The sequence below is a fragment of the Morganella morganii genome, from assembly GCF_041099235.1.
Taxonomy (GTDB): Bacteria; Pseudomonadota; Gammaproteobacteria; order Enterobacterales; family Enterobacteriaceae; genus Morganella; species Morganella morganii_E.
Genome location: NZ_JBFZSO010000011.1, coordinates 1 through 57671, shown reverse-complemented (window position 1 = coordinate 57671; position 57671 = coordinate 1). Strand labels below are relative to the sequence as shown.

General features: G+C 52.4%; 51 protein-coding genes and 1 pseudogene. 41 read left to right on the top strand and 11 right to left on the bottom strand.

The features are described from left to right. The first annotated feature begins 123 nt into the window (after positions 1 to 123). The 5 genes from miaB (at position 124) to lnt (ending at position 5669) form a co-directional block, all read left to right on the top strand. Positions 124 to 1563 (top strand): tRNA (N6-isopentenyl adenosine(37)-C2)-methylthiotransferase MiaB, encoded by a 1440-nt coding sequence (gene miaB / locus AB7038_RS15590; RefSeq protein ID WP_368888804.1) that lies wholly within the window; start codon positions 124 to 126, stop codon positions 1561 to 1563. A gap of 52 nt (positions 1564 to 1615) precedes the next feature. Next, a complete protein-coding gene (locus tag AB7038_RS15585) occupies positions 1616 to 2698 on the top strand; it encodes a PhoH family protein (protein ID WP_368888805.1) in 1083 nt (360 codons plus the stop codon). Continuing rightward, positions 2691 to 3158 carry an rRNA maturation RNase YbeY gene (gene ybeY, locus AB7038_RS15580; RefSeq protein WP_072871263.1) on the top strand — a complete coding sequence of 156 codons (468 nt, stop codon included), beginning with the start codon at positions 2691 to 2693 and terminating at the stop codon, positions 3156 to 3158. The genes AB7038_RS15585 and ybeY overlap by 8 nt, the downstream gene beginning before the upstream one ends. A gap of 70 nt (positions 3159 to 3228) precedes the next feature. Beyond that, positions 3229 to 4119, top strand: coding sequence for a CNNM family magnesium/cobalt transport protein CorC (corC, locus tag AB7038_RS15575; RefSeq protein WP_004235612.1), 891 nt, complete (start codon positions 3229 to 3231; stop codon positions 4117 to 4119). Next, positions 4116 to 5669: an apolipoprotein N-acyltransferase gene (gene lnt, locus AB7038_RS15570; RefSeq protein ID WP_369453620.1), complete on the top strand. Its 1554-nt coding sequence runs from the start codon at positions 4116 to 4118 to the stop codon at positions 5667 to 5669. The genes corC and lnt overlap by 4 nt, the downstream gene beginning before the upstream one ends. Before the next feature lie 71 nt (positions 5670 to 5740). Here lnt and AB7038_RS15565 read toward each other — a convergent pair whose 3' ends face one another. The 4 genes from AB7038_RS15565 to AB7038_RS15550 are packed head-to-tail and all read right to left on the bottom strand — an operon-like array spanning position 5741 to position 9424. Next, positions 5741 to 6238 carry a protein disulfide oxidoreductase gene (locus tag AB7038_RS15565; RefSeq protein WP_368888807.1) on the bottom strand — a complete coding sequence of 166 codons (498 nt, stop codon included), beginning with the start codon at positions 6236 to 6238 and terminating at the stop codon, positions 5741 to 5743. Next, on the bottom strand, positions 6238 to 6966 hold the full coding sequence (locus AB7038_RS15560; RefSeq protein ID WP_369453619.1) for a DsbA family protein: 729 nt from the start codon (positions 6964 to 6966) through the stop codon (positions 6238 to 6240). Before AB7038_RS15560 ends, AB7038_RS15565 begins: the two co-directional genes overlap by 1 nt. After that, positions 6963 to 8999 carry a protein-disulfide reductase DsbD family protein gene (locus tag AB7038_RS15555; RefSeq protein WP_369453618.1) on the bottom strand — a complete coding sequence of 679 codons (2037 nt, stop codon included), beginning with the start codon at positions 8997 to 8999 and terminating at the stop codon, positions 6963 to 6965. The genes AB7038_RS15560 and AB7038_RS15555 overlap by 4 nt, the downstream gene beginning before the upstream one ends. A 56-nt stretch (positions 9000 to 9055) precedes the next feature. Next, positions 9056 to 9424, bottom strand: a complete 369-nt coding sequence (locus AB7038_RS15550) for a copper-binding protein (protein WP_368888810.1) — start codon at positions 9422 to 9424, stop codon at positions 9056 to 9058. A 424-nt stretch (positions 9425 to 9848) separates the two neighbouring features. Here AB7038_RS15550 and AB7038_RS15545 point away from each other — a divergent pair, with 424 nt between their 5' ends. From AB7038_RS15545 to nadD, 8 genes are all read left to right on the top strand, one after another. Beyond that, positions 9849 to 10751, top strand: coding sequence for a glutamate/aspartate ABC transporter substrate-binding protein (locus tag AB7038_RS15545; protein WP_024474175.1), 903 nt, complete (start codon positions 9849 to 9851; stop codon positions 10749 to 10751). 198 nt (positions 10752 to 10949) lie between these two features. Then, positions 10950 to 11687, top strand: a complete 738-nt coding sequence (locus tag AB7038_RS15540; RefSeq protein WP_004235603.1) for an amino acid ABC transporter permease — start codon at positions 10950 to 10952, stop codon at positions 11685 to 11687. After that, the gene (gene gltK, locus AB7038_RS15535; protein WP_004235602.1) at positions 11687 to 12364 is read left to right on the top strand and encodes a glutamate/aspartate ABC transporter permease GltK; all 678 of its coding nucleotides are present in this window, start codon (positions 11687 to 11689) and stop codon (positions 12362 to 12364) included. The genes AB7038_RS15540 and gltK overlap by 1 nt, the downstream gene beginning before the upstream one ends. Further along, on the top strand, positions 12361 to 13086 hold the full coding sequence (locus AB7038_RS15530; protein ID WP_072871272.1) for an amino acid ABC transporter ATP-binding protein: 726 nt from the start codon (positions 12361 to 12363) through the stop codon (positions 13084 to 13086). Before gltK ends, AB7038_RS15530 begins: the two co-directional genes overlap by 4 nt. A gap of 216 nt (positions 13087 to 13302) precedes the next feature. Next, positions 13303 to 15885: a leucine--tRNA ligase gene (gene leuS, locus AB7038_RS15525; protein ID WP_119312955.1), complete on the top strand. Its 2583-nt coding sequence runs from the start codon at positions 13303 to 13305 to the stop codon at positions 15883 to 15885. A gap of 14 nt (positions 15886 to 15899) precedes the next feature. Next, positions 15900 to 16454, top strand: a complete 555-nt coding sequence (gene lptE, locus AB7038_RS15520; RefSeq protein ID WP_015422538.1) for an LPS assembly lipoprotein LptE — start codon at positions 15900 to 15902, stop codon at positions 16452 to 16454. Further along, a complete protein-coding gene (holA, locus tag AB7038_RS15515; protein ID WP_274370919.1) occupies positions 16451 to 17494 on the top strand; it encodes a DNA polymerase III subunit delta in 1044 nt (347 codons plus the stop codon). Before lptE ends, holA begins: the two co-directional genes overlap by 4 nt. Next, positions 17475 to 18131, top strand: coding sequence for a nicotinate-nucleotide adenylyltransferase (gene nadD, locus AB7038_RS15510; RefSeq protein ID WP_108655193.1), 657 nt, complete (start codon positions 17475 to 17477; stop codon positions 18129 to 18131). The genes holA and nadD overlap by 20 nt, the downstream gene beginning before the upstream one ends. A 1-nt stretch (position 18132) precedes the next feature. Here the strand turns inward: nadD and AB7038_RS15505 are convergent, their stop codons facing one another. Continuing rightward, positions 18133 to 18852, bottom strand: a complete 720-nt coding sequence (locus AB7038_RS15505; protein WP_062772233.1) for an SDR family oxidoreductase — start codon at positions 18850 to 18852, stop codon at positions 18133 to 18135. 103 nt (positions 18853 to 18955) lie between these two features. On the opposite strand from AB7038_RS15505, the gene AB7038_RS15500 reads away from it, so the two are divergent. After that, positions 18956 to 19315, top strand: a complete 360-nt coding sequence (locus tag AB7038_RS15500) for a winged helix-turn-helix transcriptional regulator (RefSeq protein WP_368890271.1) — start codon at positions 18956 to 18958, stop codon at positions 19313 to 19315. Here AB7038_RS15500 and AB7038_RS15495 read toward each other — a convergent pair. Beyond that, the gene (locus AB7038_RS15495; protein ID WP_369453617.1) at positions 19285 to 19812 is read right to left on the bottom strand and encodes a DUF1722 domain-containing protein; all 528 of its coding nucleotides are present in this window, start codon (positions 19810 to 19812) and stop codon (positions 19285 to 19287) included. The two genes, AB7038_RS15500 and AB7038_RS15495, sit on opposite strands and share 31 nt — an antisense overlap. A gap of 290 nt (positions 19813 to 20102) precedes the next feature. Between AB7038_RS15495 and rsfS the strand changes: the two genes are divergently transcribed. The 10 genes from rsfS to AB7038_RS15445 all read left to right on the top strand — a co-directional run bounded on the left by rsfS (position 20103) and on the right by AB7038_RS15445 (position 29614). After that, on the top strand, positions 20103 to 20429 hold the full coding sequence (gene rsfS / locus AB7038_RS15490) for a ribosome silencing factor (RefSeq protein WP_004240847.1): 327 nt from the start codon (positions 20103 to 20105) through the stop codon (positions 20427 to 20429). 3 nt (positions 20430 to 20432) lie between these two features. Next, positions 20433 to 20903, top strand: coding sequence for a 23S rRNA (pseudouridine(1915)-N(3))-methyltransferase RlmH (rlmH, locus tag AB7038_RS15485; RefSeq protein WP_004235593.1), 471 nt, complete (start codon positions 20433 to 20435; stop codon positions 20901 to 20903). A gap of 56 nt (positions 20904 to 20959) precedes the next feature. Further along, a complete protein-coding gene (gene mrdA / locus AB7038_RS15480; RefSeq protein WP_369453633.1) occupies positions 20960 to 22840 on the top strand; it encodes a peptidoglycan DD-transpeptidase MrdA in 1881 nt (626 codons plus the stop codon). A 5-nt stretch (positions 22841 to 22845) separates the two neighbouring features. Continuing rightward, complete coding sequence (gene mrdB / locus AB7038_RS15475; RefSeq protein ID WP_072871285.1) at positions 22846 to 23958, top strand: peptidoglycan glycosyltransferase MrdB; 1113 nt, start codon at positions 22846 to 22848, stop codon at positions 23956 to 23958. Positions 23959 to 23975: 17 nt separating this feature from the next. Further along, complete coding sequence (gene rlpA, locus AB7038_RS15470; RefSeq protein WP_369453616.1) at positions 23976 to 24965, top strand: endolytic peptidoglycan transglycosylase RlpA; 990 nt, start codon at positions 23976 to 23978, stop codon at positions 24963 to 24965. A 92-nt stretch (positions 24966 to 25057) separates the two neighbouring features. Further along, entirely contained in the window at positions 25058 to 26272 is a 1215-nt protein-coding gene (gene dacA / locus AB7038_RS15465; protein WP_368890274.1) for a D-alanyl-D-alanine carboxypeptidase DacA, read from the top strand. A gap of 68 nt (positions 26273 to 26340) precedes the next feature. Further along, positions 26341 to 26604, top strand: a complete 264-nt coding sequence (ybeD, locus tag AB7038_RS15460; RefSeq protein WP_004235588.1) for a DUF493 family protein YbeD — start codon at positions 26341 to 26343, stop codon at positions 26602 to 26604. Between the two features lie 142 nt (positions 26605 to 26746). Further along, positions 26747 to 27379 (top strand): lipoyl(octanoyl) transferase LipB, encoded by a 633-nt coding sequence (lipB, locus tag AB7038_RS15455; protein ID WP_368890275.1) that lies wholly within the window; start codon positions 26747 to 26749, stop codon positions 27377 to 27379. A gap of 131 nt (positions 27380 to 27510) precedes the next feature. Further along, the gene (gene lipA / locus AB7038_RS15450; RefSeq protein ID WP_004235585.1) at positions 27511 to 28476 is read left to right on the top strand and encodes a lipoyl synthase; all 966 of its coding nucleotides are present in this window, start codon (positions 27511 to 27513) and stop codon (positions 28474 to 28476) included. 289 nt (positions 28477 to 28765) lie between these two features. Continuing rightward, a complete protein-coding gene (locus AB7038_RS15445) occupies positions 28766 to 29614 on the top strand; it encodes an EamA family transporter (protein ID WP_046893665.1) in 849 nt (282 codons plus the stop codon). A gap of 90 nt (positions 29615 to 29704) precedes the next feature. On the opposite strand, the gene cspE is transcribed toward AB7038_RS15445, so the two are convergent. From cspE to mnmH, 3 genes are all read right to left on the bottom strand, one after another. After that, positions 29705 to 29914 (bottom strand): transcription antiterminator/RNA stability regulator CspE, encoded by a 210-nt coding sequence (cspE, locus tag AB7038_RS15440; RefSeq protein WP_004235583.1) that lies wholly within the window; start codon positions 29912 to 29914, stop codon positions 29705 to 29707. 199 nt (positions 29915 to 30113) lie between these two features. Then, positions 30114 to 30581 carry a methylated-DNA--[protein]-cysteine S-methyltransferase gene (locus AB7038_RS15435; protein WP_369453615.1) on the bottom strand — a complete coding sequence of 156 codons (468 nt, stop codon included), beginning with the start codon at positions 30579 to 30581 and terminating at the stop codon, positions 30114 to 30116. Positions 30582 to 30762: 181 nt separating this feature from the next. Next, entirely contained in the window at positions 30763 to 31845 is a 1083-nt protein-coding gene (mnmH, locus tag AB7038_RS15430) for a tRNA 2-selenouridine(34) synthase MnmH (protein ID WP_369453614.1), read from the bottom strand. Between the two features lie 308 nt (positions 31846 to 32153). On the opposite strand from mnmH, the gene nrdH reads away from it, so the two are divergent. From nrdH to AB7038_RS15370, 12 genes are all read left to right on the top strand, one after another. Further along, a complete protein-coding gene (gene nrdH / locus AB7038_RS15425) occupies positions 32154 to 32372 on the top strand; it encodes a glutaredoxin-like protein NrdH (protein ID WP_024474189.1) in 219 nt (72 codons plus the stop codon). Between the two features lie 21 nt (positions 32373 to 32393). Further along, a complete protein-coding gene (gene nrdI / locus AB7038_RS15420) occupies positions 32394 to 32810 on the top strand; it encodes a class Ib ribonucleoside-diphosphate reductase assembly flavoprotein NrdI (protein WP_072871296.1) in 417 nt (138 codons plus the stop codon). A 30-nt stretch (positions 32811 to 32840) separates the two neighbouring features. Beyond that, entirely contained in the window at positions 32841 to 34961 is a 2121-nt protein-coding gene (gene nrdE, locus AB7038_RS15415) for a class 1b ribonucleoside-diphosphate reductase subunit alpha (RefSeq protein ID WP_369453613.1), read from the top strand. Between the two features lie 23 nt (positions 34962 to 34984). Next, positions 34985 to 35947 carry a class 1b ribonucleoside-diphosphate reductase subunit beta gene (gene nrdF / locus AB7038_RS15410; protein WP_004235573.1) on the top strand — a complete coding sequence of 321 codons (963 nt, stop codon included), beginning with the start codon at positions 34985 to 34987 and terminating at the stop codon, positions 35945 to 35947. Between the two features lie 605 nt (positions 35948 to 36552). Then, the gene (gene proV / locus AB7038_RS15405) at positions 36553 to 37758 is read left to right on the top strand and encodes a glycine betaine/L-proline ABC transporter ATP-binding protein ProV (protein WP_024474192.1); all 1206 of its coding nucleotides are present in this window, start codon (positions 36553 to 36555) and stop codon (positions 37756 to 37758) included. After that, on the top strand, positions 37745 to 38884 hold the full coding sequence (gene proW / locus AB7038_RS15400) for a glycine betaine/L-proline ABC transporter permease ProW (protein ID WP_369453612.1): 1140 nt from the start codon (positions 37745 to 37747) through the stop codon (positions 38882 to 38884). Before proV ends, proW begins: the two co-directional genes overlap by 14 nt. Before the next feature lie 82 nt (positions 38885 to 38966). Then, complete coding sequence (gene proX, locus AB7038_RS15395) at positions 38967 to 39965, top strand: glycine betaine/L-proline ABC transporter substrate-binding protein ProX (RefSeq protein ID WP_368890281.1); 999 nt, start codon at positions 38967 to 38969, stop codon at positions 39963 to 39965. Between the two features lie 168 nt (positions 39966 to 40133). Beyond that, a complete protein-coding gene (locus AB7038_RS15390; RefSeq protein WP_368890282.1) occupies positions 40134 to 41360 on the top strand; it encodes an MFS transporter in 1227 nt (408 codons plus the stop codon). Between the two features lie 482 nt (positions 41361 to 41842). Further along, positions 41843 to 42358 carry a transcriptional repressor MprA gene (mprA, locus tag AB7038_RS15385; RefSeq protein ID WP_072871307.1) on the top strand — a complete coding sequence of 172 codons (516 nt, stop codon included), beginning with the start codon at positions 41843 to 41845 and terminating at the stop codon, positions 42356 to 42358. 243 nt (positions 42359 to 42601) lie between these two features. Beyond that, positions 42602 to 43780: a multidrug efflux MFS transporter periplasmic adaptor subunit EmrA gene (emrA, locus tag AB7038_RS15380; protein WP_368890283.1), complete on the top strand. Its 1179-nt coding sequence runs from the start codon at positions 42602 to 42604 to the stop codon at positions 43778 to 43780. Positions 43781 to 43792: 12 nt separating this feature from the next. Further along, positions 43793 to 45325: a multidrug efflux MFS transporter permease subunit EmrB gene (gene emrB, locus AB7038_RS15375; RefSeq protein ID WP_108655210.1), complete on the top strand. Its 1533-nt coding sequence runs from the start codon at positions 43793 to 43795 to the stop codon at positions 45323 to 45325. A gap of 712 nt (positions 45326 to 46037) precedes the next feature. Then, positions 46038 to 46214, top strand: coding sequence for a hypothetical protein (locus AB7038_RS15370; protein ID WP_175547163.1), 177 nt, complete (start codon positions 46038 to 46040; stop codon positions 46212 to 46214). Between the two features lie 207 nt (positions 46215 to 46421). Here AB7038_RS15370 and AB7038_RS15365 read toward each other — a convergent pair whose 3' ends face one another. Continuing rightward, on the bottom strand, positions 46422 to 47519 hold the full coding sequence (locus AB7038_RS15365; protein ID WP_368890284.1) for a tRNA/rRNA methyltransferase: 1098 nt from the start codon (positions 47517 to 47519) through the stop codon (positions 46422 to 46424). A 181-nt stretch (positions 47520 to 47700) separates the two neighbouring features. On the opposite strand from AB7038_RS15365, the gene AB7038_RS15360 reads away from it, so the two are divergent. From AB7038_RS15360 to AB7038_RS15340, 5 genes are all read left to right on the top strand, one after another. After that, positions 47701 to 48405 (top strand): tRNA-uridine aminocarboxypropyltransferase, encoded by a 705-nt coding sequence (locus AB7038_RS15360; protein WP_024474199.1) that lies wholly within the window; start codon positions 47701 to 47703, stop codon positions 48403 to 48405. 37 nt (positions 48406 to 48442) lie between these two features. Beyond that, positions 48443 to 51100 carry a bifunctional acetate--CoA ligase family protein/GNAT family N-acetyltransferase gene (locus AB7038_RS15355; protein WP_368890285.1) on the top strand — a complete coding sequence of 886 codons (2658 nt, stop codon included), beginning with the start codon at positions 48443 to 48445 and terminating at the stop codon, positions 51098 to 51100. Between the two features lie 184 nt (positions 51101 to 51284). Next, entirely contained in the window at positions 51285 to 52643 is a 1359-nt protein-coding gene (gene pssA / locus AB7038_RS15350; RefSeq protein WP_368890288.1) for a CDP-diacylglycerol--serine O-phosphatidyltransferase, read from the top strand. A gap of 56 nt (positions 52644 to 52699) precedes the next feature. After that, a complete protein-coding gene (locus AB7038_RS15345; protein ID WP_072871321.1) occupies positions 52700 to 53041 on the top strand; it encodes a YfiM family lipoprotein in 342 nt (113 codons plus the stop codon). 450 nt (positions 53042 to 53491) lie between these two features. Then, positions 53492 to 56896, top strand: a complete 3405-nt coding sequence (locus AB7038_RS15340; protein WP_369453611.1) for an autotransporter outer membrane beta-barrel domain-containing protein — start codon at positions 53492 to 53494, stop codon at positions 56894 to 56896. Between the two features lie 334 nt (positions 56897 to 57230). Here the strand turns inward: AB7038_RS15340 and AB7038_RS18185 are convergent. Next, positions 57231 to 57457, bottom strand: a pseudogene (locus AB7038_RS18185) (hypothetical protein); the annotation flags it as partial. Between the last annotated feature and the right edge of the window lie 214 nt (positions 57458 to 57671).

Below are 57671 nucleotides of genomic sequence, written 5' to 3'. Positions count from 1 at the left end.
CTGGTCACTGGTGAGTCAAATGACTACAATATCGACCATTGGTTACATCAAAACCTGATTGAATACACACAATGCTTTTCAGTGTTGCGGGTATTGTTTCACTGAAAACAGCGGATTGAGAAAATGTCGACGAGTAAAAAACTGTACATAAAAACCTGGGGCTGTCAGATGAATGAGTACGATTCATCCAAAATGGCTGACCTGCTGGAAAGCACCCACGGCTACACTTTAACAGACAATGCCGATGAAGCCGATATTCTCCTGCTTAATACCTGTTCTATCCGTGAAAAAGCGCAGGAAAAAGTGTTCCATCAGCTTGGCCGCTGGAAAAACCTCAAGGATGTGAATCCGGACATTATTATCGGTGTCGGGGGCTGTGTGGCCTCCCAGGAAGGGGATTTTATCCGCCGCCGCGCTCCGGCCGTGGATATTGTCTTCGGCCCGCAGACACTGCACCGCCTGCCGGAAATGATCAACAAACTCAGAGGCGACCGCAGCCCGATTGTTGACATCAGCTTCCCGGAAATCGAAAAATTTGACCGTCTGCCGGAACCGCGCGCCGAAGGCCCGTCCGCCTTTGTGTCTATCATGGAAGGCTGTAATAAATACTGCACCTTCTGCGTGGTGCCTTACACCCGTGGTGAGGAAGTCAGCCGTCCGTGTGATGATGTGCTGTTTGAAATCGCACAGTTAGCCGCACAGGGCGTGCGTGAAGTAAACCTGCTCGGTCAGAACGTGAATGCTTACCGCGGCCCGGCGTTTGACGGCAGCATCTGCAGTTTTGCCGAACTGATCCGTCTGGTGGCCGCCATTGACGGTATCGACCGCATCCGCTTCACCACCAGCCATCCGATTGAATTTACGGATGATATTGTCGCCGTGTATGAAGATACCCCGGAATTGGTCAGCTTCCTGCATCTGCCGGTACAGAGCGGCTCAGACCGTATTCTGACCCAGATGAAACGCGCCCATACCGCACTGGAATACAAATCCATCATCCGCAAACTGCGCAAAGCGCGTCCGGATATCCTGATTAGCTCTGACTTTATCGTCGGCTTCCCGGGAGAAACCAATGACGACTTCGAAAAAACCATGCAGCTGATTGCAGACGTGAATTTCGATATGAGCTTCAGTTTCATCTATTCTCCGCGTCCGGGTACCCCGGCGGCTGATTTGCCGGATGACGTGACCGAAGAAGAGAAAAAACAGCGTCTGTACCTGTTACAGCAGCGGATTAACCAGCAGGCGATGAGCTACAGCCGCCAGATGCTCGGCACCACACAGCGTATCCTGGTGGAAGGCCCGTCCCGTAAAGATGTTATGGAATTATCCGGACGCACCGAAAACAACCGCGTGGTGAACTTTGAAGGCACCCCGGACATGATCGGCAAATTTGTGGATGTCGAAATTACCGATGTCTATACCAACTCACTGCGCGGCCGCGTGATCCGGACAGAAGATCAAATGAATCTGCGTGTTAACGAAACTCCGGAATCCGTCATTGCCCGCACCCGTAAAGAAGACGAACTGGGTGTCGGCATCTATCAGCCATCCGTACACTAACTAACGATCACGCGCAGAATTACCTGCGCGTGAGAATACACAGAGAGATTCAGTGACAGAGACCTATACATCACCTTCACAGGTAGCAACACAGGAAATTTTCCTCGAACCCGCCGAGAATCAGCGTCTGCAAAGCCTCTGCGGTCCCTTCGATGATAACATCAAACTGCTTGAGCGCCGCCTCGGCACCGAAATCAGCCGCCGCGACAACCGCTTCCGGCTGACCGGTAAACCGCACTGCGTCAAAGCCGCTGCGGCTATCCTGCGCCAGCTCTATGTGGAAACCGCCCCGGTGCGCGGCGTTATCCGCGATATTGACCCCGAGCAGATTCACCTGGCGGTAGCCGAAAGCCGTGTACTGGAACAGAGTGACGAGCATGTGCCGGACTACGGCAAATCCGTCAATATCAAAACCAAACGCGGTGTGGTTAAACCACGTACGCCAAACCAGGCACAGTATATCGCCCATATTCTCGACCATGATATCACCTTCGGTATCGGCCCTGCCGGGACCGGGAAGACCTATCTGGCAGTCGCCGCAGCTGTGGATGCCCTGGAGCGTCAGGAAATCCGCCGCATTCTGCTGACCCGCCCTGCCGTTGAGGCCGGAGAGAAACTCGGGTTCCTGCCCGGCGATCTCAGCCAGAAAGTCGATCCGTATCTGCGCCCGCTGTACGACGCGCTGTTTGAAATGCTCGGCTTTGAGAAAGTAGAAAAGCTGATTGAGCGCAATGTAATTGAAGTCGCGCCGCTGGCCTATATGCGCGGCCGGACCCTGAACGATGCCTTTATTATTCTCGATGAGAGCCAGAACACCACCATCGAACAGATGAAAATGTTCCTGACCCGTATCGGCTTTAACTCCAAAGCAGTTATCACCGGGGATATCACCCAGATTGACCTGCCGAACGGCAATAAGTCCGGTCTGCGCCACGCCATTGAAGTGCTGGCGGATGTACCGGAACTGAGCTTTAACTTCTTCCATAGTGAAGACGTGGTGCGTCATCCTATCGTGGCAAAAGTGGTTATTGCCTATGAAGCGTGGGAAGCCGCAGAACAGAAACGCAAACAGATGCTGAAACAGCAGCGTGATGCCGAACGCGCGCAGGCACAGCAGGAACAACCTCATGAGTAATCCGGTTCTTGATTTACAAATCGCCTGTGAAAACACAGACAACCTGCCTTCTGAAGCGCAGTTTCAGCGCTGGATTGACGGCGTGCTGCCGATGTTTCAGGAAGAGAGTGAAGTCACTATCCGTCTGGTGGATGAAGCAGAAAGCCACGAGCTGAACCTGACTTACCGCGGCATGGATAAACCGACCAACGTGCTCTCCTTCCCGTTTGAAGTGCCGCCGGAAATTGAACTGCCGCTGCTGGGGGATTTGATTATCTGCCGTCAGGTGGTGGAGCGCGAAGCCGCCGAACAGGAAAAAACCGAAGAGGAGCACTGGGCGCATATGGTCGTTCACGGCTGCCTGCATCTGCTGGGTTATGACCACATCGAAGACGATGAAGCAGAGGAGATGGAAGGCCTGGAAACGGAAATCTTAAAAAAATTAGGCTATTCTGATCCGTATATCACAGAAAAAGCGTAGTCAGCGATGCCGTTTTTATGCTACATAATACGGCATCTTTCATTAAATCGGGGAATGTAAAAAAACCGCCATGAGCGACGACCATCCATCGGGTAGTGATACACCGAACCAGAAAAAGGGTTTCTTTTCTCTGCTGCGCCAGCAACTGTTCCACGGCGAGCCCAAAAGCCGTGAAGACCTCGTTGAGGTCATCCGTGATTCCGAACAAAACGCACTGATCGATCCTGACACCCGCGACATGCTCGAAGGGGTGATGGATATTTCTGATCAGCGTGTCCGCGATATCATGATCCCGCGTTCACAAATTGTGACTCTCAAGCGCAATCAGACACTCGACGAGTGCCTGGATGTCATTATTGATTCTGCCCACTCCCGCTTTCCGGTGATCAGTGAAGATAAAGATCACATTGAAGGCCTGCTGATGGCAAAAGATTTGCTGCCGTTTATGCGCAGTGATTCCGAAGAGTTCAGTATTGATAAAGTCCTGCGCCAGGCGGTTGTTGTGCCGGAAAGTAAGCGTGTTGACCGTCTGCTGAAAGAGTTCCGCTCCCAGCGCTATCATATGGCGATTGTGATCGATGAATTCGGCGGCGTATCCGGACTTGTCACTATCGAAGACATTCTGGAGTTAATTGTCGGCGAAATTGAGGATGAATACGATGATGAGGATGACGTGGATATCCGTCAGCTCAGTCTGCACTCCTATTCTGTCCGCGCCCTCACCCAGATAGAAGATTTTAACGACGCATTCGGCACCCGCTTCAGTGATGAAGAGGTCGATACCGTCGGCGGGCTGGTGATGCAGGCCTTCGGCCATCTGCCGACCCGGGGTGAAACCATTGAGATTGACAACTACCAGTTCAAAGTTGCGATGGCTGACAGTCGTAAAATTATCCAGTTACATGTTAAGATTCCGGACGATGCTCCAATCCCGTCTTTAGATGAAGATAATCTGACATGATAAAATCACCTCATGGTTTACGCCAGTGGCCGCGTCTGCTGCTGGCACTGATTTTCGGGGCCGGCGGAACGCTGGCCTTTTCGCCTTTTGATCTCTGGTATTTCTCGCTGCCGGCACTGACTGCCCTGCTGCTGCTGACCCTGAACCGGACAGGCAAACAGGCTTGTGCTATCGGTTTCGCCTGGGGGCTGGGCTTATTCGGCAGCGGCGTAAACTGGGTGTATGTCAGTATCGCAGATTTCGGTGGTATGCCGGAAATCGCCAACCTGTTCCTTGTTGTCCTGCTGGCTGCCTATCTGGCGCTTTACCCGATGCTGTTTGCCGGTCTGCTGGCCAAATGCTTCCCGCACGCCACTGTCTGGCGTCTGGTGATTGCCGCCCCGGCACTCTGGCAGCTCACTGAATTTTTACGCGGCTGGGTGCTGACCGGCTTCCCGTGGCTGGAATTCGGTTACACCCAGATTGACGGCCCGATGCGCGCACTGGCGCCAATCCTGGGCGTGAATGCTATCACCTTCCTGCTGATGGTGATAAGCGGACTGATCGCCCTTTCACTCTCGCAGCGCCGTATCCGCCCGCTGATCCCGGCACTGGTACTGCTGTTTGCGCCGTGGCTTGCCCGCAACTACCAGTGGTATCAGATGAATAACGACCCGACTCAGGTCGCACTGGTACAGGGAAATATCGCCCAGTCCCTGAAATGGGAACAGGGTATGCTGGATAAAACACTGGGCATCTACCTCAAAGAGAGCCGCCCGTACTTCCGGCCTGATACCCTGATTATCTGGCCGGAATCCGCTATTCCGGATTTTGCCGCCAGTCAGTCTGCGTTCCTGGATCAGCTCAACGGCCTGCTGACACTCAGCGGTGCACAGCTGATCACCGGTGTGGTGGATGCGGTCCCGAAAGCGGACGGTAAAGAGTACGATGTTTACAACACCCTGATTGTGCTGGGTAATAAAAGTGAATACGACAGCCGGGATACAAACCGCTATTACAAACATCACTTAGTGCCGTTCGGGGAGTTTGTGCCGCTGGAAGATTTACTGCGTCCGCTGGCACCGTTCTTTAATCTGCCGATGTCCGCTTTCAGCCGCGGGGGTTATATCCAGCCGCCGCTGACCGCCGGAAAAATGACACTGACCGCCGAGATTTGCTATGAAGTGATCCTCGGGGAGCAGGTGCGCCGCAATATGACCGATAAAACCGGTGTGCTGCTGACCGCCTCCAATGATGCCTGGTTCGGCCGCTCCATCGGCCCGTGGCAGCATTTCCAGATGGCACGGATGCGTGCGCTGGAGCTTGGACGCCCGCTGCTGCGCGCCACCAATAACGGTATTACCGCTGTTATTGCACCGGACGGCTCTGTCACCGCGCAGTTGCCGCAGTTCACACAGGCCACCCTGAGTGCTACTGTAACCTCAGCGTCCGGCTTCACGCCGTATTACCGTATGGGCACCTGGCCGGTCTGGGGCGCTACTGTTATCTTCCTCGGTCTGGCACTGATAAAACGCAGAAAGACCACTGAACGCGGTCTGCATTTTCGCTGATAAGAAAAAATTCTGCAGATAAAAAAATCCCGCCGTGATCACTCACGGCGGGATTTTTCATTTCAGACTGATTATTTCGCCAGCCACAACCGGGCCGTCATACCCAACTGGCTGGTCCAGCCGCTGGTATAACTGACTATCTCCCCTTTGTGATAAATCACAAAAGTCGGCGTGACATTCACGCCCCAGAGCTGAGAGATACGACCATCCGGATCATTAATCACCGGAAAATAGTAACCTTTCGCTGCCATCCCTTTCGCCAGCCGGTCATCATCACCGGAGCGGATAGCAACCGTCACCACATTGTAGCCAGACTCAGACAGTTCGCTGACTGACGGCGAGGTCAGTTTGCAGATCCCGCACCAGGATGCCCAGAAGTAGACCAGCAGCGGTTTTTCCGCACTCATCTGCGCAATGGACACCGGTGTGCCGTCTGTCAGTGTCAGTGAAGGCACCGTATTTAAATCCGGTGCCTGCGGTTTGCGCCAGTAGTCCATCGCCTGTGACGCAACAAATAAAATGACCAGCAGCAGGAGAAATTCCTTTCCCCATCTGCGCAGTAACCGCATTATTTAACCTTAGCCAGCTGTTCCTTAATGATAGCATCCAGCTGTGCTTCATCCACGGCACCCGGCAGCATCACATCACCGATCAGCGTTGCAGGCGTTCCCTGAACACCTAATTGTTCCGCCAGCATCATATTCATACGCATGGTATTCATGCTGTTATCCGTGACTTTCACATCACCCGCTTTCGCGGTTTTCAGTGCGCTGTTGATATCGTCCTGAGTCAGTGCGGTTTTCTTCTGCATCAGACGGCTGTGCAGCGATGCGAACGCCTCCGGCTTACTTTCCCAGACAGAAAGTGCAGCGCGGCTGGCATTCAGGGAACTTTCCCCTTTGAACGGCAGCAGTTTGAAGACTACCGCCACGTCAGGGTATTTTTTCACCATCGCTTCCAGCTGCGGATCAAAACGTTTGCAGTACGGGCAGTTGTAATCGGTGAAAGACACGATGGTCAGTTTCGGTGATTTTGAACCGATACGCGGCGTGTATTTATCATTAAACAGCACGTCAGCATTGGCTTTAACAGCATCTTTCATCTGTGCGCTCTGTTTTTCAGTCTGTTTCTGCTGAAGCGCCATAATCGCTTCTTCCAGAATTTCCGGGTTTTTGACCAGCGTGTCACGAACCAATTCACGCACCTGCGCTTCCTGGTCAGCGGTAAGAGCGGCCGCGTGAGCTGTGGCTGTAAAGATAAGCGGAGCAATCATTAAAGCCGCGAGTGTTTTTTTCATGGTTCAATTCCTTGTGACTGATTTAACAGATGTAAGAGTGTTTCTTTATCCAGCAATGGTGACAAGATTTCACCATCAGGTAAAGCGGGACCGTAAATCTGGTTAAACGGCACCGCCAGATGCCCGCGCTTTTGTAAAAAGGCAGTAATATCCGGTGACGGTTTTGTCCAGTCCCCGCGCAGTGCGACAACATCCGGTTTACGGAGTGCATCCTGAACATCATCGCGTAATAATACATTGTATTTGTTTGCTTTGCAGGTCACACACCATTCGGCGGTCACGTCCACAAAAACCCGTTTACCCTGAGAAAGCGCGGTGGTCACCGCCTCTTCCGTCAGCGGCTGCCAGTCCACCTGATCACGGACCAGGCTCTGCTGCCGGTTATCCGTCATATTGATACCGGCCCAGACACCTCCGGCCACCAGCAGTGCCACCAGCGCCGCAGATCCGCGCTTAATACCGGTACGGCGGAAAGCCAGCAGCGCAAGCACCAGCAGCACAACCCCCACCATCACCGCAGCGGTTTCCGGCCCTGTGTGCGGGATCAGCAGACTGATCAGCCACAGTGCTGTAATAAACATCATGGCACCCAGCACCAGACGCAGACCGTTCATCCAGCGGCCCGGTTTCGGCAGGGCTTTTGCGATCCCCGGAAACGCGGCGATCAGCAGCCACGGCAGACTCATTCCCAGCCCCAGTGCGGTAAAGATCATCCATAACTGAGAATACGGTGCCACCAGGGCAAAGGCGACGGCAGTACCGAGGAACGGCGCGGTACAGGGGGTCGCCAGCAGGGTGGCGAACATACCTTCCATAAAGTGGCCGCGCATCCCTGTGCCGCCCGCTGTCGCCAGTTTTGTGGTTGCATTACTGCTCAGGCGGATAGAAAAAACACCGAACAGATTAGCGCTGAACAGTAAGGTTACCACCACCATAAAGCCGAGGAACCACGGATTCTGGAACTGAATACCCCAGCCGACCGCACTTTGTGTCAGGCGCAATACCGACACCAGCGCCGCGAGGATCCAGAAGGAGACCATAATACCGGAGGAGGAGACCAGGAACTGGGTGCGGATCATCCGCCGTTCGCGGTTTTCCACATACAGCACAGCGCCGAGCTTCATCGCCAGCACCGGCAGAACACACGGCATAACGTTGAGGATCAGCCCGCCCAGCAATGCAAACAGTAACAGCATGATAAAGGAGGTATCACTGCCGGATGCAGCCGCAATATCCGGCCCGCTGCCGATCACCGTGGTGAGCGCCTGCGCTGCCGGGCCGTCTGTCACAACGACCGACAGCGGTTTTCCGTTCAGATCTGACGGCATTTCCCCCCAGTCATCCGTTACTTTAACGGTGGCAGTGAGATTATCCCCGGAAATCGTAAATGACGGTGCGGCAAAAATGGTTTCTTTATCCGCATTAAAAAATAGCTGCGGATCCTGCCAGCCACCCGGGCGGTGCAGTGCCATCGTCAGCGTCCCGCCGTTTACCCGGCTGCCGCCGATAGTGATATCACCACCGGTCTGCGGCACCTGCTGCATCGCCATCGCATACTGGCGGTCAAAATCGTCCGGCGCGGGTTCTGAGGTATCCAGTGAGACCGGATAATCGGTCAGGATACAGACATTACTGCATGTGGATAAGGTCAGTGTTCCGCTGAGCGCCGGCAGCGCCTGAGCCGCCGTGACTTCCAGCGGGAACACCACACTGCCGCCGTAGCCCTGAGTGGAGAGCCCTGCGACGTCAAAACGCTGAGGTGCGGGCCAGAACCACTGTGTGTCAGCGGAGGTCTCCTGCCATGTCAGTTCAGGGGCAACGCCCCCCTCTCCCGGTGACTGCCAGTAGGTTTTCCAGCCGGGTTGTAATTCAACGGCCAGCAGAAGACGCAGTTTTCCGTCTTTCCACTGATCTGATGTGACTCTGACACGGGCGTGATCATTGTGCGGCATTTCGGTCCAGCCGGTATCAGCCGCATGCACAGTGGTCAGCGTGAACAAAAACAGCACAAACGCTGTTAATACAGAACGCATAATTTTTTCATCTCCGAATTAAGCAAAAAACCTGACAATATAACGATTGCCGGTTGCTAATCCCTCATAACACAGAAATGGAGATGCCTGCGCAGCCGCATCGGCGGGATATGCTGACGCCACGAACGCGAACGGTAACGGACAGGAACAATCACCGCGGTCATGACGAAGAAAAGAAGGGCAAAAAAGAGAGGTTCTGCCGGGAACTGCGGCACGGTACTCAGCGACTTGGCGCTGATATCACAGGTACCACCGGGATTAACGCTGCCGGCTTCCGTATCACTCAGCAGTACCGGGGTGGTGAAATCCGCAGACGGGCTCAGACTGATGCGGGGCGCACCAGACGTCCGTTGTGTCAGACACAACAGGATAAAGAATAATGTGAAAAACAGCAGCAAATAACCCTGCCTGCGTTGCTTCAGCATAGCCCGCTCCCCGATAGTTACCGCCTATCTTACACAGCCTGCGATTTCAGACAACCGGATAACCATAACTTTACACATTTAACCGCAATGTGATGTTACCTCTGCACCGCAGAATTGTTACAACTGCGGATTATGACACAATAGCACTTCCCGGCCATAAAAGCATCGCCTGTGACAGCAAAAAGCACTATTAACAGGTTAACAAACACACCATAACCAGCATATAAAACCAAATCAATTCAAAATACCATAATTTAATGTGAACACGCGTTCCGGGTGTAACTTGCACATCTTTATCGGACAGAGTGAGAGGGATCTCCCGATTTAAAACAAATTAACTTCCATTAATTAACAATTATGTTCTATTTTTAACAATACAAACACAAGAGCAACACACGTCCTTATACCGTTTCCCGAAAAGGAGTTGTTTATGCGCAAGTTAGTTTTGTCTGTACTGGTCACCGGAGCTGCGCTTGCCAGTGCGGCGGTTTCTGCTGAAGAGCTGGCCGGTACACTGAAAAAAATCAATGACAGCGGCGTGATTGTTGTCGGTCACCGCGAATCCTCTGTTCCTTTCTCTTATTACGATAACCAGCAAAACGTGGTCGGATATTCCCAGGATTACTCCAACCATATTGTTGATGCAGTGAAAAAGACCCTGAATAAACCGGATTTACAGGTAAAACTGATCCCGGTGACCTCTCAGAACCGCATTCCGCTGTTACAGAACGGCACATTCGATTTTGAGTGCGGCTCCACCACCAACAACCTGGCCCGTCAGCAGCAGGCCGCCTTCTCCAACACCATTTTTGTGGTCGGTACCCGCCTGCTGACCGGTAAAGATTCCGGCATCAAAGACTTTGCCGATCTCGCCGGGAAAAACGTGGTGGTCACATCCGGTACCACGTCTGAAATGCTGCTCAACAAACTCAATGATGAGAAGCAGATGAAGATGCGCATTATCAGCGCCAAAGACCACGGGGATGCCTTCCGCACCCTGGAATCCGGTCGTGCGGTCGCCTTTATGATGGATGATGCCCTGCTGGCCGGTGAGCGCGCCAAAGCGAAAAAACCGGATAACTGGGTGATTGTCGGCACACCGCAGTCCGAAGAAGCCTACGGCTGTATGCTGCGCAAAGATGATCCGCAGTTCAAAGCGCTGATCGATAAAACCGTTTCTGATGCACAAACCTCCGGTGAGGCTGAAAAATCCTATACCCGCTGGTTCAAACAGCCGATTCCGCCTAAGAATCTCAACCTGAACTTTGAATTATCCGATGAAATGAAAGGGCTGTTCAAAGCGCCGAACGATAAAGCCTTTGAATAACTGCCACGGCGGCTGACAGCCTGACCGGCTGCACCGTCCGGACTGAGGATATAACTAAGACCGCCGCGCCCGCGTTCACAACTGACGCGGGCGCGGACGATAAACCACAGTCCGTTGCATGCAAACACACTGTCTGTCCGGTAACCACTGGTTATCCGTCTTATACAGGGAGTTCGTTCTTTTACCGGGAGCCGCGCTATGTCAGCTAACTGGGACTGGGGCATCTTTTTTCAGCCCGCCCCCTTCGGCAACACCACTTACCTCGGCTGGATCCTGTCCGGCCTGAAGGTCACCGTGCTGCTGTCAATCTGTGCCTGGATTATCGCCTTTCTGGTGGGATCCCTGTTCGGTATTCTCCGTACGGTGCCGAATAAGTTTCTCTCCTCGCTCGGTACCATTTATGTGGAAATTTTCCGTAATGTGCCGCTGATCGTCCAGTTCTTCACCTGGTATCTGGTGATCCCGGAGTTTCTGCCGTCGTCTCTGCGCGACTGGTTTAAAATGGATCTCGACCCGAATATCCAGTTCTTTATTTCCTCCACCCTCTGTCTGGGGCTGTTTACCGCCGCCCGTATGACCGAACAGGTACGTGCCGCCATTCAGTCACTGCCGCGCGGCCAGAAAGCCGCCGGACTGGCGATGGGGCTGACACTGCCGCAGACTTACCGTTATGTGCTGCTGCCGAATGCCTACCGCGTGATTATTCCGCCGATGACATCGGAAATGCTCAATCTGGTGAAAAACTCCGCCATCGCCTCCACTATCGGACTGGTCGATATGGCCGCACAGGCAGGGAAGTTACTGGATTACTCCGCAAGAGCCTATGAGTCCTTTACCGCAATCACCCTCGCCTACGTCGGCATCAACGTTATTATTATGCTGGCCATGCATTTACTGGAAAAACGGGTGCGTCTGCCCGGGACAGGAGGCCACTGATGTACGAATTTGACTGGAGTTCGGTGATGCCGGGCATGCCGTTCCTGTTACAGGGGCTGGTTATTACGGCGAAAATCACGGTTACCGCGATTGTTATCGGCATCCTGTGGGGCACGATACTGGCCATGATGCGCCTGTCATCCATAAAGATTGTGAGCTGGCTGGCTGCTCTCTATGTGAACGCCTTCCGCTCCGTTCCGCTGGTGATGGTGCTGTTATGGTTCTATCTGATTGTGCCTAACTTAGTCCAAAATGTTCTTGGCATATCACCAAAAACAGATATCCGTCTGATCTCAGCTATGGTAGCGTTTTCCCTGTTTGAAGCTGCGTATTATGCTGAAATTATCCGCGCCGGGATTCAGAGTGTGTCACGGGGACAAACATCCGCCTCACTCGCCCTCGGTATGACCAAAATGCAGACCATGCGTCTGGTTGTTCTGCCGCAGGCATTCCGCGCGATGATACCGCTGCTGCTGACCCAGGGGATTGTCCTGTTCCAGGATACCTCACTGGTGTATGTGCTCAGCCTGACCGATTTCTTCCGCACCGCCAGCAATATCGGCGAGCGTGACGGAACACAAATCGAGATGGTGCTGTTTGCGGGTGCGGTTTATTTTGTTATCAGCTTTGGTGCATCAATGCTGGTTAATTATCTCAAGAGAAGGACTGTGTCATGATCTCCCTGAAAAATATTTCCAAATGGTACGGTCAGTTCCGTGTCTTAACCGACTGCTCGACCGACGTCAAAAAAGGGGAAGTGGTTGTGGTGTGCGGTCCGTCCGGCTCCGGTAAATCCACGCTGATAAAAACCGTCAACGGCCTTGAGCCGGTGCAGCAGGGCGAAATTTTCGTCAATGATATTCAGGTGAATGACAAACACACCAACCTGGCGAAACTGCGTTCCAAAGTCGGCATGGTATTCCAGCACTTTGAGCTGTTCCCGCACCTCTCCATTGTGGAAAACCTGACTCTGGCACAGGTAAAAGTGCTGGGGCGCGATAAAGCGGCAGCAAAAGAAAAAGGGCTGAAACTGCTGGAGCGCGTCGGGCTGTCTGCCCATGCGGATAAATTCCCGTCCCAGTTGTCCGGCGGGCAGCAGCAGCGTGTGGCTATCGCCCGCGCCCTGTGTATGGATCCTGTCGCCATGCTGTTTGATGAGCCGACATCCGCCCTCGACCCGGAAATGATCAACGAAGTGCTGGACGTGATGGTTGAACTGGCACACGAAGGCATGACAATGATGGTGGTCACCCATGAGATGGGCTTTGCCCGTAAAGTGGCAGACCGCGTGATTTTCATGGATGAAGGCAAAATCGTCGAGGACAGCAAAAAAGATGATTTCTTTGCCAACCCGAAATCCGATCGCGCCAAAGATTTTCTGGCCAAAATTCTGCACTGATGTTCTGACCGGCCGGTCACAGACCGGCCTTTCTTCTTCTCTTTATCATTCCCCTGCTTTTTTCATCCCTTTACGCCCTTAACTGTTGTTCCCTCAGGGGCATATCGGCTATGCTAACGGGTCAGAAATTAACGAAACCCAATATTTTCATGCTGTCCGTCCGGTCTGGTCGTCAGTCCGTGTCCGGCAGTTCATCACCACAGGAATACCGGTGCCATGCAAGAACAATATCGTCCCGAAGACATAGAGCAACAAGTCCAGAGTCACTGGCAGGAAAAACAAACATTTAAAGTGACTGAAGATAACAGTAAAGAGAAATACTACTGCCTGTCTATGCTGCCATACCCTTCAGGACGACTACACATGGGCCACGTGCGTAACTACACCCTGGGTGATGTGATGTCACGCTACCAGCGCATGCTGGGTAAAAACGTCTTACAGCCGATTGGCTGGGATGCGTTCGGTCTGCCTGCGGAAGGTGCGGCGGTAAAAAATAACACCGCTCCGGCACCGTGGACCTATGCCAATATCGAATACATGAAACAGCAGCTGAAAAAGCTGGGTTTCGCCTACGACTGGGATCGCGAAGTCACCACCTGTACGCCGGAATATTACCGCTGGGAACAGTGGTTCTTCACCAAACTGTATGAAAAAGGTCTGGCATATAAGAAGACTTCCGCCGTGAACTGGTGTCCGCATGACCTGACGGTTCTCGCGAACGAACAGGTTATCGACGGTTGCTGCTGGCGTTGTGATACCCCGGTTGAGCGCAAAGAGATCCCGCAGTGGTTTATCAAAATCACCGCTTATGCCGAAGAACTCCTCAATGATCTGGATACGCTGGAAGACTGGCCGGAGCAGGTCAAAACCATGCAGCGCAACTGGATCGGCCGTTCCGAAGGGGTGGAAATCACCTTTGATGTCGCGGACAGCACAGAAAAACTGAGTGTCTACACCACCCGCCCGGATACCTTTATGGGTGTCACTTATCTGGCGGTGGCGGCGGGTCATCCGCTGGCACAGCAGGCTGCGCAGAACAATCCGGAACTGAAAACCTTTATCGACGAGTGCCGTAATACCAAAGTGGCTGAAGCTGAAATGGCCACGATGGAGAAAAAAGGTATGGCAACCGGTATGTTTGCCATTCACCCGCTGACCGGCGAAAAAGTCGCGGTCTGGGTCGCCAACTTTGTTCTCATGGAATACGGCACCGGTGCTGTTATGGCGGTTCCGGCACACGACCAGCGCGACTGGGAATTCGCCACCAAATACGGTTTACCAATCAAACCGGTCATTCTGGGCGAAGACGGCAATGCGCCGGATATCAGTGAAGCGGCAATGACCGGCAAAAACACCCTGTTCAACTCCGGTGAATTTGATGGTCTGGATTACACTGCCGGTTTTAACGCGATTGCGGACAAACTGGTGGCACTCGGCGTCGGCGAGCGCAAAGTAAACTACCGTCTGCGCGACTGGGGGGTTTCCCGTCAGCGTTACTGGGGCGCACCAATCCCGATGGCAACCCTGGAAGACGGTACCGTGGTACCGGTTCCGGAAGATCAGTTACCGGTTATCCTGCCGGAAGACGTGGTCATGGACGGCATCACCAGCCCGATTAAAGCCGATCCGGAGTGGGCAAAAACCACCATCAACGGTCAGCCTGCACTGCGTGAAACTGATACCTTCGATACCTTTATGGAATCCTCCTGGTATTATGCCCGTTACTGCTGCCCGGACTATGACAAAGGCATGCTGGATCCGGCTGCGGCCAACTACTGGCTGCCGGTCGATCAGTATATCGGTGGTATCGAACACGCCATTATGCACCTGATGTATTTCCGCTTCTTCCACAAACTGATGCGTGATGCCGGTCTGGTGAACTCAAATGAGCCGGCGAAAAACCTGCTGTGTCAGGGCATGGTGCTGGCCGATTCCTTCTATTACACCGACACTGACGGCCACCGCGTGTGGGTCTCTCCGGAAGAAGCTATTCTTGAGCGTGATGATAAAAACCGTATCATCAAGGCAACAGATAAAGAAGGCCGCGAGCTGGTTCACACCGGCATGAGCAAAATGTCAAAATCGAAGAACAACGGCGTTGATCCGCAGATTATGGTGGAAAAATACGGTGCGGATACTGTTCGTCTGTTTATGATGTTTGCGGCACCACCGGAACTGACCCTGGAGTGGCAGGAATCCGGCGTGGAAGGCGCGAACCGCTTTATCCGCCGTGTATGGCGTCTGGTGTATGAGCATGTTCAGAAAGGCAAAACCGCGCCGCTGGATATCAGCAGCCTGACACCGGAACAGAAAGATCTGCGCCGCTCACTGCACAAAACCATTGCCAAAGTCAGCGATGACGCAGGCCGCCGTAAGCAGTTCAACACCGCCATCGCGGCGATTATGGAACTGCTCAATGAACTGCAGCGCGCACCTCAGGAAACAGAGCAGGATCGCGCACTGATGCAGGAAGCGCTGGATGCGGTTATCCGTATGCTGTCTCCGATTATCCCGCACGCCGGTTTCACCCTGTGGAAAGCGCTGGGTCACGAAACGGATGTGGATGATGCACAGTGGCCGGTCGCCAGCGAAGAAGCGATGATTGACGATACCAAACTGATTGTTATCCAGATCAACGGTAAAGTCCGCGGCCGTATTACGGTTGCCGCCGATGCGGAGCAGGATGCTGTCATGGCGCTGGCCTCGCAGGAAGCTAATGTGGCGAAATACCTCGAAGGTGTGAGTGTTCGCAAAGTCATTTATGTGCCGGGTAAATTACTGAACCTGGTCGTGGGTTAATTTAAGGAGATATCGTGCGACATCGCATTATTACGCTGTTGCTCGGGCTTGCGGTGCTGGTCACCGCAGGCTGCGGCTTCCATCTGCGCGGCACCACGCAAATCCCGCCTGAACTGCAGAAACTGCAAATCAGCACCGGTGATCCGTATGGCGAACAGACCCGTGCTATCCGCCAGCAACTGCTGCTGAATAACGTTCAGATTATTGAGGGTGGCGATGCCACCATCCCGGTTCTGAAGATCACCAGTTCTTCCGAAGGTTCGGAAGAGACAGTATCGATTTTCCAGGACGGTAAAGCCGCTGAGAAAGAACTGGTTTATTACCTGAATGCCCAGGTCATTATGCCGAACGGGTCGGTTTATCCGATCAACGTCCGCGTTGACCGTTCATTCTTCGATAACCCGCTGGAAGCCCTCGCAAAAGATGCGGAAAAAGATATGATCCGCCAGGAAATGCGTGAGCAGGCGGCTGCCCGTCTGGTTCGTAAACTGCTGATTATCCAGCCGTCCGAACAACAGAAACAGGCTGAAAATGCTGAAGCGGCTGAGATTGTCGCACCGAAGGCATGATAAAAGTTTCACCTGAGCAACTTATCACGCAGCTCCGTTCGGGGCTGCGTGAACGTTACCTCCTCTGGGGGAACGAGCCGTTACTGCTTCAGGAATCCCGGGATGCTATCCGCCATGCGGCGCAGGAACAGGGATTTGACGAGCACTTCACCTTTTCACTTGAACAACATACTGACTGGGATGCGATTTTTTCTGTCTGCCGGTCACTCAGTCTGTTTGCCGGACGGCAGACTCTCACCCTGTATCTGCCGGAAAACGGTCCCAATGCTGCAATGGGCGAACAGCTTCTCCGGCTGGCCGGACAATTACATCCGGATCTGCTGCTGATACTGCGCGGCCATAAACTGACCAAAGCCCAGGAAAACAGTGCGTGGTTTAAAGCACTGGCACAGGATGGTGTGTATATCGCCTGTATGACACCGGATCTGAACCGGTTGCCGCAATGGGTCACTGCCCGGGCCGCACTGTTACAGCTTCAGCCGGATGAACAGGCTGTCCGCCTGCTCTGCTATTGCTACGAAGGCAATCTGCTGGCGCTGTCACAGGCCTTATCCCGTCTGGCGCTGATTTATCCGGACGGCAAACTCACCCTGCCCCGTGTGGAAGCAGCGGTAAATGATGCGGCACACTTTACCCCGTATCACTGGGTGGATGCCCTGCTGGCCGGCAAAAGCAAACGCGCCTGTCATATCCTGACTCAGCTGCTGGCGGAAGATAATGAGCCGGTGATCCTGCTGCGCACCGTCCAGCGGGAAGTGATGCAGTTACTGACATTACAGCGCGAAAGCCGAAACCAGCCGCTGCGCACCCTGTTCGACAAGCATCGCATCTGGCAGAACCGCCGGGGTATGATAACCGATGCACTGGATCGCCTTGATGCGCATACTTTGCAGGTGGCGATATCCCTGATCACCCGTATTGAAATCCGCCTCAAGCAGGATTACGGACAATCCGTAAGTGATGACTTACTGACACTGACACTGCTCCTGAGCGGTAAAGCACAGACAGGACAGATCCTCTATGACGAACAACGCGGATAACCGGATTCTGGCGCTGTACGGCGGCACATTTGACCCGATCCACCAGGCACACATTAATACCGTGAAAGCCATGGCGGCGGAAGCCGGTCTGGAACAGGTGATTTTACTGCCGAACAATGTCCCGCCGCACCGTCCGCAGCCGAAAGCGGACGCACAACAGCGGCTGATGATGGCACAACTGGCTGTTAACGGTGATCCGCTGTTCCTGGTGGATGACCGTGAACTGCGCCGCGATGCCCTCTCCTATACGGTGGAAACACTGCGTCAGTACCGGGCTGAAATTGGTTCACGGCGGCCGCTGGCCTTTATCATCGGCCAGGATTCCCTGCTCACGATTGATACCTGGCATGAATGGGACAAGATCCTGACCCTGTGCCATATCCTGGTCTGCAAACGACCGGGGTATTCACTCGATTTTCCGTCCGAACGGTTGGCCGACTGGTTTGTACAGCATCTGGTCACCACGCCGGAAAGCCTGCACAAACGACCGTGCGGTTATATTTTCCTGGCTGATACCCCCCTGTTTCCGATTTCTGCCACCAATATCCGCGAACGGCTGAAAAATGGCGAGGACTGCAGCGATCAGCTGGCCCCCGCCGTTCAGGACTACATTCTGGCACAGGGATTGTACCGCTGACTCACCCTGCCTGCCGGGTTTTGGCAATCACAATCTCACGGATGCACACATCCTGCGGTTGCTGATAAGCAAACTGAATACAATCCGCGATTTTTTCCGGATCCAGACCTGACTGAATTTCTTTTTTCCAGGTCTGGTAATTCTGCTTAATTTCCTCATTGGTCGTATGACTTAATAATGGTGTTTCCACCACGCCCGGGGCTATGGTAATTAAACGGACATTTGACGGTGCCACTTCTTCACGGATATTTTCCGTTATCGCATGAACGGCAAATTTGGTTCCGCAATAGACAGAATGGCTCGGAAATGTTTTTCGTCCGGCAATTGAACTGATATTAATAATGGTGCCTTCCTGACGCGCAACCATATCGTGCAATACAATATTAATCCCGGTCAGAACACCGTTAATATTCACATCCACCATTTGCTGCCATTCTGCATAATCCTGATCATACGGATTATCCAGCAGCATAACGCCCGCACAGTTAATTAATAAATCCGTTTTTCCGTACAGGCTTTCTGCTTCCGCTATGGCGGCTTTCATTGCCGCAAGATCCGTCACATCCACGCTGCGGCACAGGCTGTCCGGCAGATGAAACCCTTCGGTAATCTGGCTGCGGCGTGCCAGTAATAAGACCGGATGTCCGGCCTGACTCATCCGTTTTGCCACAGATTCACCGATACCGGAACTGGCGCCGGTAATAACCACTAATTTTTTCATTGCATTTACCTTGAGAATATAAATAAAGTTGCATGATTTTATTCCTTGCTTTACATATATCAAGAAGGCAGATTTATTTCACAAAGTAACCTGAAGGTAACTAATGGACGATAAAATAAAGAAAATTGTAGTGGTCAGTGAAATAGAAGTTACGCTGTCGGTTATCGGCGGGAAATATAAACCGTTAATATTGAATTTATTATCTGAAAAAATCGTTCAGCGTTTCGGGGAAATACGGGCTTATATTGTCAATATTTCACAAAAAACATTAACCAATCAATTACGCGAGATGGAAGCGGACGGCCTGCTGACCCGGATGGTCTTTGCCGAAGTGCCGCCCCGAGTGGAATACACCATTACAGAAAAAGGCCGTTCACTGATCCCGATTCTGCTGCTGATGTGTGACTGGGGCTATGAAAATATGGGCGATCGCTACACACTGCTGCGCCCGGAGTGTGACTGAGCCGGTGTTACCGGCTGCAGAATTGCCTGATCGCACAGATAATCTGTCTGATAGTGACGGGCAGTGGTGAGTAACAGATGTTTCACCGCTTCCGCAGAGCCGGTTCCGGTACGGTAAGCCTCAATCGCCGCACTCATCTGCTGCTTTTCTGCCGGGCTCAGCAAACGTTTAAAATACCCCTGCATATGCATCAGCGCATTGGTCATATTGGCGCGGGTCGCAGGCTGTGAAAATGCGGTCAGCAGTTCCCGCTGCCAGACCGCCGCCGTTTCCGCCAGTTCAGCCGGGGAGAGTGTTCCCGCCTGTGACAACAGCCGTCCGCTGCTTTTATATATCTGCGGTGAATATGCCATCAGCGCGTATTTGTAACGGCTGTGCAGACGGATCAGCCCGCCCGCACCGAGCGGCGAATTCAGTGCCTGAGTGAGTTCCAGCCGTGCCTGTTGCCGCCACAACACTTCTTCATCATCATTTTCCGTCTGTCGCTGATATGTCATATTTTCCGCCTTTTTATCTGTTACGGAGTGACTATAGTACAAAGTGCACTGTTTCTGTTTTCCCTGTCCGTACATTTCCTGATATTTCTTTAATCTTTACTGCTTTGTATTCCCCCTGTTCGCTGTTATTCTTGCGGTGCCGGCGGCAACGCAGGGTGAGCCTCGCAAAATTGCCCTCTGTAACGTAAAATAGCGATTATCCCCCGGCACACAGCAACCCCGCGCCGGAACTGCCACGACGGTACGACTGACGGGGATGTGTTCTGTTATCTATTTATCCGGAATATAAGGTGAACCTTTTGCAAGGCACAGAATTACTTGAGTTTATTATTGATAAACTCGAAGACTCCAAAGCACAGGACATTATTACTATTGATGTACGCGGTAAATCCAGCATTACCGACCACATGATTATCTGTACCGGTACATCCAGCCGCCATCTGGCGTCTGTGGCCGATAACCTCGTCACTGACTGCCGTCAGGCCGGTATGATGCCGCTCGGCGTGGAAGGTCAGGGCATTTCTGACTGGATTGTTGTCGATCTCGGTGAAGCTATCGTGCATGTGATGCAGGATGAAAGCCGCCGTATGTATGAATTAGAGAAACTCTGGAGCTGAGTGTTGAAGTTACAGCTCATTGCCGTCGGCACCAAAATGCCTGACTGGGTCGAAACCGGGTTTCAGGATTATCTCCATCGTTTTCCGAAAGATATGCCGTTTGAACTGACCGAAATCCCGGCCGGAAAGCGGGGAAAAAACGCAGACATCAAACGGATTCTGGAAAAAGAAGGTGAGTTAATGCTGGCGGCGGCGGGCAAAGGCAACCGGATTGTCACACTGGATATTCCCGGCGCACGCTGGGATACCCCTCAGCTGGCCGGGCAACTGGAGCGCTGGAAGCAGGACGGACGCAACATCAGCCTGCTTATCGGCGGCCCGGAAGGTCTTTCGCCTGCCTGTAAAGCCGCCGCAGAGCAGAGCTGGTCTCTCTCCCCGCTGACCCTGCCGCACCCGCTGGTGCGTGTGCTGGTGGCGGAGAGTCTGTACCGCGCCTGGAGTATTACTGCCAATCATCCGTATCACAGGGAATAACCGCAGTGCCCGGTCTGAACGCGCCTGACGGCGATAAGAAAAAACACAAGCAACGGATGGACTTCCGCGATTACAGCGCGGAATCCGCCCTGTTTATCCGCCGTGCGGTGGTTGCATTTATCGGTATTGTTATTTTATCTGCCGTACTGGTGGTGAATCTCTATCATCTCCAGATTAACCGCCATGAAGATTATCAGACCCGTTCCAATGATAACCGGATCAAGCTGGTCCCTATTCCGCCGAGCCGTGGTCTGATTTATGACCGCAAAGGCACCCTGCTGGCGGAAAACAGAACCATTTATCAGCTCGAAATCGTGCCCGAGAAAGTTACTGATCTGCCGGGTGTGCTGAATGAACTGCGCGAAATCGTCGATCTGTCCGACGAAGACATCGCAAATTATGAAAAAGAGCGCCGCCGTTCGCGCCGCTTTACCTCTATTCCGCTGAAAACCCCGCTCAACCAGATTCAGGTGGCGCGGTTTTCGGTAAATCAGTACCGGTTCCCGGGACTGGAGATCAAAGGCTATCAGCGCCGCTTCTACCCTTACGGCTCCGCCCTGACCCATGTGATTGGTTATGTGGCAAAAATTAACGATAAAGATGTCGAACGTCTGGATAAAGACGGTATTTTGCCGAACTATGCGGCCACTCATGACATCGGTAAGCTGGGTATTGAGCGCTATTATGAATCCGTCCTGCACGGTAAAACCGGCTATGAGGAAGTGGAAGTCAACAGCCGCGGCCGTGTGATCCGCCAGTTACACGAGCAGGCACCGCAGGCCGGGAAAGATATCTATCTGACGATTGATCTCGAGTTGCAGATGTATATCGAAAAACTGCTGACCACCAGCCGTGCGGCTGTCGTGGTGAGTGATCCGCGCAACGGCGAAATCCTGGCGCTGGTGTCCAACCCGAGTTATGACCCGAACCTGTTTGTGAACGGCATTTCCGGTCCGGATTACCGGGGTCTGCTTAATAACCCTGATCGCCCGCTGATCAACCGTACCACTCAGGGGCTCTATCCGCCTGCATCCACCGTGAAACCGTTTATTTCAGTGGCTGCTCTCAGCGAAAACGTGATCACCCGTAACACCACGATTTTTGACCCCGGCTGGTGGCAGTTGCCGGGATCGGAAAAACGTTACCGCGACTGGAAGCGCTATGGTCACGGTAACCTGAACGTGGTGAAATCGATTATTGAATCGGCGGATACCTTCTTCTATCAGGTGGCGTATGACATGGGGATCGACCGCCTGTCCGCCTGGATGACCCGCTTTGGTTACGGCGAGTATTCCGGTATCGATCTGATGGAAGAGTACAACGGTGTGATGCCGACCCGTGAATGGAAACAGCGGCGCTATAAGAAACAATGGTATCAGGGCGATACCATCCCGGTCGGGATCGGCCAGGGATACTGGACATCAACGCCGATCCAGATGTCAAAAGCCCTTAATACCCTGATAAATGATGGTGTGGTGAAAACACCTCACCTGCTGCTCGGCACCAAAGAAGGCGGCGGTATGCTGCCGTATGAGCAGAAAGAATATATTGCTATCGGTGATATTCATTCCGGTTACTGGGAACTGGCCAAATCCGGGATGCTCGGTGTGGCCAATGCACCGAACGGCACAGGCCGGAAATTCTTTGCCGGTACGCCGTACAAAGCCGCCGCCAAATCCGGTACAGCACAGGTGTTCAGCTACGAAACCTATAACGCCAGCAAACTGGCGGAACGCCTGCGCGACCATAAATTAATGATTGCTTACGCACCGTACGATAACCCGAAAGTGGCGGTGACCATTATTCTGGAAAACGGCGGTGCAGGCCCGGCAGTCGGTACTCTGGTCCGCCAGATCCTTGACCATGTCCTGCTGGGTGATAACAACACGGTACTGCCGGATGCTCCGCCATCACCGCCCGGCAGTGAAACAGAGTAATGCCCATGACTGATAATCCGCGCAAAGTATCCCTGATGACCCGCATGCACATCGACTTCCCGTTGCTGGTGCTGCTGCTGATCCTGCTGGTTTACAGTGCATTTGTGCTGTGGAGTGCCAGCGGGCTGGATCCGGAGATGATGGAGCGCCGCCTCGGGCAGATTTTCTCCGGTATCATCATTATGCTGATTCTGGCGCAGATCCCGCCCCGCGTGTATGAAACCTGGGCACCGCACCTCTATATTGTCTGTGTCATCCTGCTGGTCTTTGTGGATGTCTTCGGGCAGATCAGTAAAGGTGCACAGCGCTGGCTGGATCTGGGGATTGTCCGTTTCCAGCCGTCCGAGATTGCCAAAATTGCCGTTCCGCTGATGGTGGCGCGGTTTATGAACCGCGACCAGTGTCCGCCGACCCTGAAAAATACCGCCATCGCCCTGCTGCTGGTCGTTGTGCCGACTCTGCTTGTCGCTGCACAGCCTGATCTCGGGACATCCATCCTGGTTGCCGCCTCCGGTATTTTTGTGCTGTTCCTGGCGGGGATGAGCTGGCGTCTTATCGGGATAGCTCTGCTGCTGCTCGCCGCCTTTATTCCGCTGCTCTGGTTTTTCCTGATGCACGATTACCAGCGTGGCCGCGTGATGATGCTGCTCGATCCGGAAACCGACCCGCTCGGTGCCGGTTATCATATTATTCAGTCAAAAATTGCCATCGGCTCCGGCGGACTGGCCGGAAAAGGCTGGATGCTGGGTACGCAATCCCAGCTGGAATTCCTGCCGGAACGTCATACTGACTTTATCTTTGCCGTCCTCGCGGAAGAGCTGGGGCTGGTGGGTGTGATCTTCCTGCTGGTACTCTATCTGCTGATCATTATGCGCGGGCTGATGATTGCCGCCCGTGCACAAAATACCTTCGGACGGGTGATGGTGGGTGGTCTGATGCTCATCTTCTTTGTTTATGTGTTTGTGAATATCGGTATGGTCAGCGGGATCCTGCCGGTGGTCGGAGTGCCGCTGCCGATGATGAGTTACGGCGGCTCCGCCCTGATTGTATTAATGGCAGGGTTTGGTATTGTCATGTCAATTCATACACACCGTAAGATGCTGTCAAAAAGCTTATAATACATTACGAGGTTTTCATGCGTTTACAATGGATTGCGGTCACAGCGATGGCCGCGTTGCTGGCAGGTTGCCCGTCAGTGCAGCAGCCGGTCAAACAGACACCGCCGCCGGGCCCGGCAAAAGAGATCCTCGGTGCCGTACCGGCTTATGAGCCGCTGCATCCGGGTGCGAATAATGATTACGTCCGTAATGGTCAGCAGTATCAGATTGTCCGTGATCCGGAAAACTTCAGCCAGCAGGGATACGCCTGGATTTATGGTCAGGCTCAGAACGGCAACCGGACTGCTACCGGCGAAATCGTCAACAGCGCCGAACTGACCGCGTCTCACCCGACGCTGCCAATCCCCGGCTATGCGCGGATCACCAATATGGCGAATAACCGCATGATGGTGGTGCGGATTAACGATCGCGGCCCGTATATGCCGGGTAAACAGATCGGGCTTTCCCGCGCTGTGGCAGATCGCCTGAACCTGCTGCCGAATACCAAAATTAAAATTGACCCGATTGTGGTCGCGGAAGACGGCTCGCTGAGCGGCTCCGGAACTGTCGGCACTGTGGTCGCCAAACAGAGCTATGCCCTGCCGGGCCGCCCTGAACTGGGCAAAACAAGTGCCCTTGGTACCCCGGTGACCAACACCACCCCGGTGGTGCCGATCAACAGCCGTCCTGTTATGGCACAGCCGCAGCCGGAATCCGCACTGATCCCGACCGTGAGACAGCCCGCAGCACCGGCAGAAACCCAAACTGAGAACACCGCCGCACCAGCGCCGCAACAGATCGCCGTCAGCGGTTACCGTGTCCAGGTGGGTGCCGTGGCAAGTGAGGAACGCGCATCACAGTGGCAGAAAGAACTCAGCGATAAACTGGGTGTGCCCGGTATGACAGAATCCTCCGGTGATATGTTCCGCGTCCAGCTGGGGCCGTTTACCAGCCGTGAACGGGCCGCCGAAGTACAGGGACGCCTTCAGCAGCAACTGAATATGAATTCATTTATCCTGGCACCGTAAAACAGGCAGTGATAACACTACGCGCTGTCATGGCAGTTTTGCTATGATAGCGTTTCTTTTTCACCGGCATCATCAATGTTGTTTTAACACTCATGAAATACGCAACGACTTATCAACACCGCGCCGGGCGTCTGGCCGCTTTCGGTCTGACCCTGGCACTGAGCGCCGCAGCTTCTGCCGCTGATGTTCCGAATCTGAATACCACCATCCCGCCTGTCCCGGATATTGAAGCGGAATCCTATATCCTGATGGATTACCACTCAGGAAAAGTGCTGGCGGAAAAAAATGCCGATGTCCGCCGTGATCCGGCCAGCCTGACCAAAATGATGACCAGCTATGTCATCGGCCAGGCAATGAACACCGGCAAATTCACACCGGAGACCATGGTCACCATCGGGGAAAACGCCTGGGCGACCGGTAACCCGGTATTCCGCGGCTCCTCGCTGATGTTCCTCAAACCGGGCGAGCGCGTCAGCGTATCCGACCTGAGCCGCGGCATTAATCTGCAATCCGGTAATGATGCCTGTGTGGCGATGGCGGAATTTGTCGCCGGCGATCAGGACACGTTTGTCGGTCAGATGAACCAGTATGTGGCGCAGCTTGGCCTGAAAAATACCCACTTTAAAACCGTTCACGGCCTGGATGCCGACGGCCAGTACAGTACAGCCCGGGATATGGCACTGATTGGTCAGGCAATGATCCGTGACGTGCCGAATGAATACGCCATCTATAAAGAGCGCTCATTCACCTATAATAATATTACCCAGCAAAACCGTAACGATCTGCTGGGTGATAAAAGCCTGAATGCGGACGGGATTAAAACCGGCCACACCAACGGCGCGGGTTATAACCTGGTCGCTTCCGCCACCGAAGGGGACATGCGTCTGATCTCCGTGGTGATGGGCACCAAATCAGCCAAAGCCCGTAATGCGGAAAGCAAAAAACTGCTCACCTGGGGCTTCCGTTTCTTTGAAACGGTCAAACCGATGCAGAAAGACAACCCGCTGGTGTCTGAAATCGTCTGGTTCGGGGATAAAGACAAAGTACAGCTGGGAGTGGAAAATGATGTTTATATCACCATTCCGCGCGGTCGCCTGAAAGATCTGAAAGCCGGTTTTGTCCTGACCAATCCGGAGCTGCACGCACCGCTGGCGAAAAACCAGGTGGTCGGCACCATTAATTTCCAGCTCGACAACCAGATCATTGAAACCCGTCCGCTGGTCGTGACGGAAGCGGTACCGGAAGGGAACTTCTTCAGCCGTCTGATCGACTATATCCGCCTGCTGTTTCACCGCTGGTTCGGCTGAGACTTGAAATCAGATGAACTATCCCCATATTTAGTTCATCTGAAGTTTTGCTTTATTAAGGAGCACCCATGAAAACCAAACTCAATGAACTGTTAGAGTTCCCCTGCTCATTTACCTACAAAGTGATGGGTGCCGCTGAACCGGAATTAGTGAATGATGTTCTGGAAGTGATTCAGCGCCACGCGCCTGGTGACTACAGTCCGTCAATCAAACCAAGCAGCAAAGGAACCTATCATTCCGTTTCTGTCACCATTGACGCGACACACATTGAGCAGATCGAGAATCTGTACGAAGAATTAGGCGCGTTAGAGCGCGTCAGAATGGTGCTGTAACACCGTCATTTCTTCATCATTTCAGGCCGCCCGGAAAGGCGGCCTTTTTTTTATCCCTCTGAACATTTTATGCGCATCACTGGTACGTATTTGCCGTGCGCGTTATACTGCTGGCCCGGCATACCGAACTGAAGATACCATTTTGCAAAATAACACCATCGTTTTACGTCAGCTGGGCCTGCGGCCTTATCATCCTGTCTCTGAAGCCATGCACCAATTTACCGAACAGCGTACGGCGGAAACCGGCAACGAGATCTGGCTGGTCGAGCATGAGCGCGTTTTTACCCAGGGCCAGGCCGGGAAAGCCGAACATGTCCTCGCCCCCGGTGATATCCCGGTGATCCAGTCCGATCGCGGCGGCCAGGTGACGTACCACGGCCCGGGACAGCAGGTCATGTATGTGATGATTGATCTCAAACGCGATAAAATCGGTGTGCGCGAACTGGTAACCGCGCTGGAAAATTCAGTGGTTGAGACCCTGAAACAGTGGAATATTGACGCTTACCCGCGCCCGGATGCCCCCGGTGTTTATGTGGCGGGGAATAAAATCTGTTCACTCGGTCTGCGGATCCGCAACGGCCGCTCATTCCACGGCCTGGCACTCAATATCAACATGGATCTCGAGCCTTTTCACCGTATTAATCCGTGTGGCTATGCCGGCCTCGCCATGACACAAATGGCTGATTTTGTTCCCGGTATTACCCTTGCGGATGTTCAGCCCGTGCTGACCGCACAATTCTGCCGGCAATTAGGATTCCAACTTGCCGCAGAATAGTGATATAATTTTTTTAACATTTTTAAAAAGATTTTTAAAAGATTGATGACTTCGTTACATTCAGCAGACAAGCCGTCACCACGGCGCTCATCAATCACTATCCGATGAATCTAACCGGAAATGACATAAACATGAGTAAACCAATTCAGATGGAACGCGGTATCAAATACCGTGATGCCGATAAAATGGCGCTTATCCCGGTCAAAAACCTGGTATCAGAGACGACCGAACGATTACGCAAACCAAGCTGGATGAAAATCAAACTTCCGGCAGATTCCCATAAAATCAAAGGGATAAAGGATGCAATGCGCCGTAACGGCCTGCATTCTGTCTGTGAGGAAGCCTCCTGCCCGAACCTGAGCGAATGCTTTAACCACGGTACAGCCACGTTTATGATCCTCGGGGCTATCTGTACCCGCCGCTGCCCGTTCTGTGACGTTGCTCATGGCCGTCCGAATGCACCGGATGCCAACGAACCGCAGAAACTCGGTCAGACCATCAAAGATATGGGACTGCGCTATGTGGTCATCACCTCTGTTGACCGTGATGACCTGCGTGACGGCGGTGCACAGCACTTTGCTGACTGTATCACCGCCATCCGCGACCACAGCCCGGCGATTAAAATTGAAACACTGGTGCCGGACTTCCGTGGCCGTATGGACAAAGCGCTGGAGATCCTGACCGCTACTCCGCCGGATGTTTTCAACCACAACCTGGAAAACGTACCGCGTATTTACCGCCAGGTGCGCCCGGGTGCAAACTATGAGTGGTCACTGAAACTGCTGGAGCGCTTTAAAGAAGCTCATCCGGAGATCCCGACCAAATCCGGCCTGATGGTCGGCTTAGGTGAAACCAATGAAGAGATCCTCGATGTGATGCGCGATCTGCGCCGTCACGGCGTGACCATGCTGACCCTGGGGCAGTATCTCCAGCCGAGCCGTCACCATCTGCCGGTTCAGCGTTATGTCAGCCCGGAAGAGTTTGAGGAAATGAAAGCCGAAGCAATGGCAATGGGCTTCACCCACGCTGCCTGCGGCCCGTTTGTCCGCTCTTCTTACCATGCTGACTTGCAGGCCAAAGGCGAAGAAGTTAAGTAATTTCCCGCTGTTCTGTGAATACCGGAAACCGCCGCTGAAAAACGGCGGTTTTTTTATGCCGCTCCGGTGATGACGCGGGTAACGGGCAAAACGAAAAGTCGCTGTAAACACATCCCTGTGCGCTCGGATCGCGCCATCCATGGCGCTTACGCTTTTCGTTCGCCTGCCCGTTACCGGCGTTTTACCTGATCGAAAATATGTCTTTTGTGCTCTGCCCTGCTGCCGCTATTCCCCCCGCAACTGATGCGGATTATGATGCGTTCCATATCACATTATTAATGAGTAAATTATGAAACGTAGTGGCGTTTTATGTCTGACAGCGCTGGCTCCCGCCGTCTGGGGCAGTACCTATCTGGTGACCACCGAGATGCTGCCCGCAGGCTACCCGATGACTGTAGCCATGCTGCGCGCCTTACCCGCCGGTCTGCTGCTGATGCTGTTTATCCGCCAGTTGCCGAAAGGGATCTGGTGGGGACGGATTTTCGTACTCGGGGCACTGAACTTCGCAGTGTTCTGGTGGCTGCTGTTTGTCTCGGCCTATCGTCTGCCGGGCGGTGTCGCCGCAACGGTCGGCGCTATTCAGCCGCTGATTGTGCTGCTGCTCTCCCGGATGGTGCTGGGTAATGTACTGAAGCCGCTGGCGGTGATCGGCGCACTGTGCGGGATAGGCGGGGTGGCGCTGCTGTTACTGACACCGCAGGCAAAACTCGACACTATCGGTATTATCGCCGGGTTAGCCGGTGCGTTCTCCATGGCCGCCGGTACGGTGCTGAGCCGCCGCTGGCAGCCGGATGTCTCACCGCTGACCTTTACCACCTGGCAGCTTACCGCAGGCGGATTGCTGCTGCTGCCGGTCTCTTTGCTGCTTGAACCGGCACTGCCGCCGCTGACCCTGCTCAATATCAGCGGATTATTGTATCTGGGGCTGATTGGCGCGGCACTGACCTATCTGTTCTGGTTTCGCGGACTGGCAATCCTCGGGCCAAATTCAGTCGCATCGCTCGGTTTTCTCAGCCCGCTGACGGCGGTACTGCTGGGCTGGTTTGTGCTGGATCAGCAACTGAGCCTGTTACAGTGTGCAGGAGTTATCGTGGTGATCGGCAGTGTCTGGCTCAGCCAGGTTGCTAACCGGCGCTGATATAAAAAAACCCGTTACCATGGTGAGTAACGGGTTTTCGTCACGATAATGTCGAATTAAAATAACGGCTACGGTATAGCGTGTTACAACTTAAATCGAGACAACGTTTGCAGCAGACGGGCCTTTAGCGCCATCAACGATTTCAAATTCCACTTTCTGGCCTTCTGCCAGTGTTTTGAAACCGTCATTCAGAATTGCAGAGAAGTGAACAAACACATCTTTGCTGCCGTCTTCCGGAGTGATAAAACCGAAACCTTTTGCTTCGTTAAACCACTTCACGTTACCTTTGCGCTTTGACATTCAAAAAAACCCTTTAACAAGTGATAGTACTTCATCAGTACCCGGCCAGTCGTTCTCAGACTGTATTGATCCTGCCGGGCAATCTGGTTCGATACTAAACTACCCGCCGGATAACGACATTGTGAGAGATATTCCGCTGATATACCAGAGGATTTGTCCTGGTTATTTCAACGGTCAGCAAGATTTGCCACCTTTTTATTCAGATAACGCCCTCATGGCGCAACAGCCACTGCTTGATATCCAACCCGCTGCTGTAACCGCCCATTGAGCCGTCGTGTGCAATCACGCGGTGACACGGAATAATCAGGCAAACCGGATTACGCCCGTTTGCCATACCAACCGCGCGGCAGTAATTGGCAGAGCCCAGCTTCAGCGCCAGATCTTTATAAGACCAGGTGATCGCAAACGGAATGGTTGATAACTGCGCCCACACCCTGGTCTGGAATTCCGTACCGTGCGGATTGAGTTTTACACTGAAATCCTGCCGTTTCCCGGCGAAATATTCATCCAGCTCATGAATACACTGTCTGATATGCGGATTATCACTGTCGTTCTGCTCCGGCGCAGTATCATCAAATCCCAGTTCAGTGATCCCCTGCTCATCCGCGCTGATAATGATATAACGGCGGGGAAATCCGGTCGGAGCCTTTATATAAATCGTCGCCATACGTTTGCCCTTTGTGCTGATTTTGCTATAGCAAAACCTAATTATGATAAAGAGACAAACATCATTTACGTCATTCATCTCACAACAGAGAAAATAACGAGGCAAATGAATTCATGCAAGTCAGTTCACCGGAAAATGATATCCCGGTGAACAGCTTTGTGACGGATGATAAGAGAGCGAATTATTTCAGCCAGTCGGCAACGGCCTCATAGGTGCCGCGAAAGAGAATGCGATCAGCTTTTTTGCTCAGCTGATAGCGGTACATCGGGTCGTAATATTCTTCCAGCAGCGGACACAGCCATGAGAAGTGAGCTTCGGTATTGCCGCTGCGCCACTGTTCGGCGAGTGCACTGTCGAGCAGCGCAGTCAGTTCCGCCGCCCGCTGCGTGCCGAGCCGCCGCCGGATAGCTGACAGCCCGTGATGCAGATACTCACTGTAGGCCTCACGCCCCTTTTCTTCACCGTATGCGGTGGTGAAATCATGAGTCATGCGGTCAAAATATTCTTCTTTCAGCCGTTCCAGGCGGCGCTCAAACGGATCTTCCACCACCACCAGCGAAGCCTGTGCCATTTGTGCCCGCAGCGGCTCCGGCAGACCGTTGGCGCCGATAGCACGGCCTTCATCTTCCAGCACCCAGCGGGTTCCGGCGTCTTCTTTTTTTATCATGGCGGCAGCGAGATGGTTTTCAAATGTCGCCTGGGCAAACTGCGCTTCCAGCGTACGCCCGAAAGACGATCCGCGGTGATGCGCCAGTCCTTCCAGGTCGATACCGTCCGCCAGTTCGCCCACCAGCGTGGTTTTACCGCTGCCGGTACAGCCGCCGATCAGGATCACCGGACGAGCCACCAGCTCTTCAGTCACCTGAATTACCGCCTGACGCAGTGCTTTGTAACCACCGGTGATCAGCGGATATTCCGTTCCCGCATCCCGCAGCCACTGCTGCACGATATGCGAACGCTGGCCACCCCGGGCGCAGCAGAGATAGCCCTGCGGATAATCCGCACAGGCTGTCAGCCAGGCCGTCATCCGCTGCTCACGGCGTTCACCGCTGACCAGCTGGTGCCCCAGCGCCAGCGCCTTTTCAGCGCCCTGCTGCTTATAACAGGTGCCGACAGCGGCCCGCTCCTCATCATTCATCAGCGGCAGATTGTGTGAAGCAGGCATGGCTCCCTGGCTGAATTCAACCGGCGCGCGGACATCAATCAGCGGGGTATCAGAAGCAAGGAGTGTGCGGATAGTTCGGGAAGACGGAGCTAATTCCATAATAAATGTGTGATTTCAGTTCAGATGCCAATAAATTCAGCTGTCTGCAAAAGACAGTTCAGATTTTTTTATTGTACGCCTGACGGGGACATTTGTCGCTGCGGATTTTCCCCCTTCTCATATTCACCGTGCAGACAGTTCATCATGCATATACTCACATCCCGATTAATAATAGTGATAATCATTCAAAACACAAAAACACTATATATAGTGTGGTTGATATATTTAATATCTACATATAGTATTCAAAACACAGTCTACCCACGATATCTGCTCATAACGGGCAGTGATAACCACGGGAAACCGCCATGACAGTGACTATCTACAGCAAACCCGATTGCGTGCAGTGCAATGCCACTTACCAGATGCTGACACGAAAAAATATTCCGTTCAGTGTCATTGATATCACTCAGGATGAGCAGGCGTATCAGCATGTCCGCACACTGGGATATCAGCAGGTGCCGGTGGTGATCGCCGGTCAGGATCACTGGGCCGGGTTCCGTCCCGACAAACTTGCCGCCCTCTGAACCGCACACACAGGAGGCACCATGACCACACAGGCACTGATTTATTTCTCCACCCGTTCAGAAACCTGTCACCGTTTCACGGAAAAACTGGGGATTCCGGCCACCCGGTTGCCGGAAGATGGTGACCTTACCGCCACACAACCCTTTGTCCTGCTGGTGCCGACCTACGGCGGCGGCCATCACAGCGGCGCGGTGCCGCGTCCGGTGATCCGCTTTCTTAACCGGCCTGAGAACCGGGCTCTGCTGCGCGGTGTGATCGCCGCCGGAAATACCAACTTTGGCCGCGCTTATGCCATTGCCGGTGACATTATCGCCGCCAAATGTCAGGTGCCGTTTTTATACCGTTTTGAACTGCTCGGCACACAGGCGGATGTCGGTAACGTCCGCCGCGGCTTACACCAATTCTGGCAGCAGCAGGCCGCTGAGACCGCCTGCTGAGTGCTGCTTACCTGATTCCGGGATAACACGATGACCACTGAATACACGGATTACCACGCCCTGAATGCCATGCTCAACCTGTATGATGCAGAGGGCCGGATCCAGTTTGATAAAGATGTGACGGCAGCGCACCACTACTTCCGCCAGCATGTGAATCAGAACACCGTGTTTTTCCACAATCTGCGGGAAAAGCTCGATTTTCTGATTAATGAAAACTATTACGAAGCTGACGTTATCGCACAATATGATTTTGAATTTATTAAAAATCTGTTCCGGCTGGCGTACAGCAAAAAGTTCCGCTTTGCGACCTTCCTCGGTGCCCTGAAATATTACACCGGTTATACCCTGAAAACCTTTGACGGCCAGCGCTATCTGGAGCGGTTTGAAGATCGCGTCTGTATGGTGGCACTGACACTGGCGCGGGGAGATACCACACTGGCAGAGCATCTGCTGGAAGAAATCATCAGCGGACGTTTCCAGCCCGCCACCCCGACCTTCCTCAACTGCGGCAAAAAACAGCGCGGTGAGTTTGTCTCCTGTTTCCTGCTGCGTATTGAGGACAATATGGAATCCATCGGGCGCAGTGTGAACTCTGCACTGCAACTCTCCAAACGCGGCGGCGGTGTGGCATTCCTGCTGACCAACCTGCGTGAATCCGGTGCGCCGATCAAACTGATTGAAAACCAGTCCAGCGGCGTGGTACCGGTGATGAAGATGCTGGAAGATGCCTTTTCCTACGCCAATCAGCTGGGGGCACGCCAGGGCGCCGGGGCGGTATATCTGCATGCGCACCATCCGGATATCCTCACGTTTCTCGATACCAAACGGGAAAATGCGGATGAAAAAATCCGTATCAAAACCTTGTCTCTCGGTGTGGTGATCCCGGATATCACTTTTGAGCTGGCCAAAAATAACGAGCCGATGTACCTCTTCTCCCCGTACGATGTGGCGCGGATTTACGGCAAACCGATGTCAGAACTGAGCATCTCAGAGCACTATACGGACATGGTGAACAACAAGGCCATCCGCAAACGCAAAATCAATGCCCGTGAGTTTTTCCGCATCCTGGCGGAGATCCAGTTTGAATCCGGTTATCCCTACATTATGTTTGAGGACAATGTGAACCGGGCAAACCCGGTCGCCGGTTACATTAATATGAGCAACCTCTGCTCGGAGATCCTGCAGGTCAACAGCGCCAGCGAGTACAACGATGACCTCAGTTACCGCCACACCGGGCGCGATATCAGCTGTAACCTCGGCTCGCTGAATATCGCGAAAATGATGGATTCCCCCGATTTCGCCCGCTCTGTTGAGATAGCTGTGCGCGGGCTGACCTCGGTGTCAGATATGAGTCAGATCCGCAGTGTGCCGTCCATCGATCACGGTAACAAGGGTTCTCATGCTATCGGGCTCGGGCAGATGAACCTGCACGGTTATCTGGCGCGGGAGCATATCCATTATGGTTCAGAAGAAGGTATTGATTTCACCAATATCTATTTCTTAACCATCGCCTATTATGCCCTGAAAGCCTCCAACCAGCTGGCGATTGAGCGACAGCAGACCTTCCGCAATTTTGAGCAGTCCGCTTATGCCAGCGGGGCGTATTTCAGTAAATACATCACACAGAAATGGGAACCGGCGACAGAAAAGGTCCGCGCCCTGTTTACCGATGCCGGAATTGCCGTTCCGTCGCAGGCGGACTGGCAGCAGCTGAAAGAGAGTGTGATGGCGCACGGGCTGTACAACCAGAATCTACAGGCGGTCGCGCCGACCGGATCGATTTCCTATATCAATCATGCGACCTCCTCCATTCACCCGATTGTGGCCCGTATTGAGATCCGCAAAGAAGGCAAGCTCGGCCGTGTCTATTACCCGGCCGCCTTTATGACCAACGATAATCTTGAGTATTACCGGGATGCCTATGAAATCGGGCCGGAAAAGATTATCGATACTTACGCCGCCGCCACGCAGCATGTTGATCAGGGCTTATCCCTCACCCTCTTTTTCAGTGATGAGGCGTCCACCCGCGATATCAACCGCGCACAGATTTATGCCTGGCGCAAAGGGATAAAAACCCTCTATTACGTGCGTCTGCGCCAGTCCGCGCTGGAAGGCACCGAAGTGGCGGGCTGTGTTTCCTGCGCCGTATAAAACGTTTATTTCAGGATATTATCATGACCACATTAAGCCGCATTTCCGCGATTAACTGGAACCGGATTGAGGACGACAAAGACCTTGAGGTCTGGAACCGCCTGACCAGCAACTTCTGGCTGCCGGAAAAAGTGCCGCTCTCCAATGACATTCCGTCCTGGCAGACACTGACCCCGGCAGAGAAACAGCTGACAATCCGTGTGTTCACCGGGCTGACTCTGCTGGATACGATTCAGAACACCGTCGGCGCACCGGCGCTTATCCCCGATGCCCTGACCCCGCACGAGGAAGCGGTGCTCTCCAATATCAGCTTTATGGAGGCGGTGCATGCCCGCTCTTACAGCTCGGTTTTCTCCACGCTCTGCTCCACACAGGAAATTGATGACGCCTACCGCTGGAGTGAAGAGGAACCGACGCTGCAAAATAAAGCGGCGATTATCCTCGGCTATTACCGTGACCCGCACCCGCTGAAAAAGAAAGTCGCCAGTGTGTTTCTGGAATCCTTCTTATTCTATTCCGGATTTTATTTACCGATGTACTGGTCAAGCCGCGCCAAGCTGACGAATACCGCCGACCTTATCCGTCTGATTATCCGGGATGAAGCAGTACACGGCTATTATATCGGCTATAAATTCCAGCGTTCATTACAGAATTATGACGAACAAACCCGCAAAGAAATAAAGGAATTTACCTTCAGTCTGTTATTTGATTTATACGAAAATGAAGTCAGTTATACACGGAAATTATATGACGGTGCCGGATGGTCTGAGGATGTGATTAAATTTCTGCATTACAACGCCAATAAGGCACTGATGAACTTAGGCTATGAAGCACTGTTTCCGGAGAGTGTGACGGATGTCAGCCCGGCAATATTATCGGCGCTGTCACCGGATGCCAACGAGAATCACGATTTCTTTTCCGGATCCGGCTCTTCTTATGTGATAGGTAAAGCAGTGAATACCGAAGATGAAGACTGGGATTTTTAAATCAATCATTTCCGTTTAAGTATTTCACTATAAATACCGGTTTTATTAATGCACTGATATTACAGTATATTTATATCAGTGCATTTTTCGCTCATAAAACAACCTGAATAATCAATTTTTACGGGGGTATTTTCCGGATATCGGGATGTTTTTATCGAGTTGTTTTCGGACTTAACCTAAATATCCGTTATTGCGCCATTAATTACACACCATTATTAATAAATATATTTAATGTTGAGTGATTTTTTTTCTCTGTTTTCGCGATGAATCTCACAACTTCCTGACGCCGGGATTATCCGGCAGAATATCATCATATTCCCTTTTCAGTCATTCCGGATAAAAAGCGGTTAAAACAAGCGCCTGGTTAACTTTCCGCTGATCTCTCTTTCTCCTTTTCCGCAAGTTATTCACATATTAATGAAATAAGATATTTACCTGATGCCGGTGATTTTACACCAAAAATATATCCGTTCTTTTTGATTAATTCTCATAAACAAGGGGTTGTCAGCATTATCTCGTATGCTAGGGTAAATAACGTTTTTTTTCAGGGAGAGGATCCACATTTACCCATTTCACATCCACGTTATTCTGAATGGATATACTGCATGGCAATAAAACTCGAAGTTAAAAATCTCTATAAAATATTCGGTGAGCACCCGAAACAGGCATTTGAATTATTAGAACAGGGCCTGGACAAAGAACATATCTTTGAAAAGACCGGTGCTACCGTCGGCGTACAGGACGCCAATCTGGCCATTGAAGAAGGCGAAATATTCGTCATCATGGGACTGAGCGGTTCAGGGAAATCCACCTTAGTTCGTCTTCTCAATCGCCTGATAGAACCGACCCGCGGCCAGGTACTGATCGACGGCGAAGATATCGCTGTGATTTCCGATCAGGCACTGCGTGAGGTACGGCGCAAAAAAATCAGCATGGTGTTTCAGTCCTTTGCTCTGATGCCGCATATGTCAGTGATCGACAATACCGCATTCGGCCTGGAACTGGCCGGGATGAGCAAAGCGGAACGTCATGAACGCGCACTGGATGCACTGAAACAGGTCAACCTGGAGCAGTGGGCAAATTCCTATCCGGATGAGCTGTCCGGCGGGATGCGTCAGCGGATCGGGCTTGCCCGCGCGCTGGCAAATGACCCGGATATCCTGCTGATGGATGAGGCGTTCTCCGCCCTTGACCCGCTGATCCGCACCGAGATGCAGGATGAGCTGCTGAGTCTCCAGGGCGATAAACAGCGCACCATCGTCTTTATTTCCCATGACCTCGACGAAGCCATGCGTATCGGCGACCGTATCGCCATTATGCAGGGCGGCGTGGTGGTGCAGGTCGGTACCCCGGATGAGATCCTCAATAATCCGGCTAATGATTATGTCCGTACCTTCTTCCGTGGTGTGGATATCAGTCATGTGTTCAGCGCCAAAGATATTGCCCGCCGCCGTGCGGATGCGCTGCTGCACGTGGCGCCGGGCTTCGGCCCGCGTTCGGCACTGAAAGTTCTCAATGATGATGACCGCGAATACGGCTATCTGATTGAGCGCGGGCAAAAATTTGCCGGTATTGTTTCTGTTGCCTCACTGGAGGCGGCACTGAAAGCGAAAAAACCTATCACAGACGCCATTCTGAGCGAGCCGCAGGCGGTCAGCGCCGACACGCCGCTCAATGAGCTGCTGACCGTTGTCGCGCAGTCACCGTGTGCTGTTCCGGTGGTCGGCAACAACAACCGCTATGCAGGGGTTATCTCAAAAGGGATGCTGCTGCAGGCTTTAGATAAGGAGACGCCGAATGAGCCGGAATAATCAACAGGATACAGAACTGGATCCGTGGGCGGCGGCATCAGAGCCGGATCCTTCATCAGCACAAACAGCCCCGGACGCCGCAGACAGCAGTGACCTGTGGGGAAGTACCGCCGATACCGGCGGTGCGGATGCCGACCCGTGGGGCGGCGCAGCCGACAGCGGCAGTGACTGGCTGGATGCCGCACCGGCAGATACCGGCCCTGCTTTTGACTGGGCAAACCCGTTTGACCACTCGCTGATCCCGTTTGACAGCTGGGTGACCGATGCCATCAACTGGATTGTGCTGCACTTCCGTCCGGTCTTTCAGGGCATCCGTGTACCAATTGATTTTGTGCTCACGACCTTTGAACAGGGACTGACCGCCATTCCGGCGCCGATCGCCATTCTTATCTTTGCCCTGCTCGCCTGGCAGATGAGCGGCAAAGGACTGGGGCTTGCCACCGTGGTATCACTGACCTTTATCGGTGCCATCGGGGCATGGAATGAAGCAATGGTGACTCTGTCACTGGTTCTGACCGCCCTGATGTTCTGTATTATCATCGGGTTACCAACCGGTATTGCCCTGGCGCGGCATGAACGCGCCGCGAAATTTATCCGTCCGCTGCTTGATGCCATGCAGACAACACCGGCCTTCGTCTATCTGGTGCCGATTGTTATGCTGTTCGGTATCGGTAACGTGCCGGGCGTGGTGGTGACCATTATCTTCGCCCTGCCGCCGGTGATCCGCCTGACTATCCTCGGGATCCGTCAGGTGCCCGCCGACCTGGTCGAAGCCGCAGAATCCTTTGGTGCCAATCCGCGTCAGATGCTGTTTAAAGTACAGCTGCCGCTGGCAATGCCGACCATCATGGCCGGGATCAACCAGACGCTGATGCTGGCACTGTCCATGGTGGTGATCGCTTCCATGATCGCCGTCGGCGGTCTGGGGCAGATGGTACTGCGCGGTATCGGTCGTCTGGACATGGGGCTGGCGTCTGTCGGCGGTGCGGGGATCGTCATTCTCGCCATTATTCTTGACCGCCTGACACAATCACTCGGGAAAGATTCCCGCAGCAAAGCCGGCCGCCGCTGGTATCACACCGGCCCTGCCGGGCTTATCAGCCGTCCGTTCCGCCGCGCGCCGTAACACACGGCAGGGAGCATCCGCTCCCGCTCATTATCACCCTGCCGCTGTTATCGCGGCGGCAGGCACAACAAGAGGGAAAACGATGCGTAAGACAGCAATCGCAGCAATCGCCTTATCGGCACTCATTGGTACTCAGGCTTTCGCGGACACCGCACAGCCGGGCAAAGGGGTCAAAGTGCTGCCTGTACAAAGCACCATTACTGAAGAAACCTTTCAGACCCTTATCGTCAACAAAGCACTGGAAGAACTCGGCTATGACGTGCAGCCGATTCAGGAAGTGGATTACAACGTGGCCTATGCATCAATCGCCAACGGTGATGCCACCTTTATGGCAGTAAGCTGGGTGCCGCTGCACAACTCCCAGTACAAGGCTGCCGGAGGTGACGGCAAATTCTACCGCAAAGGGGATTATGTCGTGAACGCCGCTCAGGGGTATCTGATTGATAAGAAAACCGCTGAGAAATACCACATCACCAATATTGAACAGCTGAAAGACCCGGAAATCGCCAAACTGTTTGACAGCAACGGCAACGGTAAAGCGGATCTGACCGGCTGTAACCCCGGCTGGGGCTGTGAGGCCGCTATCAACAACCATCTGAACGCCTATAAGCTGACAGACACAGTTGAGCACAACCAGGGGAACTATGCCGCGATGATGGCAGACACCATCACCCGTTACAAAGAAGGCAAACCGGTGCTTTACTATACCTGGACACCGTACTGGATCAGTGATGTGCTGAAACCGGGACGTGATGTGGTCTGGCTGGAAGTACCGTTCTCCTCCATGCCGGACGGCGAGAAAATTGACACCAAACTGCCGAACGGTAAAAACTACGGCTTCCCGCCGAGCACCATGCATATCGCAGCCAACAAAGCCTGGGCTGAACAGAACCCGGCTGCCGCTGAGCTGTTTGCTGTCATGAAACTGCCGGTCTCGGCCATCAACGCCCAGAACCTGCGCATGCATAACGGCGAAAACTCACAGGCGGATATTGAACGCCACGCCAACGCCTGGATTAAAGCCAATCAGGCTAAGTTCGACGGCTGGATTGAACAGGCACGAAAAGCCGCTGATAAATAACCTGATCTGAAAAATCCTCCCGGCGGCCATAGTCATATGGCCGCTTTTTTACCCTCAATGAAACGTGATCAATATCACAAAATCGATACCCTTTCCGGTCTGCTTTCTATATAGTAGCGCTCCGTAGTACCCGTAATCATTTCATACTCAATCAATCTTATAATAATCATGAAAAAGAAAACCATTGATGCGGTTTTGACACCTCAGCTTATCTGCCTGATGGCAATGGCAACCGGGTTGTTAGTCGCAAGTAATTATTATGCACAGCCTTTACTGGAGACGATTGCCGCACAATTCGGCGTCACCGCCGGTATGGCCGGATTTATCGTCACTACCGCACAGCTCAGTTATGCTGCCGGTCTGATGTTTCTGGTGCCGCTCGGGGATAAATTCGAGCGCCGCAACCTGATTGTCACCATGACACTGCTGTCGGCTATCGGGCTGGTGATTTCCGCTCTGTCGCAAACCCTCTGGCAGTTACTGCTGGGCACCGCACTGGCCGGGATGTTTTCCGTAGTAGCACAGATCCTTATCCCGCTGGCGGCGACTATCGCCAAACCGCAGCACCGCGGCAAGGCGGTCGGGATCATTATGAGCGGCCTGCTGCTCGGTATCCTGCTGGCGCGGACCGTCGCCGGTGTGCTGGCAGAATTCGGCGGCTGGCGGACAGTCTACTGGGCAGCGTCCGGGCTGCTGGTTCTGCTGGCACTGATCCTGTATCTGCGCCTGCCGCAATATAAACAGGTGTCTGAACTGAAATACAGTCAGTTGCTGGCCTCCATTGTGGTGCTGTTTGTCCGCACCCCGGTTCTGCGTGTCCGGGCGGCACTCGGTGCCATTGTGTTTGCCGCGTTCGGCCTGCTCTGGACCTCAATGGCCTTCCTGCTGGCATCGGATCCGTTTAATTATTCCGAGAGTACTATCGGGCTGTTCGGCCTCGCCGGTGCCGCCGGAGCCCTGATGGCGGGTCCGGCCGGGCGTTTTGCCGATAAAGGCAAAGGCCGTCTAACCACCAGCGCCGGTCTGCTGCTCCTGCTGCTCTCGTGGATCCCGCTGGCGCTGAGCGGCTATTCTGTTGCCGCCTTTATCGCCGGGGTGGTGGTTCTGGATCTGGCTGTGCAGGCAGTGCATGTCACCAATCAGAGTACCCTCTACCGGATGATGCCGGAGGCACGCAGCCGTCTGACTGCCGGTTATATGACCTGCTATTTCTGCGGCGGCGCATTCGGCTCACTGCTGTCCGGCTATGCCTACAGCCACTATGGCTGGGATGGCGTCTGTTACAGCGGTGCGGCAGTCAGCGCCCTGGGACTGGTGATCTGGCTTGCCGGAAAGAAGTATGATGTACCGCAGTCTGATGAACCACCTACCCGTCAACAGCCATCTCACACCTGATTCCTCCGGAAAAAGCGCCTTGTGGTGCTTTTTCCACTCAAAAATCAAACAAACATCGCATAATAATCTACCGCCTGTAGATTATTCCTTCATTAAAAGTTACAAATAACACTGTTAATCAAAGAAAATAATTTTTGACCACGTAAAATAGATACCACAGCGATAATCACTGCCATAACGGCAATGAAGGTCATTTGATATTCTTCATTATCATGGTTCACTAATAAAAATTGACGTAATTTATGAAGCGAAAATTACGCATAATCAGAGTCAGCCACCCGGTAATGAAAATGTAAGTGATTTGCTAAATAATAAGTGATATTTGTGACTAACATTCATAAAATTTATGAATCAGGTGGCATTATCAGAAGAAATGTAGTGATATTAACCTGCTATAATTGTTAAATTAATCTTTTGGCCGGTCATTTCACCGGGTCATAGCCGGGTTAACATACCAACAGAAACTATAAGGTATCTCAATAATGGAAAGTTCATTTACACCGACAGAAGAGTTGCTTAACAGCCGGATCTCACAACAGAAGAGTCTGGGTGCGGATCTGCCGTATCAGGAAATTTTACTGACCCGGCTTTCAATGCACGTTCAGAGTAAATTATTAGAAAAACGCAACAATATGCTGAAATCTCAGGGCATCAACGAAACATTGTTCATGGCGCTGATGATTCTGGATACTAAAGAATCTCACAGTATTCAGCCTTCGGAACTCAGTGCCGCGCTCGGCTCTTCCCGTACCAATGCGACCCGCATCGCGGATGAACTCGAGAAAAACGGCTGGATTGAGCGCAAAGAGAGCCACAATGACCGCCGCTGTCTGCATCTGCACCTGACAGAAAAAGGCTCAGATTTTCTGCACAGTCTGCTGCCGCCTCAGCATGATGCATTACGTCATATCTGGTCAGCACTGGCCGAAGATGAACAGAAAAGCCTGGAAAAGCTGATGCGCAAACTGCTTATTCAGCTCGATAAGAACGACAACTAAATAACCTTTTATTGTTTAAGGTTAATGAATAAGAGCTTTTCTCAATAAGCAGGTGTAAAAAAACCTTTTCTGTTGGCCCGGATCCTTTATCCTTCACAGGCTGACATTTCTGCCATCAATTGATGTGCTGACCATCCGGGCTTGCGGTTGTCGTTTATCACAGTGACGACAATAGCAAGCCTGTCTTTGTTGTGGTTATGTCATGCGACACCTTAAAAAAAGAACAATATCCGGAGATAACTGATGAGTGTCAGTGAGGAAACTCAGGCTGCCCAGCCCCCTGTCCGTAACAAAAAACGACAACGCCGTAATGCGCTGATGTTGCTGACGTTACTGTTTGTATTACTGGGTGCGGCTTACACCGTTTACTGGTTTATGGTGCTCCGCCACCATGAATCGACCGATAACGCCTATGTCACCGGTAACCAGGTGATTGTGATGTCACAGGTATCCGGCAGTGTGACGACTGTCAGTGTGGATAATACCGATTATGTGACCGCCGGAACGCTGCTGGTGCAGCTCGATAAGCGCGATGCCGGACTGGCGCTGGAAAAAGCACAGGTTGCGCTGGCAAACAGTGTCCGCCAGACACATCAGCAGATGATCAACAGCCGTCAGTTACTGGCCGGTATTGAAGTCCGCCGTTCAGAACTGACCCGCCTGCAGAATGATCTGCGCCGCCGCGAAGTACTGGGCGCACAGAATGTGATCGGCAAAGAAGAACTTCAGCACGCCCGCGAAGCCGTGGTGAGCGCCAAAGCGCAGCTGGATGTTGCCACCGAGCAGTTTAATGCCAACAAAGCCGTAATCCTCGATACCCCGCTGAGCGAACAGCCGGCGGTGAAACAGGCGGCCACCGAAGTGCGCAACGCCTGGCTGGCACTGGAGCGGACCGACATCCGCAGTCCGGTGGACGGTTATGTCTCCCGGCGCAGTGTGCAGGTCGGTGCACAAATCACCCCTGCCACCCCGCTGATGGCCGTGGTTCCGGCCACTGGTATGTGGATTGACGCCAACTTTAAAGAAACCCAGCTCAGTGCCATGCGTATCGGGCAGCCGGCCAAAGTGGTTACTGATTTCTACGGCGACAAAGTGGTCTTCACCGGTACCGTTACCGGGCTGGACATGGGCACCGGCAGCGCCTTCTCCCTGCTGCCTGCGCAAAATGCCAGCGGTAACTGGATTAAGGTCGTACAGCGCCTGCCGGTGCGTATCGCGCTGGATCCGGCACAACTGGAACAATACCCGCTGCGTATCGGTCTTTCCGGCGATGTTACGGTGGACACACAGAATACTGACGGCCCGGTGCTGTCGAAAAGCGTGCGCACCGATCCGGCCTATCATACCAGTGCCCTGAGCATTGATATGCAACCGGCGGATCAGATGATCGCTGAGATTATCAGCCGCAATGCCGGTCAGTAAGGGGTCAGGGTTATGCAGGCGCCACTGACCGGAGCAAGACTGGCCTGGATGACGATCGCCCTGTCGCTGGCGACCTTCATGCAGGTACTCGACTCTACTATCGCCAACGTGGCGATCCCGACGATCGCCGGTAACCTGGGTTCCTCTAACTCTCAGGGAACCTGGGTGATTACCTCATTCGGGGTGGCGAATGCTATCTCCATTCCGATCACCGGCTGGCTGGCCAAGCGGATCGGCGAAGTGCGTCTGTTTATGTGGTCAACAGCGCTGTTTGCCATCTCCTCCTGGTTATGCGGTATTTCCAACAGCCTCGGCATGCTGATTTTCTTCCGCGTGATCCAGGGGCTGGTGGCCGGGCCGCTGATCCCGCTGTCGCAGAGTCTGCTGCTCAATAACTATCCGCCGGCGAAACGTACCATGGCGCTGGCGCTCTGGTCAGTCACCATTGTTATCGCCCCGATCTGCGGGCCGATCCTCGGCGGTTATATCAGTGACAACTATCACTGGGGCTGGATTTTCTTCATCAACGTGCCGTTCGGGATTGTGATCATGATGCTGACCGCAAAAACCCTGGAAGGCCGCGAAACCAAAACGGAAATCCGTCCGATCGATACTGTCGGGCTGATCCTGCTGGTGGTGGGGGTTGGTTGTCTGCAGATTATGCTCGACCAGGGCAAGGAGCTGGACTGGTTTAACTCGACAGAGATTATTGTCCTGACCGTGATAGCCGTGATTGCCCTCGCCTTCCTGATCGTCTGGGAGCTGACGGACGACCACCCCGTGGTGGACTTATCTCTGTTTAAGAGCAGGAACTTCACAATAGGCTGTCTCAGCCTCAGCCTGGCTTATATGCTCTATTTCGGCACCATTGTTCTGCTGCCGCAGCTGTTACAGGGGGTTTTCGGCTACACAGCCACCTGGGCGGGGCTGGCTTCCGCGCCGGTCGGTATTCTGCCGCTGCTGATCACGCCGCTTATCGGTAAATATGCCCATAAAGTGGATTACCGGATCATTGTGACATTCAGCTTCATTATGTATACCGTCTGTTTCTACTGGCGGGCCTATACATTTGAGCCGGGAATGGACTTTGCCGCCGCAGCCTGGCCGCAGTTTGTACAGGGGCTGGCGATCGCCTGTTTCTTTATGCCGCTGACCACCATTACGCTTTCCGGCCTGCCGCCGGAGAAAATGGCATCGGCATCCAGCCTGTCAAACTTTACGCGGACACTGGCCGGGGCTATCGGGACATCGATCACCACCACGATGTGGACACAGCGGGAGTCCATGCATCACGCCAATTTTGCTGAGCATATCAACCCGTTCAGCCCGGATACGCAGCAGATGTACCATACGCTGGGCGAAATGGGGATGTCGCAGCAGCAATCATCGGCCTATATCGCCAAAGTAATCACCGACCAGGGGCTGATTATCTCTGCGAACGAAATTTTCTGGCTCTCTGCCGGTGTCTTCCTGGTGCTGATGCTGCTGGTCTGGTTTGCCAAACCACCGTTTACTGCCGGTGGCGGCGGCGGCGGTGCGCATTAAGTAAAAGCATAAAGGCACTGCGGTGCCTTTCTTTTTATTGGTATGTTTAATATAAAGAAAAAAAACACTCACCCGAAAATTAATTAAACAATAATAAAACACAACTTTATTAACAGAATAATCACTTGCTATTAAAATCATTAAATTGCTATTCTTATTTCACCGCGGAAAAATACATTTTCCGGTTGCGGAATTAATATCACGGATGATTATTAATATTATATTCACAAAGGAGTGTGACCATGATTTAGCATCATTAATACTGTTTGCCATAATTTTTATTTTTAATGCACATTTTTGCACCATGCTCCGGCATGGTTTTTTTATAATATTAATATCTGATATTAATAGCAGGCATCCCCGCACAGCCGTTATGATTGGTGTGCTGACAGACAGGTGAACAAACTGCAGGATATCCATGAGCGCATTGTTAGATAAATTCATAAATCTCTGTAATATCCCCAAGTGGGATATTCACAACTATCTTCCGGGTAATAAGAATAAACATAACGGAACGATACTGACAGATTATCATTTGACAAAAATTGATGATTATTATTATTTTCGCAATAACATAACGAAAGATATTTATTTATGTCTGCGGGGCAAGGTTTATTTTTATATTCTTGCTGAATATCTCAGCCAGGTTGATTGCGTATTACCTCTGTCACCGACAAATAATCTTCAGCATCATATTTCAGAAAAAACATTCATGAACATTATTAATAATAAAGGTGATGTACTGATGGCCGGAACACTGTCCGTGGATGACGGACGGATTACATGCTGGCGGCCTTTTGACAGTTTTACCGGCGATCCCGGCAGATATCAGCGGGCACTGGACTCAGACGCTATCAAAAACCTGCTGACACTCCACCTTATCAATTAAAAAACCCGGCGGATGCCGGGTTTCAGGCCGTTGACAAACCCGCAGGGGTTGGCAACGACCGCCAGAGGTTGTAGAAATAAACCAGGAAAATCAATTTGTTGATTTTCGGCTGATAACACAAAGCAGGAAAAACCACGTTTTATCCTGCGTTGTCAGCAATCTCAAACCCGGCGGATGCCGGGTTTTATCAGCGATAATCAATGGGTATCAGCTGACTTTATTCTGCTGCCACCAGCGTGCCAGGATAATCCCTGTTGCGACGGACACGTTCAGGCTTTCAACATTACCGGTACCGCCAACTGACAGACGCATATCCCCGCCTTCCCAGACTGCGTCACTCAGGCCGTCACTCTCTTCACCCAGAACCAGTACCATTTTTGCAGGCAATGTGGCTTTCGCCAGATCGGTGCTGCCTTTGTGGCTGGAGGTAGTGACGATGGCGTACCCTTTTTTGCGGAATAAATCCAGCGTATCCGTCAGGCCATCGGCATCAATCCCGACCAGATGCTCGGCACCGCCTTCCGCTGTGCGGACAGCCGCACCGGATTCCAGCACAGAGGCATCCTGGAGGATCACACCGTTGACACCGAAGTGAGCACAACTGCGCATAATACCGCCGAGATTATGCGGGTTACCGACGTTTTCCAGCGCCAGCACGCAATCCTGCTCACCGGCAGTTTCCAGATAGGTTTCCGCACTCACACCGCCGCGTTTTTTAATCAGGAAGCAGACACCGCCGTGGTGTTCGGTACCGGATGCTTTGGCCAGCTCTTCCTCATCCACCACATGATAAGCTTTGCGGTTCGCCGCCAGCCATTTCAGGGCATCGCGGAAACGCGGTGTGACGGACTGAACAAACCAGGCGCGCACAATACGCTCCGGACGGCTGCGGAACATGGCCTGACAGGCATTTTCCCCGTAAATACGGGTTTCTTCCTGACGCTGACGGCGTAACTGCGCCGGGTCGATCTGGCTTTTGCCGCTGATACCGCCGTGATCCGGGATCAGCCCCTCTCCGTCTTCTGACGGCTGGCGGGACACCGTTTTCCACGGTGAACGACCGTCATCGGAATAACTTCCCTGACCTCTGCGTTCGCCGCGATCACTGCGGTCACTGCGGTCACTGCGTTCTCCGCGATTGCTGCGTTCATTGCGATCCCCGCGCGGGCCGCGGCTGTTGCGGTCGCCGCGATCTGATCCCCGGCCACCGCGTCTGTCTGATTTTTTCTGATCGTCCTGTTTGTCCTCACTGCGGACATACATGACTTTCACTTTGCCGTTTTTACCATTTAAAGAGTCGTTCATGTGTTTCTCCCACGCCATTTCCGGGGGCGAAGATTACCCGATATCGTCCGGACCTGCCGGTTATGATCACCGGCCGCCCCCGCCGGAGGCACTGAACTCAGGCGCCCCCGCGAAAAATCATGCTATTGTGCAGCGTTAACAGTACAATGCATACTGTTTTTTGTGAAACCAGCCGATAAAAATGAAGACCAATTCTGTTTACCAGTTACGCCAGCGGCGTCTGGCACAATCCACCCGTGTTTTCCGTGCCCGGGGATGCCGTGTAGTCCGTTGTAATTACTGCTTATTACCCGAAAAAAACTGTCTGTGTGACACCATACAGACCCGGGATGCGCGTAGTCAGTTCTGCCTGCTGATGTATGATACCGAACCGCTCAAACCCAGCAATACCGGGAAGCTTATCGCCGATATCCTGCCGGACACACAGGCCTTTCTGTGGTCACGCACCGAACCGGACGAGGCTCTGCTCGCGCTCCTGAAAGATGACACCCGCCAGCCGTACCTGATTTTCCCGCAGGCGTATGCCACACCACCGCGTCAGGTATTCAGTGATGTGCCGGAAAATACAAAGCCGCCGCTGTTTATTCTGCTCGACGGCACCTGGCCGGAAGCGCGCAAAATGTTCCGTAAAAGTCCGTATCTCGATAACATTCCGCTGCTCTCCATCAACGATCTGGCGCAGAAAGATTATCTGCTGCGGGTTGCGGCACGGGAAGATCAGCACTGTACCGCCGAAGTTGCTGCCGCCGCACTGATGATGGCCGGTGATACCGCTGCCGGAAAACAGTTGCTGGATCACTTCACCTGCTTCCGCCGTCAGTATTTGAAGGGTAAGTCACATCTTCCGGTGGCACAAATCAGAGCAGAGGAGCTGCTTTTAGGCTAAATTAAAGCACACGGGAATCCGGTCTGAGGAGAACACCATGAGTCAGCGCGGCCTTGAAGCATTACTCCGGCCTCAATCCATTGCGGTTATCGGTGCATCCGAAAAGCCCAACCGGGCGGGTTCCCGGATGATGAGCAATCTGCTCAGCGGCGGTTTTGCCGGGCCGGTTCTGCCGGTCACGCCGTCACGCCGCTCAGTGCAGGGGGTGCTGGCGTATCCGTCTGTTGCTGATCTGCCGCTGGTGCCGGATCTGGCCATTATCTGTACCCACCCCAAACGCAATATTGCCCTGCTGAATGAACTCGGTGAACTCGGCTGCCGCGCAGTGATTATTCTCTCCGCCCCGGCATCACAGACCGCCGAGCTGAAACAGACCTGCCAGCACTATAATATCCGCCTGCTCGGCCCGAACAGCCTGGGGTTACTTGCCCCCTGGCAGGGGCTGAATGCCAGCTTTTCCCCGGTACCGGTGCTCAGAGGCAAGCTGGCGTTTATTTCCCAGTCTGCCGCTGTCTCCAACACTATTCTGGACTGGGCGCAACAGCGGGAAACCGGTTTTTCCTACTTTATCGCACTCGGCAGCAGCGCGGATATTGATATCGACGATATGCTGGATTTCCTGGCCCGCGACAGCAAAACCAGTGCCATTCTGCTCTACCTCGAACATATTCATGATGCGCGGCGTTTTATGTCCGCCGCCCGCAGTGCCTCACGCAATAAACCGATCCTGGTGGTCAAAAGCGGCCGCACTCAGCGCACACAATTGCTGGTCGGTGAAACGCCGAGCCTGGATATCGCCTATGATGCGGCAATCCAGCGCGCCGGTCTGCTGCGGGTGCAGGATACCCACGAAATGTTTTCCGCCGTGGAAACCCTGACCTTTATGAAGCCGCTGCGCGGTGAACGTCTCGCCATTATGAGCAACGGCGCGGCACCGGCAGCAATGGCACTGGATGAACTGTTCCGCCGCCGGGGGAAAATTGCCGGTCTCAGCGATGAGAGCAGCGCTGCACTCGCAGCGGTGCTGCCGGATGATTTTGTGATCAGTAATCCGCTGGATCTGCGCGATGATGCCACAGTGGATCGCTATATCGCCACCCTGAATATTCTGCTCGGCAGCCACGATCATGATGCCCTGCTGATCCTCCATTCTCCGAGCGCCATTGCACCGGGCAAAGAAACCGCCGCCCGGATTATTGCCGCAATCGCGCAGCATCCGCGCAGCCGCTGGCTGACGATTTTCACCAACTGGAGCGGTGAATACTCCTCACAGGAAGCCCGCCGCCTGTTCGGCGAGGCAGGGATCCCCACTTACCGCACACCGGAAGGTGCTGTGACCGCTTTTATGCATATGGTGGAATTCCGCCGCAACCAGAAACAGCTGGCAGAAACCCCCGCATTGTCCGAAGGACTGACCGCCAACCGGCAGCAGGCACATCACTGTATCGACAGCGCCCTGCGCCGTCAGCATACCGTGCTGGATACCTATGAGGTTGAGCCGGTGCTGGAGGCTTACGGGCTGAATATTCTGCCGACCTGGATTGCCCACTCTGCGGATGATGCCGTCACCATCGCCGAAACACTGGGTTACCCGGTGGCGCTGAAACTGCGCTCACCGGATATCGCACATAAATCGGATGTCCAGGGCGTGATGCTTTATCTGCGGGATAAACAGGAAGTCGCCACGTCGGCAGCGGCGATTATTGATCGTGTAACACAAAACTTCCCCGATGCGCAGATAGACGGGCTGATTGTACAGTCGATGGCAAACCGGGCCGGGGCACAGGAACTGCGGATTGCCGTGACCCAGGATGCGGTTTTCGGCCCGGTAATTATGCTGGGGGATGCCAGCCGTCCGTGGGATGATGAATCCCCTGCTGCTGTTGCCCTGCCGCCGCTTAATATGGCGCTTGCCCGTTATCTGGTCATTCACGCCATTAAAAATAACAAACTGGCGGCCGGCAGCGCCCTGAATCCGCTGGATATTGCGGGTCTGAGCCGGGTACTGGTACAGGTGTCCAACCTGATAATTGACTGCCCGCAGGTGGTGACGCTCGATTTACACCCGCTGCTCGCCTCCGGTACAGAATTTACTGTTCTGGATGCCACCATGACTCTGGCACCGGCTGCCGGTGATGGTCGTCAGCGTTTGGCTATCCGCCCGTATCCGGCAGAACTGGAGGAGAATTTTCAGTTAAAAGACGGCGCGGTTGTGCATGTCCGCCCTATTCTGCCGGAAGACGAACCTCTGCTGAAAGCCTTTATTGACCGCGTGACCAAAGAAGATCTTTATTACCGCTATTTCAGTGAAATCAGTGAATTTACCCATGATGACCTGGCAAAAATGACCCAGATTGATTATGACCGCGAAATGGCCTTTGTGGCGGTGGACAGCGGCGGTCAGATTATCGGGGTTGCCCGGGCGATGTCGGATCCGGATAACCGGGAAGCGGAGTTTGCTGTGCTGGTGCGGTCAGATATGAAAGGTAATACCCTGGGTTATCAGCTGATGTGCAAACTGCTCGCCTACACAAAATCACGCGGCATCCTCCTGCTGACTGCCATCACCATGCCGGAGAACCGCAATATGATCCAACTGGCGAAAAAGCTCGGGTTTACCGTCGAAACACAGTTTGAGGATGGCATCGTCAACCTGACACTTCACCTGAATTCTGAAATTGCCGCAGTGCAATAGTCAAAAACGGACAACGTGATATATGACACAGACTTAACCGTCACTTAAGCAGAAAGTGAATTGCTGCGCACAATCAGACAAACTGGTGATATAATCCTTTGATCTGTTCATCTTTTCATTACCGGCCCGGTACCTGTTTATTTCGTAACCGCCGCCTATAACTAAAGAGATAATTCGCACTGTGATGTTGTCAAAATTCAAATCCGCGAAACACCAACAGCACCTTGCACAACTGCCGAAGTTAGCACAGTCTGCGGATGATGTTGAAACGCTGTTTCATACCCGCGACTTTAAAGGCCGTCTGCTGGCAGAAATCGCCGGTGCAAAGAAAACCGTTTATATTTCTGCGTTATATATTGAGCACGATGATGCGGGCCGGGATTTCCTTGACGCGCTGTATGCCGCCAAAAAAGCCAATCCGGAACTGGATATCAAAGTCTTTGTTGACTGGCACCGCGCACAGCGCGGGCGTATCGGTGCAGAAGCGAATGCCACCAATGCCGACTGGTATCACTCCGTCGCGGCATCTCACCCTGATCTGCTGATCCCGATCTTCGGCGTACCGGTAAATACCCGTGAAGCGCTGGGTGTTCTGCATCTGAAAGGTTTTATTATTGACGATACCGTTATTTACAGCGGTGCCAGCGTCAATAATGTCTATCTGTATCAGCATGATAAATACCGTTATGACCGCTACCACTTCCTGCGTAATCCGGAACTGGCGGCGGCAATGAAACTGTTTATTGATGAAATGCTGCTGCCGGAACCGGCGGTACAGAAACTCGATACCGAAACCCGCGTGAAAACGCCGGAGATCAAAAACCTGATCCGCGATTTCCGCCTGAAACTGCGCCATGCCGCATACCACTTCACCCCGCAGCCACTGCCTGATGATCAGCTGGCCATTACGCCGCTGATTGGTCTCGGGAAAAAGAATATGCTCAATAACACCATTGAGCACCTGATGTGTTCCGCACAGGAAAAAGTGGTTATCTGCACACCGTATTTCAATCTGCCGTCAACACTGGTGCGCATTATCAGCCGCCTGCTGCGGGACGGAAAACAGGTGGAAATCATTATCGGTGATAAAACCGCCAATGACTTCTATATTCCGCCGGAAGAGCCGTTCAAAATTATCGGCGGGCTGCCTTATCTGTATGAAATCAACCTGCGCCGCTTTATGCAGCGCCTGCAGCGGTTCTCCGACAGTGAGCAACTGACCATCCGTCTGTGGAAGGATGACGACAACACCTATCACCTGAAAGGGATGTGGGTCGATAATCAGTGGCAGCTGATCACCGGTAATAACCTGAACCCGCGCGCCTGGGGGCTGGATCTGGAAAATGCGATCCTTATCCGTGACCCGAAACAGGAACTGCACGAACAGCGTCAGGAAGAGCTGGCCAATATCCGCACCAATACAACTATTATCCGCAGCTACACTGAGCTGGATAATATCCGTGACTATCCGGTTAAGATCAAAAAACTGCTGCGCCGTCTGCGCCGTGTCCGTCTTGATCGCCTGATAAGCCGGATCCTCTGATATAAACGTCCCGGCACCCGCCGGGATTTTTTTTATCAGTTTCCCGGAGAACAATTATGTCCGTTACATTATGCACCCGTCTGACAGTCTCTTTCTGCCTGCTGCTGACTGCCGGCTGTTCGATGCACCTGGCCAATGACAGCTGGACCGGGCGGGATAAAGCCCAGCATTTTGCCTTTTCAGCCGCAACTGCGATTGCCGCTAATGCTTATGGCGATCACCAGAACTGGCAGCACCGGCACAGCGCACAGTTCGGCATCGGTTTTTCCGTTGCGCTGGGGGCCGCCAAAGAATTTTATGACAGCCGTCCGGGTGGTACCGGCTGGAGTGTGAAAGATTTTGTCTGGGATATTGCCGGCGCCGTTGCCGGTTACAGTGTGTACCAATCGCTGAAATAAAAATCCGGTGACCGGGCAGTGTTAATTTTGTGAGCAGCATCACACGGAAAAAATGATTTTTTACACTTAATCTTCCGGCAGTGATAGTACCCCGGTAAATTTAAAAAATTAATAACCTTTCGATTTAAATAGCGTCATTTCTTTTTATTCTTTTTTTAAATAACATGCCTCAAAATTAATCTTACGTAAAATATACCGCCATGAAAATGATACTTTCATTATTATTTTAATAATAATAACAACCCAAAATTAAGATAAGCAAGAATGAAAATAATATGTCTAAGTGCAAATACCCACAGCAAAAATAAAATAAGAACATATTCATACCATTAGATATCTGCAATAGGAATCCCCTTATTTCCTGCGTAGTAAACACACTATAATTACCTGATAATAATAGGTATTAGGATCTTTTCCCTTTTACCTTTATTCCGAACACAGGCCACTATTATGAAATTTAAACTTTCACAAATTACCGTATTGGTAGTTAGTGCGCTTTCCGTATCTGCGGGAGTGGCGGCAACTATCGATAAAAACATTCAAATAAACAATAACACTCCCGGCCCGGTTATCACCGGAGGTAATCACACTAACGATACTATTAAATATACAGGCAGCGTCATTAATAGCCCGAACACAACCACATTTGTCGGTCGTGAATCAGCCACAGAAAGCAATCAGTATTATTCTTATGGCACGGATAATAACAATAATCCTATCGCCATTGGTGTCCACTATGATTACAAGTATTTTTATTCACCAGTAGAAGTAGACACCCTGAAAGTTACCGATTCCAGTGTCCGCATCAATGGCAAGGCAGACAATTTAACTGTTGACGGTAACTCTGTTGTCACGATTACCGGCAGTGACGCTTACTCAAATTATCGTGGCGCCAGCTATGAAAAGCCATCTGAATTTACCTCATCATTGACATCTCACCGTAACGGCTATGACAATAAACGCCGGGATGAAGTCACCATCAGTACCGGGAACGGTACTTACAATGATGAATCCAAACAATATCTTGATGGGTCCCGCATCGGTGATGTCAAAAAAATTGGTACCGATGGTGCAACATTAACCATCAAAGGCACCAATGTTACTGATGATCGTTTAGGTACAGATAAAGGTGAATACCTGGTTGCCACCGGTGATACTTTTAACGGCAAAGCTGAACAGCATGTCGGTGAGCGTTCACTGTCACAAGGTGCAACGTTTAACGGGCAGAGCTCACAACACCTCAAAGGTAAAGACGGTAAAAAAGCGGTATCCCTTGATGCAACCTTTACCGGTACTGCCGGTGTAAAACATACCGGTCAGACTGTCGGCAGTAATGGTCTCGCAATCGACTCCACCTTTGATTACGCTAATCAGGATATCTCTTCCGGCGGTGTTGCCAAAAATAACACCCTCCGTAACAGTGATCAGAATGTCAGCGGGGAAGCGGATAATACTAAAATCACCAACGGTAATCAGACTGTCAGCGGCAAAGCCACTACAAACAGTATTGATAATACCACCGGCACACACGGCTATCAGGCAGTCAGCGGTACAGCAACTGACAACACACTGAAAAATGCTGATCAGATCATTGAAAAAACCGGCGTTGCCGTTAAAAACGTTATCAATAATGCCGGTGCTGAGCACGGTATCCAGGTTGTACGCGGCAAAGCGGAAGATAACACCCTGAGCAACACTGACCAGCGTGTTGAAAAAGACGGTATCGCCTCCGTTAAGAATGACATTACTGACGGCAGCCAGTTTGTGAATGGTTTTGCAGAAAATAATACCATCACTAACAAAGCCACTAACCGCGGTAAGCAGATGATCAACGGCACCGCCAACAATAACAAACTGACTGAAACCGATCAGTTTGTCGGCAAAAATGGCACTGCCGGTGTTAAAAACGACATAACCAACGGCAGTCAGTATGTAGATGGCTTTGCAGAAAACAATACCATCACCAACAAAGCAGATAAACGTGGTGAGCAGGTTATCAGCGGCACCGCCAACAATAACAAACTGACCAATACCAATCAGATTGTTAAAAAAGGCGGTCTGGCCGGGGTTAAAAATGACATCACCGACGGTAATCAGTATGTCGGCGGTACTGCCGTTAACAACACAATCAATAATACCGATGCCAAAAAACCGGGCTTGCAGATTGTCAGCGGCACAGCAACCACCAACGTGCTGAACAACGTTAAACAGGTGATCAAAAAAGGCGGCCTGGCTACCGATAACACCCTGACCGGTAATTCTCACTTAACCGTTGAAAATGGCGGTGAAGCGAAAAATAATACCCTCAACGGCGATATCGATATGATTGTTGAGGCTAATGGTAAAGCAACCGGCAAAACTACCTTTAACGGCAAAAACCATCTGGATCTGTATGCTGCCACCACCAATGGTGCGTATGCGGAAGATCTTGCTCTGAGCCAGACCAAAGGCAAAAGTTCCGTCACCGTTTATGAAGGCACTCAGGAGCACGATGCCGTCACTATCGGTAAATTAAACGGTAAAGCAGCGGTGAATTTTGACCACCGGACCAACCCGGCAGGTCATACTCAGATGAATATCAATAATCTGGGTAATAATGATCCGGCGCAGTATGATAACACCACGTTAGATTTCACCATGAACAGCAATATCCTCAATGGTAATTCTGACTTTATCAATACTGATAATGCTTATGGTCAGCACTATGTCACCATCATTGAGCGGGATACCGGTAAAGAAGCCGTTCTGAACCGTCCGCAGTCTGCTGATTTCGCGTATGTGAAAAACGTGGCCGGTGACAGTAATGCGGTCTTTGGTATGAAGGATGCGGACGGCAAAATCCTTGATCTGATGGATGCCGGTACTTACATTCATAATATTCAGACCCGCACCGGTGCCAACAATGACACCACATGGTCATTCACCGCGACCGATCGCCTTACACCAAGTGCCCGTGCGGTACTCGCACTGTCCAGCGCGCCGCAGCTGATGTACAACAACGAAGTTGATCATCTGCGTGCCCGCCTGCATATGCTGCGTACCAGTGACAGTATTGAGAACGGTCTCTGGATGCAGGGTATCGGCAGCAATACCAAAGTGGATAAAGACCAGATTCAGTACAAACTCAAACACGCCGGTCTGGAGTTGGGTGCGGATTATCAGTTAGCGTTAAACAGTGACAGCAAACTGGTTCTGGGTGGTTTCACCGGGTTTGATAGAGGTGATGTCAAAAATGATTGGGCAGGTACCAGTGATCTCGACAGCTATACCTTCGGTGCCTATGCCACTTATCTGAACACCAACGGCTGGTATGCGGATGCATTACTGAAATATAACCACTTTGATAATAAACTGAAGACAACATCCACTAACGGTTATGATGTCAGCAGCGACAATTACTCCACCTCTGTCTGGGGGATGGCACTGGAAACCGGTTATACCTTTACCTTCAGTAATCAGATTTTTATCACTCCGTATGGTCAGTTAGCGTATAACCAGATGGGCAGCAAAAACATCACGCTGAGCAATGAAATGGAAGCTGAAATCAAAAATCAGCGTTCATTCACCAGCGAACTAGGTGTCAATGCCGGTAAAGACTTCAGCTTTGATAACGGCCTGATGTTCTCCCCGTATGTGAAAGCAGCCTGGAATCATCAGTATGAAGACGGTAACGAAGTTGAATTTAACCGTTACAACACCATTAACCTGGATTTATCCGGCAGTACCGGTAAATTCGGTGCCGGTTTCAATGCCCGCTATAACAACGTGAATATGTTCATGGAATTACAGCACATTGCCGGTGATGCGGTTTATTCACCAATCAACGGACAGATTGGTATCCGTTATAACTTCTGATTTATGATCAGGGGCTAAAAATCTGCGTTACAGTTAATTCCGGCCATTTAAAGACCCGGTGGCCGGAACAGAAAGGGTTTCATGTTTATCATGAAACCCTTTTTCAATGGATCTTGCCCATGCTCCGGAATAATTAGCCTCACAGTCCGGCCACCTTCTGTTACCGGTACGAAAGTTTCCGGCTTCATATCAACAGAGTAGTCTCCGCACCTGTTCATACTCAAACTGATCCGTCATCACCTCAGTAACTGCCTGAACTATCTGCTTATATAGTCTCTGCTATGATCGTTGCGGAACATCACTCCGGAGGGCGTTCCCCACATTTTCCGCATCATATCTGATTGGGTACTGTTACTGCGAACTGATGCGTAAGGTGATCCGGGATAACAATGTGTTCATGAGTCTGCCTCCCGGTCTGCTTCATCCCGAAGCCTCTTTCCATGACTGATGTTATACAGCTCCTGTAGCTGCTGCGATGAGCTTTGAAATCCGGGCAGAGTGTGACCACAGGATAATACGTTCTGAGTTTCCCGATTGCGGGAATTGTTCAGGGAGTCGCATCAGCCATGTGATGGCTTTTTTAATATTTTATTTTTGTCGCACAGTGCCCTAAAGAGACAAAATCAGCCTGTCTTATAGCGTCAGAAGAGCAAAGAAGATATCAGGAGAGTGGTGAATCAGAATGGTTTTTCTTTTCTCCCAAACGCAAAAAAGCCACCCAAAGGGTGGCTTCTTCACTTAATAATAACCTGGCGGTTCCCTACTCTCACATGGG

Excerpts from the sequence above, each read along its gene's own strand:
- miaB (WP_368888804.1), top strand. The coding sequence starts at position 124 with ATGTCGACGAGTAAAAAACTGTACATAAAAACCTGGGGCTGTCAGATG.
- ybeY (WP_072871263.1), top strand. The coding sequence starts at position 2,691 with ATGAGTAATCCGGTTCTTGATTTACAAATCGCCTGTGAAAACACAGAC.
- corC (WP_004235612.1), top strand. The coding sequence starts at position 3,229 with ATGAGCGACGACCATCCATCGGGTAGTGATACACCGAACCAGAAAAAG.
- lnt (WP_369453620.1), top strand. The coding sequence starts at position 4,116 with ATGATAAAATCACCTCATGGTTTACGCCAGTGGCCGCGTCTGCTGCTG.
- AB7038_RS15565 (WP_368888807.1), bottom strand. The coding sequence starts at position 6,238 with ATGCGGTTACTGCGCAGATGGGGAAAGGAATTTCTCCTGCTGCTGGTC.
- AB7038_RS15560 (WP_369453619.1), bottom strand. The coding sequence starts at position 6,966 with ATGAAAAAAACACTCGCGGCTTTAATGATTGCTCCGCTTATCTTTACA.
- AB7038_RS15555 (WP_369453618.1), bottom strand. The coding sequence starts at position 8,999 with ATGCGTTCTGTATTAACAGCGTTTGTGCTGTTTTTGTTCACGCTGACC.
- AB7038_RS15550 (WP_368888810.1), bottom strand. The coding sequence starts at position 9,424 with ATGCTGAAGCAACGCAGGCAGGGTTATTTGCTGCTGTTTTTCACATTA.
- AB7038_RS15540 (WP_004235603.1), top strand. The coding sequence starts at position 10,950 with ATGTCAGCTAACTGGGACTGGGGCATCTTTTTTCAGCCCGCCCCCTTC.
- gltK (WP_004235602.1), top strand. The coding sequence starts at position 11,687 with ATGTACGAATTTGACTGGAGTTCGGTGATGCCGGGCATGCCGTTCCTG.
- AB7038_RS15530 (WP_072871272.1), top strand. The coding sequence starts at position 12,361 with ATGATCTCCCTGAAAAATATTTCCAAATGGTACGGTCAGTTCCGTGTC.
- leuS (WP_119312955.1), top strand. The coding sequence starts at position 13,303 with ATGCAAGAACAATATCGTCCCGAAGACATAGAGCAACAAGTCCAGAGT.
- holA (WP_274370919.1), top strand. The coding sequence starts at position 16,451 with ATGATAAAAGTTTCACCTGAGCAACTTATCACGCAGCTCCGTTCGGGG.
- nadD (WP_108655193.1), top strand. The coding sequence starts at position 17,475 with ATGACGAACAACGCGGATAACCGGATTCTGGCGCTGTACGGCGGCACA.
- AB7038_RS15505 (WP_062772233.1), bottom strand. The coding sequence starts at position 18,852 with ATGAAAAAATTAGTGGTTATTACCGGCGCCAGTTCCGGTATCGGTGAA.
- AB7038_RS15500 (WP_368890271.1), top strand. The coding sequence starts at position 18,956 with ATGGACGATAAAATAAAGAAAATTGTAGTGGTCAGTGAAATAGAAGTT.
- AB7038_RS15495 (WP_369453617.1), bottom strand. The coding sequence starts at position 19,812 with ATGACATATCAGCGACAGACGGAAAATGATGATGAAGAAGTGTTGTGG.
- mrdA (WP_369453633.1), top strand. The coding sequence starts at position 20,960 with ATGGACTTCCGCGATTACAGCGCGGAATCCGCCCTGTTTATCCGCCGT.
- mrdB (WP_072871285.1), top strand. The coding sequence starts at position 22,846 with ATGACTGATAATCCGCGCAAAGTATCCCTGATGACCCGCATGCACATC.
- rlpA (WP_369453616.1), top strand. The coding sequence starts at position 23,976 with ATGCGTTTACAATGGATTGCGGTCACAGCGATGGCCGCGTTGCTGGCA.
- dacA (WP_368890274.1), top strand. The coding sequence starts at position 25,058 with ATGAAATACGCAACGACTTATCAACACCGCGCCGGGCGTCTGGCCGCT.
- ybeD (WP_004235588.1), top strand. The coding sequence starts at position 26,341 with ATGAAAACCAAACTCAATGAACTGTTAGAGTTCCCCTGCTCATTTACC.
- lipA (WP_004235585.1), top strand. The coding sequence starts at position 27,511 with ATGAGTAAACCAATTCAGATGGAACGCGGTATCAAATACCGTGATGCC.
- AB7038_RS15445 (WP_046893665.1), top strand. The coding sequence starts at position 28,766 with ATGAAACGTAGTGGCGTTTTATGTCTGACAGCGCTGGCTCCCGCCGTC.
- cspE (WP_004235583.1), bottom strand. The coding sequence starts at position 29,914 with ATGTCAAAGCGCAAAGGTAACGTGAAGTGGTTTAACGAAGCAAAAGGT.
- AB7038_RS15435 (WP_369453615.1), bottom strand. The coding sequence starts at position 30,581 with ATGGCGACGATTTATATAAAGGCTCCGACCGGATTTCCCCGCCGTTAT.
- mnmH (WP_369453614.1), bottom strand. The coding sequence starts at position 31,845 with ATGGAATTAGCTCCGTCTTCCCGAACTATCCGCACACTCCTTGCTTCT.
- nrdH (WP_024474189.1), top strand. The coding sequence starts at position 32,154 with ATGACAGTGACTATCTACAGCAAACCCGATTGCGTGCAGTGCAATGCC.
- nrdI (WP_072871296.1), top strand. The coding sequence starts at position 32,394 with ATGACCACACAGGCACTGATTTATTTCTCCACCCGTTCAGAAACCTGT.
- nrdE (WP_369453613.1), top strand. The coding sequence starts at position 32,841 with ATGACCACTGAATACACGGATTACCACGCCCTGAATGCCATGCTCAAC.
- nrdF (WP_004235573.1), top strand. The coding sequence starts at position 34,985 with ATGACCACATTAAGCCGCATTTCCGCGATTAACTGGAACCGGATTGAG.
- proV (WP_024474192.1), top strand. The coding sequence starts at position 36,553 with ATGGCAATAAAACTCGAAGTTAAAAATCTCTATAAAATATTCGGTGAG.
- proW (WP_369453612.1), top strand. The coding sequence starts at position 37,745 with ATGAGCCGGAATAATCAACAGGATACAGAACTGGATCCGTGGGCGGCG.
- proX (WP_368890281.1), top strand. The coding sequence starts at position 38,967 with ATGCGTAAGACAGCAATCGCAGCAATCGCCTTATCGGCACTCATTGGT.
- AB7038_RS15390 (WP_368890282.1), top strand. The coding sequence starts at position 40,134 with ATGAAAAAGAAAACCATTGATGCGGTTTTGACACCTCAGCTTATCTGC.
- mprA (WP_072871307.1), top strand. The coding sequence starts at position 41,843 with ATGGAAAGTTCATTTACACCGACAGAAGAGTTGCTTAACAGCCGGATC.
- emrA (WP_368890283.1), top strand. The coding sequence starts at position 42,602 with ATGAGTGTCAGTGAGGAAACTCAGGCTGCCCAGCCCCCTGTCCGTAAC.
- emrB (WP_108655210.1), top strand. The coding sequence starts at position 43,793 with ATGCAGGCGCCACTGACCGGAGCAAGACTGGCCTGGATGACGATCGCC.
- AB7038_RS15370 (WP_175547163.1), top strand. The coding sequence starts at position 46,038 with ATGAACATTATTAATAATAAAGGTGATGTACTGATGGCCGGAACACTG.
- AB7038_RS15365 (WP_368890284.1), bottom strand. The coding sequence starts at position 47,519 with ATGAACGACTCTTTAAATGGTAAAAACGGCAAAGTGAAAGTCATGTAT.
- AB7038_RS15360 (WP_024474199.1), top strand. The coding sequence starts at position 47,701 with ATGAAGACCAATTCTGTTTACCAGTTACGCCAGCGGCGTCTGGCACAA.
- AB7038_RS15355 (WP_368890285.1), top strand. The coding sequence starts at position 48,443 with ATGAGTCAGCGCGGCCTTGAAGCATTACTCCGGCCTCAATCCATTGCG.
- pssA (WP_368890288.1), top strand. The coding sequence starts at position 51,285 with ATGTTGTCAAAATTCAAATCCGCGAAACACCAACAGCACCTTGCACAA.
- AB7038_RS15345 (WP_072871321.1), top strand. The coding sequence starts at position 52,700 with ATGTCCGTTACATTATGCACCCGTCTGACAGTCTCTTTCTGCCTGCTG.
- AB7038_RS15340 (WP_369453611.1), top strand. The coding sequence starts at position 53,492 with ATGAAATTTAAACTTTCACAAATTACCGTATTGGTAGTTAGTGCGCTT.